This window comes from Phocaeicola faecalis, from assembly GCF_021730445.1.
Lineage (GTDB): Bacteria > Bacteroidota > Bacteroidia > Bacteroidales > Bacteroidaceae > Phocaeicola > Phocaeicola faecalis.
Window position 1 is genome coordinate 1 of the sequence record NZ_JADNRM010000014.1, and the last position, 57671, is coordinate 57671.

General features: G+C 42.6%; 49 protein-coding genes and 1 tRNA gene (1 of these 50 running past the window's edge). 25 read left to right on the top strand and 25 right to left on the bottom strand.

Translation table 11 applies throughout. From position 1 onward, the window contains the following. Positions 1-516: 516 nt before the first annotated feature. From pfkA to cmk, 3 genes are all read right to left on the bottom strand, one after another. A complete protein-coding gene (gene pfkA / locus IR173_RS12740) occupies positions 517-1497 on the bottom strand; it encodes a 6-phosphofructokinase (RefSeq protein WP_005845845.1) in 981 nt (326 codons plus the stop codon). 81 nt (positions 1498-1578) lie between these two features. After that, positions 1579-2445, bottom strand: coding sequence for a 4-hydroxy-3-methylbut-2-enyl diphosphate reductase (locus IR173_RS12745; RefSeq protein WP_237039981.1), 867 nt, complete (start codon positions 2443-2445; stop codon positions 1579-1581). After that, a complete protein-coding gene (gene cmk / locus IR173_RS12750; RefSeq protein ID WP_237039982.1) occupies positions 2438-3127 on the bottom strand; it encodes a (d)CMP kinase in 690 nt (229 codons plus the stop codon). The genes IR173_RS12745 and cmk overlap by 8 nt, the downstream gene beginning before the upstream one ends. 189 nt (positions 3128-3316) lie before the next feature. Here cmk and IR173_RS12755 point away from each other — a divergent pair, with 189 nt between their 5' ends. From IR173_RS12755 to IR173_RS12790, 8 genes are all read left to right on the top strand, one after another. Next, complete coding sequence (locus IR173_RS12755) at positions 3317-4000, top strand: energy transducer TonB (protein ID WP_237039983.1); 684 nt, start codon at positions 3317-3319, stop codon at positions 3998-4000. 76 nt (positions 4001-4076) lie between these two features. Then, positions 4077-5054: a polyprenyl synthetase family protein gene (locus IR173_RS12760; RefSeq protein WP_237039984.1), complete on the top strand. Its 978-nt coding sequence runs from the start codon at positions 4077-4079 to the stop codon at positions 5052-5054. Then, complete coding sequence (locus tag IR173_RS12765; RefSeq protein ID WP_237039985.1) at positions 5054-5827, top strand: TatD family hydrolase; 774 nt, start codon at positions 5054-5056, stop codon at positions 5825-5827. The genes IR173_RS12760 and IR173_RS12765 overlap by 1 nt, the downstream gene beginning before the upstream one ends. A gap of 169 nt (positions 5828-5996) precedes the next feature. Further along, positions 5997-6084: transfer RNA gene (locus IR173_RS12770), tRNA-Ser, on the top strand. An 87-nt stretch (positions 6085-6171) separates the two neighbouring features. Further along, the gene (locus tag IR173_RS12775; RefSeq protein ID WP_237039986.1) at positions 6172-6936 is read left to right on the top strand and encodes a MotA/TolQ/ExbB proton channel family protein; all 765 of its coding nucleotides are present in this window, start codon (positions 6172-6174) and stop codon (positions 6934-6936) included. Between the two features lie 8 nt (positions 6937-6944). Then, positions 6945-7403 (top strand): hypothetical protein, encoded by a 459-nt coding sequence (locus IR173_RS12780; RefSeq protein WP_237039987.1) that lies wholly within the window; start codon positions 6945-6947, stop codon positions 7401-7403. Between the two features lie 40 nt (positions 7404-7443). After that, positions 7444-8031, top strand: coding sequence for an ExbD/TolR family protein (locus tag IR173_RS12785; protein WP_237039988.1), 588 nt, complete (start codon positions 7444-7446; stop codon positions 8029-8031). Continuing rightward, positions 8031-8495, top strand: coding sequence for an ExbD/TolR family protein (locus tag IR173_RS12790; protein ID WP_237039989.1), 465 nt, complete (start codon positions 8031-8033; stop codon positions 8493-8495). Before IR173_RS12785 ends, IR173_RS12790 begins: the two co-directional genes overlap by 1 nt. Before the next feature lie 84 nt (positions 8496-8579). Here the strand turns inward: IR173_RS12790 and IR173_RS12795 are convergent, their stop codons facing one another. Together IR173_RS12795 and IR173_RS12800 are read right to left on the bottom strand one after the other, a co-directional pair. Next, positions 8580-9116: a GNAT family N-acetyltransferase gene (locus IR173_RS12795; protein ID WP_237039990.1), complete on the bottom strand. Its 537-nt coding sequence runs from the start codon at positions 9114-9116 to the stop codon at positions 8580-8582. A gap of 32 nt (positions 9117-9148) precedes the next feature. Beyond that, complete coding sequence (locus IR173_RS12800) at positions 9149-10435, bottom strand: IgA Peptidase M64 (protein WP_237039991.1); 1287 nt, start codon at positions 10433-10435, stop codon at positions 9149-9151. A 128-nt stretch (positions 10436-10563) separates the two neighbouring features. Between IR173_RS12800 and IR173_RS12805 the strand changes: the two genes are divergently transcribed. Continuing rightward, positions 10564-11040: an Lrp/AsnC family transcriptional regulator gene (locus IR173_RS12805; protein WP_237039992.1), complete on the top strand. Its 477-nt coding sequence runs from the start codon at positions 10564-10566 to the stop codon at positions 11038-11040. A 7-nt stretch (positions 11041-11047) separates the two neighbouring features. Here IR173_RS12805 and IR173_RS12810 read toward each other — a convergent pair whose 3' ends face one another. Genes IR173_RS12810 through IR173_RS12830 form a run of 5 tightly spaced genes read right to left on the bottom strand, consistent with a single transcriptional unit; the run spans position 11048 to position 13887 of the window. Beyond that, complete coding sequence (locus tag IR173_RS12810; protein WP_237039993.1) at positions 11048-11542, bottom strand: dihydrofolate reductase; 495 nt, start codon at positions 11540-11542, stop codon at positions 11048-11050. Between the two features lie 19 nt (positions 11543-11561). Then, positions 11562-12356 carry a thymidylate synthase gene (locus IR173_RS12815; RefSeq protein ID WP_237039994.1) on the bottom strand — a complete coding sequence of 265 codons (795 nt, stop codon included), beginning with the start codon at positions 12354-12356 and terminating at the stop codon, positions 11562-11564. 39 nt (positions 12357-12395) lie between these two features. After that, on the bottom strand, positions 12396-12722 hold the full coding sequence (locus tag IR173_RS12820; protein ID WP_237039995.1) for a DUF5056 domain-containing protein: 327 nt from the start codon (positions 12720-12722) through the stop codon (positions 12396-12398). After that, the gene (locus IR173_RS12825) at positions 12709-13254 is read right to left on the bottom strand and encodes an RNA polymerase sigma factor (RefSeq protein WP_237039996.1); all 546 of its coding nucleotides are present in this window, start codon (positions 13252-13254) and stop codon (positions 12709-12711) included. Before IR173_RS12825 ends, IR173_RS12820 begins: the two co-directional genes overlap by 14 nt. Positions 13255-13257: 3 nt before the next feature. Next, entirely contained in the window at positions 13258-13887 is a 630-nt protein-coding gene (locus tag IR173_RS12830) for a DUF6249 domain-containing protein (RefSeq protein ID WP_237039997.1), read from the bottom strand. Positions 13888-14141: 254 nt separating this feature from the next. On the opposite strand from IR173_RS12830, the gene IR173_RS12835 reads away from it, so the two are divergent. Genes IR173_RS12835 through IR173_RS12845 form a run of 3 tightly spaced genes read left to right on the top strand, consistent with a single transcriptional unit; the run spans position 14142 to position 19383 of the window. Further along, positions 14142-16910: a TonB-dependent receptor gene (locus tag IR173_RS12835; protein ID WP_237039998.1), complete on the top strand. Its 2769-nt coding sequence runs from the start codon at positions 14142-14144 to the stop codon at positions 16908-16910. A gap of 15 nt (positions 16911-16925) precedes the next feature. Continuing rightward, on the top strand, positions 16926-17897 hold the full coding sequence (locus IR173_RS12840) for a metallophosphoesterase (RefSeq protein WP_237040060.1): 972 nt from the start codon (positions 16926-16928) through the stop codon (positions 17895-17897). A 55-nt stretch (positions 17898-17952) separates the two neighbouring features. Beyond that, positions 17953-19383, top strand: a complete 1431-nt coding sequence (locus IR173_RS12845; RefSeq protein WP_237039999.1) for a methyltransferase RsmF C-terminal domain-like protein — start codon at positions 17953-17955, stop codon at positions 19381-19383. A 16-nt stretch (positions 19384-19399) separates the two neighbouring features. Here the strand turns inward: IR173_RS12845 and IR173_RS12850 are convergent, their stop codons facing one another. The 4 genes from IR173_RS12850 to mutA form a co-directional block, all read right to left on the bottom strand. Continuing rightward, entirely contained in the window at positions 19400-21538 is a 2139-nt protein-coding gene (locus tag IR173_RS12850) for a DNA topoisomerase 3 (RefSeq protein ID WP_237040000.1), read from the bottom strand. Positions 21539-21689: 151 nt separating this feature from the next. Beyond that, positions 21690-23615, bottom strand: coding sequence for an LruC domain-containing protein (locus tag IR173_RS12855; RefSeq protein WP_237040001.1), 1926 nt, complete (start codon positions 23613-23615; stop codon positions 21690-21692). 197 nt (positions 23616-23812) lie between these two features. Then, on the bottom strand, positions 23813-25957 hold the full coding sequence (gene scpA, locus IR173_RS12860) for a methylmalonyl-CoA mutase (RefSeq protein WP_237040002.1): 2145 nt from the start codon (positions 25955-25957) through the stop codon (positions 23813-23815). An 8-nt stretch (positions 25958-25965) separates the two neighbouring features. Then, on the bottom strand, positions 25966-27825 hold the full coding sequence (gene mutA / locus IR173_RS12865) for a methylmalonyl-CoA mutase small subunit (protein ID WP_237040003.1): 1860 nt from the start codon (positions 27823-27825) through the stop codon (positions 25966-25968). Between the two features lie 279 nt (positions 27826-28104). Between mutA and IR173_RS12870 the strand changes: the two genes are divergently transcribed. From IR173_RS12870 to IR173_RS12890, 5 genes are all read left to right on the top strand, one after another. Then, positions 28105-29775, top strand: a complete 1671-nt coding sequence (locus IR173_RS12870) for a putative transporter (RefSeq protein WP_237040004.1) — start codon at positions 28105-28107, stop codon at positions 29773-29775. Between the two features lie 135 nt (positions 29776-29910). Next, positions 29911-31548, top strand: a complete 1638-nt coding sequence (locus tag IR173_RS12875; protein WP_237040005.1) for an ABC-F family ATP-binding cassette domain-containing protein — start codon at positions 29911-29913, stop codon at positions 31546-31548. A gap of 439 nt (positions 31549-31987) precedes the next feature. Next, on the top strand, positions 31988-32488 hold the full coding sequence (locus IR173_RS12880; protein WP_237040006.1) for an energy transducer TonB: 501 nt from the start codon (positions 31988-31990) through the stop codon (positions 32486-32488). A 251-nt stretch (positions 32489-32739) separates the two neighbouring features. After that, on the top strand, positions 32740-34251 hold the full coding sequence (locus tag IR173_RS12885; RefSeq protein WP_237040007.1) for a right-handed parallel beta-helix repeat-containing protein: 1512 nt from the start codon (positions 32740-32742) through the stop codon (positions 34249-34251). Between the two features lie 643 nt (positions 34252-34894). Beyond that, a complete protein-coding gene (locus IR173_RS12890; protein ID WP_237040008.1) occupies positions 34895-36076 on the top strand; it encodes a hypothetical protein in 1182 nt (393 codons plus the stop codon). Between the two features lie 71 nt (positions 36077-36147). Here the strand turns inward: IR173_RS12890 and rfbB are convergent, their stop codons facing one another. Beyond that, on the bottom strand, positions 36148-37287 hold the full coding sequence (gene rfbB / locus IR173_RS12895; protein ID WP_177797994.1) for a dTDP-glucose 4,6-dehydratase: 1140 nt from the start codon (positions 37285-37287) through the stop codon (positions 36148-36150). Positions 37288-37348: 61 nt separating this feature from the next. Beyond that, positions 37349-37840, bottom strand: coding sequence for a metallophosphoesterase family protein (locus tag IR173_RS12900; protein WP_177797995.1), 492 nt, complete (start codon positions 37838-37840; stop codon positions 37349-37351). A 57-nt stretch (positions 37841-37897) separates the two neighbouring features. Here IR173_RS12900 and IR173_RS12905 point away from each other — a divergent pair, with 57 nt between their 5' ends. Beyond that, a complete protein-coding gene (locus IR173_RS12905) occupies positions 37898-39967 on the top strand; it encodes an RNA degradosome polyphosphate kinase (protein ID WP_177797996.1) in 2070 nt (689 codons plus the stop codon). On the opposite strand, the gene IR173_RS12910 is transcribed toward IR173_RS12905, so the two are convergent. From IR173_RS12910 to IR173_RS12940, 7 genes are all read right to left on the bottom strand, one after another. Beyond that, positions 39958-41469 carry a radical SAM protein gene (locus IR173_RS12910; RefSeq protein WP_237040009.1) on the bottom strand — a complete coding sequence of 504 codons (1512 nt, stop codon included), beginning with the start codon at positions 41467-41469 and terminating at the stop codon, positions 39958-39960. The genes IR173_RS12905 and IR173_RS12910 overlap by 10 nt on opposite strands. After that, positions 41447-41647 carry a hypothetical protein gene (locus tag IR173_RS12915; protein WP_237040010.1) on the bottom strand — a complete coding sequence of 67 codons (201 nt, stop codon included), beginning with the start codon at positions 41645-41647 and terminating at the stop codon, positions 41447-41449. The genes IR173_RS12910 and IR173_RS12915 overlap by 23 nt, the downstream gene beginning before the upstream one ends. A 27-nt stretch (positions 41648-41674) precedes the next feature. Then, on the bottom strand, positions 41675-42817 hold the full coding sequence (locus IR173_RS12920; protein WP_237040011.1) for an HlyD family secretion protein: 1143 nt from the start codon (positions 42815-42817) through the stop codon (positions 41675-41677). Positions 42818-42838: 21 nt separating this feature from the next. Next, positions 42839-45040 (bottom strand): peptidase domain-containing ABC transporter, encoded by a 2202-nt coding sequence (locus IR173_RS12925; RefSeq protein ID WP_237040012.1) that lies wholly within the window; start codon positions 45038-45040, stop codon positions 42839-42841. 13 nt (positions 45041-45053) lie between these two features. Continuing rightward, complete coding sequence (locus IR173_RS12930; RefSeq protein ID WP_237040013.1) at positions 45054-45305, bottom strand: helix-turn-helix domain-containing protein; 252 nt, start codon at positions 45303-45305, stop codon at positions 45054-45056. Between the two features lie 26 nt (positions 45306-45331). Further along, on the bottom strand, positions 45332-45745 hold the full coding sequence (locus tag IR173_RS12935; protein ID WP_237040014.1) for a DUF3244 domain-containing protein: 414 nt from the start codon (positions 45743-45745) through the stop codon (positions 45332-45334). A gap of 160 nt (positions 45746-45905) precedes the next feature. Continuing rightward, positions 45906-47762, bottom strand: coding sequence for a tetratricopeptide repeat protein (locus IR173_RS12940; protein ID WP_237040015.1), 1857 nt, complete (start codon positions 47760-47762; stop codon positions 45906-45908). Positions 47763-47955: 193 nt separating this feature from the next. Between IR173_RS12940 and IR173_RS12945 the strand changes: the two genes are divergently transcribed. The 3 genes from IR173_RS12945 to IR173_RS12955 all read left to right on the top strand — a co-directional run bounded on the left by IR173_RS12945 (position 47956) and on the right by IR173_RS12955 (position 51890). Then, positions 47956-48162 carry a hypothetical protein gene (locus tag IR173_RS12945; RefSeq protein WP_237040016.1) on the top strand — a complete coding sequence of 69 codons (207 nt, stop codon included), beginning with the start codon at positions 47956-47958 and terminating at the stop codon, positions 48160-48162. An 89-nt stretch (positions 48163-48251) separates the two neighbouring features. After that, positions 48252-49565: a radical SAM/SPASM domain-containing protein gene (locus IR173_RS12950; RefSeq protein WP_237040017.1), complete on the top strand. Its 1314-nt coding sequence runs from the start codon at positions 48252-48254 to the stop codon at positions 49563-49565. Between the two features lie 9 nt (positions 49566-49574). Next, positions 49575-51890, top strand: a complete 2316-nt coding sequence (locus IR173_RS12955; RefSeq protein WP_237040018.1) for a TonB-dependent receptor domain-containing protein — start codon at positions 49575-49577, stop codon at positions 51888-51890. A 262-nt stretch (positions 51891-52152) separates the two neighbouring features. Here the strand turns inward: IR173_RS12955 and IR173_RS12960 are convergent, their stop codons facing one another. Together IR173_RS12960 and IR173_RS12965 are read right to left on the bottom strand one after the other, a co-directional pair. Further along, the gene (locus tag IR173_RS12960) at positions 52153-52782 is read right to left on the bottom strand and encodes a cytidylate kinase-like family protein (RefSeq protein ID WP_237040019.1); all 630 of its coding nucleotides are present in this window, start codon (positions 52780-52782) and stop codon (positions 52153-52155) included. 43 nt (positions 52783-52825) lie between these two features. Then, positions 52826-54193: an MATE family efflux transporter gene (locus IR173_RS12965; protein WP_237040020.1), complete on the bottom strand. Its 1368-nt coding sequence runs from the start codon at positions 54191-54193 to the stop codon at positions 52826-52828. A 119-nt stretch (positions 54194-54312) separates the two neighbouring features. Here IR173_RS12965 and IR173_RS12970 point away from each other — a divergent pair, with 119 nt between their 5' ends. The 4 genes from IR173_RS12970 to IR173_RS12985 all read left to right on the top strand — a co-directional run. Beyond that, the gene (locus tag IR173_RS12970; protein ID WP_237040021.1) at positions 54313-55689 is read left to right on the top strand and encodes a S8 family peptidase; all 1377 of its coding nucleotides are present in this window, start codon (positions 54313-54315) and stop codon (positions 55687-55689) included. 73 nt (positions 55690-55762) lie between these two features. Next, positions 55763-57007, top strand: coding sequence for an exodeoxyribonuclease VII large subunit (gene xseA, locus IR173_RS12975; protein WP_237040061.1), 1245 nt, complete (start codon positions 55763-55765; stop codon positions 57005-57007). Positions 57008-57018: 11 nt separating this feature from the next. Then, on the top strand, positions 57019-57219 hold the full coding sequence (gene xseB, locus IR173_RS12980) for an exodeoxyribonuclease VII small subunit (RefSeq protein WP_237040022.1): 201 nt from the start codon (positions 57019-57021) through the stop codon (positions 57217-57219). An 89-nt stretch (positions 57220-57308) separates the two neighbouring features. Then, on the top strand, positions 57309-57671 hold the beginning of the coding sequence (locus IR173_RS12985; protein WP_237040023.1) for a branched-chain amino acid aminotransferase. 657 nt of this gene lie beyond the right edge of the window; only the first 363 of its 1020 coding nucleotides appear in the window; the start codon lies at positions 57309-57311; its stop codon lies off the right edge, out of view.

The window sequence follows — 57671 nt, forward strand, 5'->3', positions numbered from 1 at the left end:
CCATAGTCTTTATGAGAAATAAGTATACATTTCAATCATATTGTCACGTTTCTTGCATTTTGCTTGTAGGGGCAGACCCATGTGTCTGCCTGAATGTATTCCGAATAGTGTATTTGTGGATGTATTCGGGCGGATACATGGGGCCGCTCCTACTTGTGTTATTGGACTCTTTTCTCCATAGATGATTAATTAATTTACTTTTTCAGTTTTTGGATATTCCATGTTTTCACCCTTCGTTTTCCCCTGTTTAAGCCTGTTTTCATCCTCCGGTGAGGCAAAAAATACGGTATGTAGGCTTTGTACGCTTTACAGCTCTGATAATCAGTACTTTGGTATGTTTCCACGGGACCAGAAAAGCATAAAGGTGGTCCCTGGGCCTAGTGGACCTAAAAATGATACTTATTTGATTGATAATAAGCTGATTATGTAAAGACCAAACAATCCGCCTCGGAGTTCATTATCTCTGAGCCGGATTGTGTTGGAATATTTTAAATCCTGTCGGGACTTATATTTTCTTTAAATGGAGAGTTCGTGAAGCACGTTCACCAGTTCTCTGTCGATAGGTTTGTCGTTCTTGATGGCTTTGGCAAAAGGTACATAGACAATCTTGTCATCATCAATACCAATCATCACGTTACGCTGGCCTTCGAGCAGTGCCTGGATACTGGCTACTCCCATGCGGCTGGCAATGATGCGGTCGTGTGCGGTAGGACGTCCTCCACGCTGCAAGTGTCCCAAGATGGTGACACGCACATCGTATTGGGGATATTCGTTTTTCACACGTTCTGCGTAATGCATGGCTCCTCCGGTAAGTTCGCTCTCGGCCACCAACACGATACTACTGCTTTTTGACTTGCGGAATCCGTGCTCGATAAATTCTTCCAACTGGTCTACTTCCGTACTGAATTCGGGGATGATGGCTGCTTCTGCTCCTGCGGCAATAGCGCCGTTCAATGCCAGGAAGCCTGCGTCACGTCCCATTACTTCGACAAAGAAGAGACGTTCGTGAGAGGTGGCGGTATCGCGGATTTTATCCACTGCGTCGAGAATGGTATTCAGTGCAGTGTCATAGCCGATGGTGGTGTCGGTGCCGTACAAGTCATTGTCGATTGTTCCCGGCAGACCGATACATGGCACGTCAAACTCCTGTGCGAATATGCGTGCACCGGTCAATGAACCGTCACCGCCAATGATGACCAAAGCGTCAATCTCGTGCTTCTTCATGTTCTCGTATGCTTGTGCACGTCCTTCGGGGGTTGTGAATTCCTTGCAGCGGGCGGTTTTCAGGATAGTACCTCCCATTTGTATGATGTTGCTGACATTTTGGCTCTTGAATTCCTGAATCTCATCTGTTACCAAGCCCTTATATCCTCTATAAATACCATATACTTTCAGTCCGTTATAGATAGCAGAGCGTGTCACTGCGCGAATGGCAGCGTTCATTCCCGGAGCATCCCCTCCGGATGTTAAGATACCGATACTTTTAATCGTTCCCATAAATACCCATTTTAATGTTTTTATGATGCAAAGTTAGCAATTTATCAGTTGGACAACGATAAAATATTATTTTTTATTGGTCTATTTTTCGTTTAGGATAACCTTTTTACACTCTTCCATCAACCATTTGGGCGTGGAAGTGGCTCCGCAAATGCCGATGGAATGTACATTCTTCAGTAGGTTGCGGTCTATTTCTTCCGGCTGGTCGATGAGGTAGGAGTTGGGATTAACCTTTTTACATTCCTGAAACAAGATTTTTCCATTGGAGCTTTTACGGCCGCAAACGAAGAAGATGAGGTCGTGTGCTGCTGCAAATTTGCGGATATTCGGCATGCGGTTGGCCACTTGCCGGCAAATGGTGTCGAAGTATTCGAACGAAGCTTCGGGCGATATGTGTTCCTTGATATATTCCACAATCTGCCAAAACTCTTCCAAAGATTTCGTGGTCTGTGAATACAGTCGGATATCTTTGTTGAAGTCCAGATGTACCACTTCCTCCGGCTTTTCTATGACAATCGCTTTCCCATGTGTCTGTCCCACCAGTCCGAGTACTTCGGCATGGCCGTTTTTCCCGTAAATCACAATTTGTGTGTCATGGCTGTCGGGGGTGTTGTCAAACTCCTGTTTGATACGTTTTTGCAGCCGCAATACTACAGGGCAGGTTGCATCGATGATTTCGATATTGTTGGCTTTTGCCAGTGCGTATGTTTCAGGCGGTTCTCCGTGAGCGCGGAGCAGCACCTTGGCGTTATGCAGCTGGGCAAATTCTTCGTGGTTGATGGTGATGAGGCCCATCTTTTTCAGACGTTCGCATTCTTGTCCGTTGTGCACAATGTCTCCCAGGCAATAGAGCGTGGTGCCCTTTGCCAATTCCTCTTCTGCCTTTTTGATGGCGGTGGTTACACCGAAGCAGAAGCCCGAACCTTCGTCTATCTCTACATTAACCATTGGTTGCTTTTTGGAATTGTTCTGCCAGCCATTGTTTTTGTTCGGCAATGGTCATGTGGCTGTTGTCCAACAAAATAGCATCTTCAGCTTTCCGCAAGGGTCCCACTTCGCGGTTTTGGTCAATATAATCACGCTCTTCCACGTTTTTCAATATTTCGTCGTAAGAGGCTGACTGGCCTTTTGCTTTCAGCTCGTCGTATCGGCGCTGGGCGCGGATGGCGGCAGAGGCGGTTACGAAAATCTTCAGTTCGGCATCAGGAAAAACCACGGTTCCGATATCGCGTCCGTCCATCACGATTCCTTTCTCTCTGCCCATTTCCTGTTGCTGCTTCACCAGTGCTTCCCGAACAAATCCGAGGGCTGCCACCGGGCTCACGTGCGAAGAGACTTCCATGGTGCGGATGCGTTCTTCCACCTCTTCGCCATTCAGCAAGGTGACAGGGCGTTGGGTCTTCGGGTTCAGCCGGAAAGAGATTTTAATGTCGGGCAAGCGATTGCGAAGCACCTCCTCCCGGATGCCGTTGTCTGTAAACAAACCGTTGTCGAGGCAGTATAAAGTAACGGCACGATACATGGCACCGCTATCTATATATATGTATCCTATTTCACGTGCCAAATCTTTGGCCATTGTGCTTTTTCCACAAGACGAGTAACCGTCGATGGCTATTGTTATTTTTTTCATATATAATTATGTATAGATGAGTATATTGCTTTATGCGGTTCAAAGATAGGGAAAAGTTAGGTGCCCTTCTATGAAAAAGAACTAAAATATAATGAATTAGCAAATTTTTACGGTGAAAATACTTTTTGTTTAAAAGAAAAGTGCTACATTTGCCCTGAATGAGAAACACTTAATTTTAAACAACAATTTATGGAAGTTAAAAAATCGCCCAAGGCAGATCTTGAAGGTAAGAAAAGTACCTGGCTGCTAATCGGTTATGTGTTTATCTTGGCTCTTATGTTTGTCGCTTTCGAATGGACTGATCGTGATAAGCAGGTGAGTACAGATAATGGTATAGCCGCAGTTGTATTTGAAGAAGAAATGGTTCCTATCACAGAACAGGAAGAACAACAGCAGGCTCCTCCTCCCGAAATTCCTAAAGCGGAAGAAATTATTGAAATCGTAGATAATGATGCTAAAGTGGAAGAAACAGTTATTCAGGCATCAGATGAAACGGAAAAAGCTGTGGAAGTTAAATATACACCGGTTGTAGTAGAAGAGGAAGAACCGGAAGAACAACAGATTTTCCAGATTGTAGAAGAAATGCCCGAATTCCCCGGCGGTATGGGAGAATGTTTGAAGTTCTTGATGAAGAATGCAAAATATCCGACCATCTCTCAGGAAAACGGTGTGCAGGGTAAAGTATCAGTGAAGTTCGTTATCGAAAAAGACGGTTCTGTTGCTGATCCGGTTGTCGTTCGCGGTGTAGACCCTTACTTGGATAAAGAGGCTCTGCGTGTAGTGAAGACAATGCCGAAATGGAAACCCGGTAAACAACGTGGTAAACCGGTACGTGTAAGTTACACCGTGCCCGTAATCTTTAAATTACAGTAATCTTTGGATAAAAATCATGAAGAGGCTGCTCATTGGGTAGCCTCTTTTTTTAGTAATATATTTAATTCTTTTTCTTATGGCTTTTTTAGCGACCGAATTGTTGGATAAGATCAATGGCTATCTTTCTGAAATGACTTATATGCGTGAACCGAAAGGGTTGTATGCTCCTATAGAATATGTATTGTCGTTGGGTGGAAAGCGGATTCGTCCTGTCTTGATGTTGCTTGCTTATAATCTGTATAAGGAAGATGTGGACTGTATTTTGCCGCAGGCGGCAGGCATCGAGACTTACCATAATTATACTTTATTGCATGACGACCTGATGGATAAGGCTGATATGCGCCGCAATAAACCTACTGTCCATAAAGTATGGGATGACAATACGGCTATCTTGTCGGGAGACGCTATGCTGGTACTGGCCTATCGGTTGATGGCTGATTGTCAGGAAAGCTATTTGAAGCGGGTAATGGATGTCTTTACACAAACGGCTCTCGAAATATGTGAAGGACAGCAATGGGATATGGAGTTTGAGACCCGTACCGATGTGACGGTTCCGGAATATATAGAAATGATTCGTCTGAAAACCTCTGTATTGTTGTCGGCGGCATTGAAAATCGGAGCCGTTTTAGGAGATGCTTCCGAAGAGGATGCCCGCAAACTTTATGATTTCGGCATTCAGATGGGACTGGCCTTCCAGTTGCAGGACGATTATCTGGATGTATATGGTGACCCCAAAGTGTTCGGGAAGAATATTGGTGGTGATATCTTATGCAATAAGAAAACCTTTATGCTGATAAACGCATTGAACTTGGGTAATCCGCGTCAGAAGGAAGAACTGAACCGGTGGATTTCGTGTACGGAGTATTGCCCGGAGGAGAAGATTAAGGCTGTGACCGGACTTTATAACGAGATTGGCATTGATAAAGTCTGCGAAGGTAAAATCAATGAGTATTATTCAAAAGGACTCGCCTTGCTGGATGGCGTGAGTCTGCCGGCAGAGCGGAAAGAAGAATTGAAATCATTTGTTTGTCATTTAATGGATAGAAAAGTGTGATGATTGATACCCATTCCCATCTTTTTGCAGAAGAGTTTGTCGCAGACTTGCCACAAGTGATAGAACGTGCCAAGGCTGCCGGTGTCATGAAGGTCTTTATGCCCAACATTGATGATACAACCATTCGTGAACTGTTGGAAGTGTGTGCGGCATATAAAGGCTTTTGCTATCCGATGCTGGGCTTTCATCCGACATCGGTGGATGGTGATTATAAAGCCCGCCTGATGCCGATGAAAGAGTTGCTGGTCGAAGGACATCCTTATATTGCCATTGGCGAGGTGGGGATGGATTTGTATTGGGATAAAACATACCTCAAAGAGCAGCAGGCGGCACTGGACGAACAGATACAGTGGGCACTGGAATATGATTTGCCTTTGATTATTCATTGCCGTGACGCCTTCCCCGAATTGTTTGAAGTACTCTCTCCTTATAAGGACACGAATCTGAGCGGTATCTTTCACAGTTTTACGGGCAGTGCAGAAGAAGCAAATCAGTTGTTGGACTATCCTGATTTTAGAATTGGAATAAACGGAGTGGTCACCTTTAAGAAGAGTACGTTACCCGAAACACTGAAGAATGTTCCTTTAAGTAAAATTGTGCTCGAAACCGATTCTCCCTATTTGGCTCCTGTGCCCCACAGAGGGAAAAGAAACGAGTCTTCCTATATAAAGGAAGTCGCATTAAAGCTGGCGGAAATTTATGGCATGAGTTTGGCAGAAGTAGATGCCATAACGACCGATAACGCTTTAAAAGTGTTCAAAATGGCTGAATAAGTTTTTAAAGTTTATTAAATTTGAGGTGATATACCAATATTGAGGCGTCGAATTCTGTGTAAGACGAAAAAAAAGGATACATTTGTGACTGAAATCGCTTGCAATTCCCAAATTTCTTTGTAATTTGCACCCGATTTCAAAATGAGGATGTAAATGTGTCCCCTAAAAAGGAGAGATGCTCGAGTGGTTGAAGAGGCACGCCTGGAAAGCGTGTATACGCCAAAAGTGTATCGCGGGTTCGAATCCCGCTCTCTCCGCATTGCTATGGAAAAGGCAAAAAAGTGGAAAACAATTAAAACAATAAAATAACAATTAATTAATTAATCTTAAAAATTAGACACACAATGAAAAAGTTATTTGCAATTCTTGCAGTGATGGGAGTCCTTACTTTGGGATCAGTTCAGCCTATTATGGCTCAGGATGAAGCTCCGGCTCAAACAGAACAGACAACAGTAGTTGAAGAAGGTGGTGGTCTCCACAAAGAACTCAAAACTAAATTTATCGAAGGTTCTGCAGACTTTATGTCTTTGGTAGCTATCGCATTAGTTTTAGGTTTGGCTTTCTGTATTGAACGTATCATTTATTTAAGCTTGGCTGAAGTGAACACAAAGAAGTTGATGGCTAACATCGAAGCTGCTTTGGAAAAAGGTGATGTAGAAGCTGCTAAGACAGTATGTCGTAACACTCGTGGTCCGGTTGCCTCTATCTGCTATCAGGGCTTGATGAGAATCGATGAAGGTGTTGACGTTGTTGAACGCTCAGTTGTTTCTTACGGTGGTGTTCAGGCAGGTTACCTTGAAAAAGGATGTTCTTGGATTACATTGTTCATCGCAATGGCTCCGTCTTTGGGATTCTTGGGTACTGTAATCGGTATGGTTATGGCGTTCGATAAAATCCAGCAGGCAGGTGATATTTCTCCGACAGTTGTTGCAGGTGGTATGAAAGTGGCCTTGATTACTACTATCTTCGGTTTGGTTGTAGCATTGATTCTTCAGGTATTCTATAACTACATCCTTTCTAAGATTGAAGCTATCACAAGCCAGATGGAAGATTCTTCTATCACATTGCTTGATATGATTATGAAATATAACTTGAAATACAAAAAATAATTAGAACAATGGCTAAGTTATCATATAGAATGTCCTACTATGCATTATATGTCTGTTTTGCACTGATTTTAGTGGTGCTCGGCATGTTCTACTTTGTAGGATATAATAACCCGGTCGGCGAATATAATGAGCCGGCTCATACAGAAACATTGATTTACTTGATGTATGCTATGTTTGGTATTTGTGTAGCTGTAACTCTTGTAGGAGCCATTGCACAATTCGGAGCTGCATTGAAAGATAATCCAATGAATGCTGTTAAATCTTTGTTAGGTATCGTATTATTGGTGGTTGTATTGGTAGTTTCTTACGGTATGGGTTCTGATGCTACTATCATGACCGGTGACGGTCCTTATACTGATACTTTCTGGTTGAAGATTACTGATATGTTGATTTACTCTATTTATTTCTTGTTTGGAGTAGCTGCTATCGGTACTATCGTTAACTTGAGCGGTATCTTCAAGAAATAATAAACATTGATATTAACAATTAAAAAACGAAATAAGTAAAATGGCAAGAAAGAAAAGAGGCGTACCTGGGATTAACTCCAGTTCAACAGCCGATATTGCCTTTATGTTGCTTATTTTCTTCTTGATTACAACATCTATGGATACTGACCGTGGTTTGGCGAGACGTCTGCCGCCTCCCCCCGAACAGAATCAAAAAGATGATAATATCTTAAAGAAAGAACGTAATGTGCTCCAAGTACGTCTGAACAAAGACGACCAACTGATGTGTGGTAAGGAGTATATTGATATAAAGCAATTAAGAGAAAAGGCAAAAGAATTTATCGCCAATCCGTACGATGATGAAAATCTCCCGGAAAAACATAGAAAGAATATTCCTTTGTTGGGTGATTGTATGGTTACGGAACAGCATGTAATTTCTGTTCAGAATGACGTTGGTACCAGCTATCAGGCATATATCAATGTTCAGAATGAATTGGTGGCTGCATATAATGAACTTCGTGACGAACTGGGTAAGGCTAAGTTTGGCAAGGTTTATAATGAGTGTAACGAAGACGAACAGAAAGCGATTCGTGAATATTATCAGCAGAAAATTTCTGAAGCTGAACCTAAAAAGTATGGAGGTAAATAATGGGAAAATTTAATAAAACAGGTAAACGTGGAATGCCTGAATTGAATACCTCTTCTTTGCCTGACCTTATCTTTACTATGTTGTTCTTCTTTATGATTGTAACAACAATGCGTGAGGTTACATTGAAGGTTCAATTTAGAGTTCCGCAGGCTACAGAACTTGAAAAATTGGAAAAGAAGTCTTTGGTTTCCTTTATCTATATCGGTAGACCATTGCCCGAATTCCAAAAGAAAATGGGTGCTGAAAGCCGTATTCAGCTGAATGATAAATTTGCTGAAGTTTCAGAAGTTCAGGATTATATTTATCAGGAACGTGAAAACATGAAAGAAGAAGATCAGCCGTTTATGACAGTATCTATGAAGGTGGATAGCGAAACTAAGATGGGTATTGTACAGGATGTAAAACAGGCTCTTCGTCAGGCTTATGCTTTGAATATTAACTATTCTGCTACTCAACGTCAGTAAAATAGTTGATACATGATATGAAAAAAGGAAGTTGTTTTTGAGCAACTTCCTTTTTTTGTCTCTGTCTTAAAAAGAAGTATACGGTCAGACTGACTGACCATATACTTCTTTATATAGCGTATTCTTTACTTTTTCAAAGTCTTTCTCCATGTCTATATCTCCATAAGTCATCAGCAACATGGGCAGACCTGAGTCGCCGATGCGGTAGGGAGGTTGCATATATGGCTTTTCGTGGAGTGTGAAATTCAACCGCTTGTAGAAGTTGATACGCCGCATGCTCATCTCTTCTGTCGGCTCTTCTACTTCCAGAACGATGGGACCGTTCAGCTTGGCCTGGATACTCTCTAATACGCGTTTGCCGTAACCGCCGTTGCGCAGGGAGGGATCGATGGCAAAATGTTCGATGTAGTAAAAGTCTCCCATATTCCAATAACTAATCATGCCGACGGTTTTTCCGTCTTCTATTATCACATTGTTGCAGAAAAGAGGGTTACTGTCCGAATATTCACGTTGTTGGGGAGTGTCACGGCGTTCTTGTGCAGGAAACGCCGTGTGCATCAACTCTTCTACAAAACCGTATAGTTCTTGATTTTCTGTCTTAACCTGTTTAATTTCAATCATTTCTGTCTTGGTTTAGCCATTTAATATATAACTTATTTCTCTGTATAAAAGTTTATCAGTCGTTCAAGTGCACGCTGGCAAACGGGGCAGAAAGCGGGTGCTTCGTTAATTTTCATTCTACATTCGGTGACCGGACGATAAATGCCTTTCTTTGTATAACCAGCTCCCTCATAAACCCCTACTTTGTTGTATATATCCGGTTCTTTGGTTGTCACCGGGGTGGGGATGGGAGTATTGGCAGGAACCATATCTTTCCATTTGCTTTCAAAGTTGACGAGGCTAGTGATGTTTTGTTCCCATGGCTCTACCTCGTAAGGATATTGCGGACTGGGTGCTTCTGTATATGCATATTCGTCTGCCAACCCTCCGAAACTATGGCCGAATTCATGCACCACTACCGGTTTGAACATCGGATGGTGGGCAGTGGTCAGTGTATAAGAGTTATAAATGCCTCCTCCTCCATAAGTGTCTGTATTGGCTAATATGATAATGTGTTCGTATGGAATGCCTGCCAACCAGTTATGGATGCTTTTTACCCGGCTTGTAGTCAGATAGCGGTCAGAGTAGAACGTGTTGAAATGAGAGCTGACGGCCGTAGATTTCCATTCGCCTTTGCCCGGCACACTCACGCCGCTGTCCTGTGACGGACTGGCTACCGCTACCACATTGAATTTATTTTTCAACTTCTTGAAAGGTTCGTGGCTGAATAAGGCATCGCAAGCTGTCTGTGCATCCTTATAGAAAAGATCCATTTCCTGTTCAGTGTAGCCTTCCGCCATAATAGCTACGTCGATGCAGTCTTCCGGACTGCCGCTTTGTAATAAGTAACGATGGGGAGTGATACGCGCCAATCCTCTCTGATGGATGAGGATATCATTGGGGTTGACTTCGTGCGTCAGAGAAGTGCTTACCTTATGATATACGTTTTTAAGGGCAATGGTAACGATTGCCTCTTTCTTGGGATAAGGAAGCAAGAAAGAGTTTTCAAACCCCTTTCTCACGCGGGAGGCTTCTTCTTCAGTCACCCATTCTTGAAAAAGGCTGGAAAAGGAGGTGCGGTAAATAACTTCCCCCGTCGCCTTGTCTTTCATGGTTATTTCACCGTTTCCTCCCAAGGGAATTTCGGACAAATGGTGTCGACGGCCTGCCCAGTCGGGAAGACTGGAGAGTTCGTCCAGATAAATATCCAGATGCTTGGCATCTCCCGTAAAGATGTAATCCACCCGAAGAGTCTTGTCTTCAAAGAAATCATCAAAATTCTGTGCGAAAGCAGCGATGCTCATAATGCTGCATAAAAGAAAAATAAGTGTCTTTTTCATGTCTTTTCTAATTTTGAACAAAGATACGACTTTCTATTAATTTATAAATATTCGTGCAATAAAAGTTATGGATTGCACAAATATTGTCGGGAAAAGTCATATCTTTGCAGCAAATTAAACTAAAAAGAATGGGACATCATCAATTAGACAGTTTGGATGAGCAAATATTGAAGTTGATAGCTGATAATGCTCGTATTCCGTTTCTGGAAGTTGCCCGTGCGTGCAATGTGTCGGGGGCGGCTATTCACCAGCGCATTCAGAAACTGACCAACTTGGGTATTCTGAAAGGTTCGGAGTATGTTATTGACCCGGAGAAAATCGGGTATGAAACATGTGCCTACATTGGTCTTTATTTAAAGGATCCTGAACAGTTCGATTCTGTCACGGAAGCGTTGAAAAAGATTCCGGAAGTAGTGGAATGCCATTTCACTACCGGACAGTATGACATGTTTATCAAGATATATGCCAAGAACAATCATCATTTGCTTAGCATTATCCATGATAAACTGCAACCGCTCGGTTTGGCTCGTTCAGAGACGATTATTTCTTTCAACGAAGCTATTAAAAGACAAATGCCTATTTTGGATTTGGCAGACGAGGATTAATGCTGTCTTATCTTCGTTCGTAGTTGATAAAACTATAAGGGTAGAGATGTTTCTCATCGGTCTGATGGTCTTCTCTACCTGTTTCTTTCCACACTTTGCCGTCTATTTCGGGGAAAAAGACATCCGCCTGCTTACTGTCGTCGTGTATTAATGTGATGTATAGACGATGGGTCAGCGGTAATGCTTCCTGATATACACTGGCACCTCCCATGATAAAGATTTCCTCTTCGGCATTGCAATGAGCCAGAGCTTCTTCTAATGAAGTGAAACATTCGGCACCCGCACAAACCAGTCCGGCTTGACGTGATAAAACGATATTCCGGCGGTTGGGCAATGCGCCTTTGGGCAGTGAATCAAAGGTTTTTCGTCCCATGATAACAGTGTGTCCGGTGGTGAGCGCTTTAAAACGCTTCAAGTCGTTGGGCAACCAGTATAATAATTGGTTGTCCATGCCGATGGCATTGTTTTTTGCGATGGCTACTATGATAGACAGGTTATTCATCCTCTTGGGTATTACAGTGTTAAACAGATACTTTCCCGGCAATGTGGGGCCATGGGTCGTAATTCACCAGCTCGAAGTCTTCATACTTGAAACTGAATATATCCTTTACGTCGGGATTAATCCTCATTTGGGGGAGTGGACGCGGCTCGCGGGTGAGCTGTAATTTTACTTGCTCCAAGTGGTTCATATAGATATGTGTATCTCCCAGTGTGTGGACAAAATCACCCGCTTTGAGTCCGGTGACTTGTGCCATCATCTGCAATAGCAGGGCGTATGAGGCAATATTGAAGGGCACTCCGAGGAACGTGTCGGCACTGCGTTGGTACAGTTGGAGACTTAAACGTCCGTTGGCAACATAGAACTGAAAGAAAGCATGACAGGGAGGAAGATTCATATTGTTCAGGTCGGCTACATTCCATGCGCTGACAATGATACGCCGTGAATCGGGATTATGTTTGATTGTTTCTACCGCTTCGCTGATTTGGTCGATGAATCCGCCTTTATAATCAGGCCACGAACGCCATTGGTAACCATAGATATGTCCCAAGTCACCGTTTTCGTCCGCCCATTCGTTCCAAATACGTACTCCGTTGTCTTGCAGGTATTTCACGTTGGTATCTCCTTGCAGGAACCAAAGCAGTTCGTGTATGATGGATTTGAGATGTAACTTCTTGGTGGTTATACAGGGGAATCCTTCTTCGAGGTTAAAGCGCATTTGATGGCCAAACACACTGATGGTTCCCGTACCGGTCCGGTCTTCTTTATGGACCCCTTCGGTAAGGATACGGTCTAACAGGTCTAAATATTGTTTCATGTTCGGATTTTCATTTTACAGATTGCAAAAGTACACAATTTATCGGAAACTGACTACTCGTTGGACGCCTATAATGATGACTACTATCGTAGCAATCGCCAATGAAATGAAGTTTGTGTTGCTCATCAGATTGTAAGATTGCGACGTGATGACTTCTACAATGACACCGAACAAGAAATTGAAACCGTCAAACACATAGAACAGTATGCAGCAAAGTACGGTGCAGACTGCAGTGAGTGCATCGGACATCCACTTGGCATGTTCGGGCAACTGCCGTATCACCCGGCGTGAGAATCCGTTGTCTTCTATTTCATGCTTGTTGGCTTGCATGAATTGGCTAATCAATTTATCATCATTTTCCATCATAACCATTTTGTTTTAAGAAGTTAGAAAGTTTTTCTTTTCCACGTGAGAGGTGGGATTTGACAGTTCCGGCAGGCATACCGGTTACTATCGCTATCTTTTCTATCGGGAGATCCTCCATAAAGAACAGAGTGATGCACGTTCGCTCTGCCTCTTTCAGTCGGCTCAATCCCCGATATATATCCATTTGTTCGCCTACTTTGGCTTGTGCCACTTGGTAGGAGGCATCTATTTCCCAGTCTTCCAGTCCCGAAGTTTCTTTCTTGCTGCGAATATAGTCATAAAATACATTATAAGCAATACGATAAAGCCAAGTGGAGAAATTAGACAGGTTCTTGAACGAGCTCAGATGGGTGTATGCCTTCAAGAAAGTTTCCTGCGCCAAGTCATCGCTCAGCTCTTCGTCACCCAATGTCTGGTGGAGGAAGAAGCGGCGCACGGGCGATTGATACTTTTTGACCAAAGTATCAAACGCCCGGGTGTTTTTGAAGACCACCACTTGTGCTACCAACGATATGTCGTTGAGTTGCCCCATTCTTTATTGTTCGTTGTGTGGAGTGTCTTCGTGGTCATCCCCGTTCATCCGGATGGGAGAGGAATCGTCTTTTTTATGCTTGCGGGGAGCGGTAGTATAAGCAATCAGTACTTGTCCTATTCCCATACAGAAGATAAGGAAACCGATAGCGGCCAGTCCTTTGACACCAGTCATGACCCATAGGAAAACTCCCAGTCCGATACCTAAAAAGATATGGGTGATTCCTTTGGTCATAATTTCGTTGTTGCGGTTTCTCTCATTGAAGAGTTCTTGCGGAATGCTGTGCCCTGCAGCGAGCGCTTCGGCTGCCAGTTTGTATTTGGCTTGTTTGTTCTTATATCGGAACCATAGTGTGATAGCGACGATAAACAGTGGCAACCCGAATATCATAATGACGGAAATCAGTACAATAATTCCACCCATATCGTTCGACATATTTTCTTCAAAGAAACTAAAATCGGTATTTGAATGGGCGTCAGTTGGGTCGTAAGTATCCACATCGCTTAGTTCGCTTACCACTACAGTATCCATTCGTGTACTGTCATTAGCCGAAGGAACCAGTTTTATCTTTTCTGCAGAAGCCGTCAGGCTGTATCCAATCAGGAAGGCAAAGATTAAAAAGATCTGTTTCATACGTTTTATCTATTTATTATTATTTTCTATGAGTTAGACGGAAGATGACTTCCTTTTGGTTGCAAATAGACGAAATATTTTTCATAAAACAGAGAAAAAGATGGTATTTCCTTTGTCTGGGCGGCATAAGCCTGCCGTTTTACGTCTTGTAACGGAAATGAAACCTGATTGTTACAAAACCTTTAATGCAGTGTAATCCCCACGAAATCTGACTCATCTACTTTTGCGGCAGATTTATAACGCATAAAAAATATATGAAAAAGGTTATTAGACTAGTATCTTGTATGCTGCTCGCAGCAGGTATCTGTGGAGATGCTTTTGCCGGAGCCAATGAAACGGTTGTGAAACAGGGTGCCATCCGCGGACGTGTGATAGACAACGGCAAACAAACGCTCCCAGGAGCTTCTATCTTTATTGAGAATCTGAAAACAGGGGTGATTAGTGACGTGAACGGCTTTTATACCTTACCCAATCTGAAGCCCGGCACTTATACAGTGAAGGTAACGTATGTGGGCTATAGTCCTATCGAAATGAATATCACGGTTCCCGAAGGCAAGACATTGGAAAAGGACATTGTGATGAATGAGGGGCTGGAACTACAGGCTGTGCAGGTAAAAGGTGCTTTTCAAGGACAAAAGAAGGCTATCAATGCACAAAAAAATAATATAGGAGTCACCAATGTGGTGTCAGCCGACCAAGTAGGCAAGTTTCCGGATTCTAATATCGGTGATGCATTGAAGCGTATCAGTGGTATCAATGTGCAATACGACCAGGGTGAAGCCCGTTTCGGACAAGTGCGCGGTACGAGTGCCGATTTGAGTTCCGTAACCATCAACGGCAATCGTGTTCCTTCGGCCGAAGGGGATACGCGTAACGTGCAGCTCGACCTGATTCCCGCGGATATGATTCAGACCATCGAGGTCAGTAAAGTAGTTACACCCGATATGGATGGTGATGCTATCGGTGGTTCTATCAACTTGGTGACTAAAAATTCTCCTTATAAACGTACTATCAATGCAACGGCAGGAAGCGGTTATAACTGGATTAGTGAGAAAGCCCAACTGAACTTAGGATTTACTTACGGTGACCGTTTCTTTAATGACAGACTGGGAATGTTGCTTTCGGCTTCTTATCAAAATGCTCCTTCGGGTTCTTACGATACCGAGTTTATGTGGGAGCAAAACGAAGCTGGAAAGGTATATGTCAATGATTACCAGATGCGTCAATACTTTGTTACACGTGAGCGCCAAAGTTATTCCGCTGCATTTGATTTCGATATCAACGAAAATCATAAACTGACTTTCAAAGGTATTTTCAATAACCGCAACGACTGGGAAAACCGTTATCGCACTACTATAAAGGATTTGGATGAAGAAGGAAAGGGAACCGTCCGTGTTCAGACGAAAGCCGGTACGCCCGATAATCGCAATGCTCGTTTGGAGCGTCAGCGCACTATGGACTTTTCTTTGGGCGGTGAACATTTGTGGGGGGCTATCGGCATGGACTGGAATGCCAGCTATGCCAAAGCCACGGAAGAGCGTCCGAATGAACGTTACCTCGATTTTCAGTTAAAGAAGCAGCAGTTCGATATGAATCTGAGTGATGAGCGCCAACCGTTTGCCACTCCTCAATCGGGGTCTACCCTGACATTGAGTGATAAATTCGGATTGAAGGAACTGACCGAACAACAGGAAGATATAAAAGAAGAAGACTTGAAATTCTCCGCCAACTTCAAGGCAAGTCTGAATAATGGCGCCAAACTGAAGTTCGGAGCGAAAGTAGTGCGTAAAACTAAGGAGAAAGAAATAGACTTTTATGAATATACGCCGATAGATGAGGATGGCTTTATGGAAAGCAGCCTGAGGAATATTGTTGACCAAAGTACCGATAAGTTTATGCCGGACAACAAATACCAAGTAGGTTTGTTTGCAAGTAAAGAGTATGTTGGCGGATTGAATCTGAATGACCCTTCGCAGTTTGAGAAAGAGCAGGTGCAGGCAGAATTGGCGGAAAACTTCGAAGCACGCGAAACTGTCAGCTCGGGCTATGTGCGTTTCGACCATCGGTTCAGCCCTGACATCAGTCTGATGGCAGGAGTGCGTCTGGAACATACTTCTCTTCGATACACCGGACGCAACTATGACGATGAAACGGACATGACCACCAAGACTGGCCGGGTGAGCAACAGTTACGTGAATTTCCTTCCTTCTCTTTTGGTAAAATGGGATGTAAATGATGATTTCAAGATTCGCGGTTCGTACACACAAACGTTGAGTCGTCCCAAATATTCGGCTTTGGTTCCGAGTGTGAATATTAGCCGTGGCGACAACGAGATAAAGATTGGTAACTCAAACTTGAAGCCGACTCTCTCTTACAACCTCGACTTAAGTGCAGATTATTACTTCAAGAGTATCGGTCTGGTGAGCGCAGGATTCTTTTATAAGAAGATAGACGATTTTATTGTCGATCAGGTATTGACCAACTATGAGTACCAAGGTACTGAATATACTCGTTTCACCCAGCCTAAAAATGCCGGAAACGCTAATCTGTGGGGAATGGAATTTTCTTATCAGCGTGATTTCGGTTTCATTGTTCCGGTATTGAAATGTATAGGTTTCTATGGAACATATACATATACGCACTCACGTGTGGAAGACTTTAACTTTGAAGGTCGCGAAAATGAAAGTGGATTGAGTCTGCTGGGATCTCCTGAACATACGGCCAATGCTTCTCTCTATTTTGAAAAAGGAGGGCTGAATGTACGTTTGAGTTATAATTATGCATCCAGTTTTATCGATGAAATGGGACCGAGTACATTTTATGACAGATTCTATGATGCTGTGAATTATATGGATGTGAATGCCAGTTATACTTTCGGCAGAAAGGTGAAAATGACGTTTTATGCCGAAGCAAACAATTTATTGAACCAGCCGCTTCGTTACTATCAGGGAACGAAAGACCGTACGATGCAGGCTGAATATTATGGAGTGAAAGTAAACGCAGGTTTTAAGGTAAGTTTTTAAATATAAATGGATAATATGAATATGTTGAAGATGATAGGAAGAATAAAGGAAGTATTGACATGGGTATGGATTGCCGTTATCGGTACGGCTATCTGTGTGAATGTGTGTGCCCAGACTCCGCAGGAGTGGAAGGGACTGGAAAGACAATTGAATTTCTATATGGCAAACGATTTGGGAAGAAACGGTTATTATGACCAGAAACCTATTGCTGAGTTGATGGGCGAAATGGCTGATGTAATCGGCCCCGAATGTGTGTTTGCTGCCGGTGATGTCCATCACTTTGAGGGAGTCCGCAGTGTGAATGATCCGCTTTGGATGACTAACTATGAACTGATTTATAGTCATCCCGAGCTGATGATAGACTGGTTTCCGGTCTTGGGTAATCACGAATACCGTGGGAACACACAGGCTGTATTGGATTATACGAATGTGAGCCGTCGTTGGACAATGCCTGACCGTTATTATACAAAAGTATTTGAAAAGAAGGGAACAAGCGTTCGCTTTGTGATGATAGATACAGCTCCGTTGATTGACAAATACCGCAACGAAAGCACTGTTTATCCGGATGCTTGTAAACAGGATATGGATAAGCAGCTTGCATGGATTGACTCTGTGCTGACTGTTGCCAAAGAAGATTGGATAGTGGTAATCGGTCATCATCCCATCTATGCGGAGACTCCGAAAGACGACAGTGAACGCAGTGATATGCAGAATCGTCTGGACCCTATATTGCGCAAACATAAAGTGGATATTTATGCCTGCGGACATATTCATAACTTCCAGCATATTCGTGTGCCGGGCAGTGATATTGACTACGTGGTGAATACGTCTGCTTCTTTGAGTCGGAAGGTGAAGGCTGTGGAAGGCACACAGTTCTGTAGTCCCGAACCAGGCTTCTCTATCTTCACGGTCGATAAAAAAGAGTTGGATATGCACATGGTCGATAAGGCGGGAAAAGTAGTTTATACGGTAAAACGTACGAAATAGACTTAGCAATATGGGGAAAAAGAGTATATTTGCAGCATAATGTATGCTGATAACAATGAATTTACCATCTGAATTTTCCCTGAGAACCCGTGAATTGCTGGGTGATAACGATTATAGACAATTGGAGGATGCCTTGCAGGGCGAAGCGCCTGTGAGCATCCGTGCCAATAGTGCTAAATGTGATAGAGAGGTTAAAGGAGAGCGAGTTCCCTGGTCTGCTAACGGAATGTATTTGGCGGAACGCCCGACTTTTACGTTCGACCCTTTGTTTCATGCCGGATGCTATTACGTGCAGGAAGCTTCTTCCATGTTTGTGGAACAGGTGTTGAAGACCTATGTCTCGTCTCCGGTAGTGATGCTCGACCTCTGTGCGGCGCCGGGGGGTAAGTCCACTGCTGCACGGGCGGTATTGCCTGAGGGCAGTTTGCTGGTAGCAAACGAAGTGATGCGCAACAGAGTGCAGATTTTAGCCGAGAATCTGATTAAATGGGGAAATGCAGAAGTGGTGGTCACTAATAACAATCCTTCGGACTTTGCTGCCTTGCCGGGGGTGTTTGATGTTGTTCTGACGGATGTGCCTTGTTCGGGTGAGGGGATGTTTCGCAAAGATGCTGTGGCGGTAGAGGAGTGGAGCACAGATAATGTACAGATTTGCTGGCAGCGTCAACGCCGTATCTTGGCAGATGTGTGGACGGCATTGAAGCCGGGGGGACTGCTTATTTACAGTACCTGTACCTATAATAGGGAGGAAGATGAAGATAATGTAGCTTGGATAGTCCGCGAACTGGGAGCTGAGGTGCTGGAGGTACCTGTCCGCCCGGAATGGAATATTACCGGCAACTTGACCGAAGCGGATTTTCCGGTGTATCGCTTTTTACCTCATAAGACAAAAGGAGAAGGTTTCTTTTTGGCTGTACTTCGTAAGGATACCGAAGGGGGAGAAGAGGAAATGACCGGAGATTACCTGAAAGGGCATGCCAGTGGCAGAAAAGATAAAAAGAAGGGGGGAAGAGAGAAACAGCAGGTGATGACCGTTCCTAAAGAAGTAAAAGACTGGTTGCAGCACCCTGAAGACTATCAGTTCGAGGTGAAAGGTACCGGTATTGTTGCTTTTCCCAAAAAACATAGTGAAACGTATGCGCTGTTGCAACAGGCTTTAAAGATTATCCATGCCGGAGTCACATTGGGTGAGTTGAAAGGAAAAGATGTTGTGCCCGACCATTCTTTGGCAATGACTACAGCCATGAGGAAAGGACAGTTTCCACAGGCTGAACTGAGTTATGAACAGGCTGTCGCTTATTTGCGTAAAGAGGCTGTGGCTTTGGCCCCTTCCGTTCCCCGCGGTTATGTATTGCTCACCTACAAAGAGATTCCATTAGGTTTTGCCAAGAATATAGGCAACCGTGCCAACAATCTGTATCCGCAGGAATGGCGTATCCGTAGCGGTTATTTGCCGGATGTGCTTAGTATGGTGTGGGGCGACTGACAATTTCCGATATTTATCAGAACGGTTTGCGAAAGGTGCAGCCGTTCTTCCATTCGGAACACCCATAAGCGGCTTTTCCTTTGATAATCGTTCCTTTTCCACATAGCGGACAAGGTTTACCGACCCATTCATCGGCAGGCGGATTTTCAGGCTTCACTTCCTTGGCGGCTGTTTTCGGTTTGCGGGGAGCACTTACTTTCTTTTTGGTGGCAGGCTTTTTGGCGGCTTCTTCTTTGACAGCTTCTTCCATGGTAGTGACACGGCGGTTGGTATTGTCGCTCAATACGCTGTGCACCACTTCTGCTACCATTTGCTTCAACTCGTCCAGAAAAGTGGAAGCATCATAACTCTTCCGTTCTATCTCGCGCAACTTCTTTTCCCAGATACCTGTCAGCTCTGCCGATTTCAGCAGTTCTTCACGAATCAGTCCGATAAGTTCCATTCCGGTGGGGGTGGCAATCAGGTTTTTGCGTTCTTTTCGGATATAATGACGTTTGAACAAGGTTTCGATAATGGCAGCTCGGGTAGACGGACGTCCGATACCATTCTCTTTTAAGGCATCGCGCAATTCGTCATTATCCACCAGTTTACCGGCAGTTTCCATGGCACGCAGCAAAGTTGCTTCAGTGTAGGGTTTGGGCGGTTGTGTCCATTTCTCATTCAATGTGGGCAGATGAGGGCCGCTTTCACCTTTTACAAAGGTAGGCAGGGTGCGTTCTTCGTCTCCTTCACGCGGTTCGGCATCAGAATCGGTCATACCGTCGGGCAGATTGGTCTGTGGCTTGGCAAAGATGATACGCCAGCCCGGTTCCAATATTTGTTTTCCGGTTACTTTGAACTCTATTCCGTCTGTTTCGCCAATCACAGTGGTGGTAGAAAACTTACAATCGGGATAGAACACGGCAATGAAGCGGCGTGCCACAAGGTCGAACACACGTTTCTCCATATCCGTCAGGTTGACGGGAGGCTGCCCGGTGGGGATGATGGCATGGTGGTCGGTGACTTTTGAATTGTCGAACACCTTCTTTGACTTGTTCAGCTTGGTACCGGCCAGTGGAGCTGTCAGTGTTTCATAAGGTTTCAGCCCCGCCAGAATACCGGGACATTTAGGATAAATATCATCACTCAGGAAAGTAGTATCCACACGGGGGTAGGTAGTTACTTTCTTTTCGTAGAGTGACTGGATAAGTTTTAATGTCTCATCAGCCGAATATCCAAACTTTTTATTACATTCCACCTGTAAAGAAGTCAGGTCAAAGAGACGGGGAGGGGCTTCCGTCCCCGCTTTTTTAGTCACCTCCGTCACGGTAAAAGGAACGTTTTTGATACGTTCCATCAATGCTTCGCCTGTGGGAAGGTCAGTGATAGGAGGTATTCCCCTGTTTTCGACAGCTTTCTTGGTTTTCTTGGCAGATTCTTTTTGGTCACTTTCCTCCTGTGCCAATTCTTCATCGCTTTTTCGGATGATGGCAGTAAAGGTCGTATCACGGTATACAGTGGCAAGTACCCAATACTGTTGGGGAGTGAAGTTTTCAATTTCCTGTTGCCTTTTGACAATCAGAGCAAGGGTGGGTGTTTGCACACGGCCGATAGATAATACCTGTCTGTTTTGCCCATATTTTAAAGTATAGAGACGAGTGGCATTCATTCCCAATACCCAGTCGCCGATGGCACGGCTTAAACCGGCTTCGTACAACGGCTTGAAATCGGATTGGTCTTTCAGGTTTTGGAAACCTTCACGTATGGCCTCTTCGGTCAGTGATGAAATCCACAGACGTTTTACCGGGCAGCGGGCACCGGCTTTTTGCATCACCCATCGCTGAATCAGTTCTCCTTCCTGCCCGGCATCACCACAGTTTATAATTTCATCGGCTTTCTGCATTAAACTTTCGATGACACGGAACTGCTTTTCGATGCCCGGATCATTGATAAGCTTGATTCCGAAACGTGGAGGAATCATCGGAAGGCTGGACAGGCTCCATGCTTTCCATGAAGGAGTGTATTCATGCGGCTCCTTCAGGGTACAGAGATGTCCGAATGTCCAGGTCACCTGGTATCCATTTCCTTCTATGTATCCGTCTTTTTTATTTTTGGCTCCCAATACATCAGCGATATCGCGTGCAACGGAAGGTTTTTCGGCAATGCAAACTATCATAATTTTTCGTTCTGTCTAATAAGACTGCAAAGGTAACAAAAACGGCTGAAAGCAACCCTCTTTTCTCTTTAATTTATGAGAAATTAGAAACTGCTTTCAGCCGTTACCGGTACTTGATATACTATTCTGTTATTCTTTTGTAGGTTTCTCCTTATTCGTTTTTATGAAGATACCAGCCTTTGTTTTGTGCACCGGAAGATTTTACCCATTCTGCAAATCCGGGATATGCCGTAGTGATACGTACTTTTTCTGTCGGAATAGGGAAGTCTTTCACATCCGGTAAATGGATGGCAAAAGGCATATTGTCATTGGATACATAAAACAAATTGTTTTCAGGTTGAGAGGCGTCTTCTCCTGTTCCCCATAGACTGTTGTCGGCTTTATCGGTCGGCGGATAATTGACAAGGTGCACTTCTTTGCCTCTTCCTTGGTCTGTGCTGCAGATGATGAACGGATTATAGGGCGGAATTAGTTTATTATAGTCTGCATTTGCTATTTCTATGGTCACGGTATATGTTTTTCCTATCACATTTTTGATATTGTCAAAGAGGATGACGGTAGGATAGGTCTGTCCGCTTTCCATATTGTCGTTGCCGATGAATGTAGAACGTTCGGGACCCTCGATATTGACACTTTTGACATCTGTATAGGTAATATTGGTCAATTGGTAGCCAAAGCCGTTATTATAGATGCCTCCGTTGTGGCGAGGAGTGAATTTATCGATAATCTTGGTGATTTTATTGTTTCCTAGTGTCTTGTAGATAGTCGATTCATAGTCTACCATAACATCATTCATGTCATAGTCACCTTCTTCCGGCCATTTATCTTCATAGGTAAGTGTACCGACAGTGGTTTGTGCATTATCATCGGGAGTTGGAGCGTTTCCATCCGGTAAATCGGGAATTGTATTTTTTTCCACTGCATCCTTTTGTTCAATGTCAAGATAGAATGTAGCATCGGAGAAATTGTTATCATCCTTGTCTTCAAAACCGATAGTAACTATTTGTGCAGAGGCCTTATCCAGCAAGGAGATTGTTCGCTTTTGTTTTGGCTCGTTTAAATTAGTACTTGAATATTTATTAGACTTCCAGCCGCTTTTATCGGGATTACTAATTGAACCGTTGCTAAATCCACTGGGCTGAAGGAAGAATCCAATAGCCACTCCTGCCGGAAATTCATCTTGGAATTGTGTTCCGTCCCAATATTTTAATGCTACTTGGTCACAAGGAAATACAGAGGCATTTTGGGTTGCCGTTATGTTGGGGAATGCAATAATCTTTGTTATTTTGTTTCCTTCGGGAACTTCATCTTTGGGGTAAGTATAATATCCCATTACATTCTTAAGGCTAGCTCCACTATTCACAAATACCAATTTTATTTTGGTGGCCTTTGCCAAGATAATATCCGACTTTACATTGTTATCAAGGAATTCCGGGTGCACTACAGATATGTATTTACTTTTCACTGTAGAGTATGTTTCTTTTATATTATAGAGTATATAGTCAGGCGTATTTGCTTTGGGAAGCAAATAATCCGGTTTCCCACTTTTATCCCAATCCCCTAATATCTTATATTCATCAGGGTATTTAAATTGGTTGTTGGGAGTCACAGCCCTCGCCCCGCCTCTGCGTGATGCGATATAGTCATTTTGATTGAAACTGATACTTTTCTCTTTGATTGTCAGTTCGATGGGGGACACCGTTCCCAGATAATCGGAATATAACCATACTTTGTCGGCTCTGGCCGGGATAGTAACACTGCCAGTGAATCGGCCTGAATTATCCGTTGAGGCTTTAAAAAGTCCTTTTATGTCCTCTCTTTTAATAATGGAACCATCCTCCAGTTCTTCTGTGGGATTTTCATCAAAGAGTTCAAAAAGTACGAGATAGTCATTGAAACCATAATCAATGTTCACTTTAATGGTTTGCATTGTGTTGAAGTCAAAGTAGTCCTCCACGGAAGGTTTTTCCGGTTCAGGAGTCGGTTCGGGTGTACCGTTTAGGCTGTTTTTGTCCATGCAACTATATAACACGAACAGCGTTGCTGTAATCAGCACGCATTTTGTAAAGTCCTTCATATCATTTAAAGATGTTAATTGGGCAAATATAATCAAAAAACATTGATAATGAAGAAAATATGGCGATAAATGCTTAATAATGGGGATTATTTTATCTTGAAAGATGGTTATCGGGAAAAGAATGTGGTGTAGAGAGCATATAAAAGGCGAACCTGTTCAAAGTTCGCCTTTTATAAATTAATGTATAAAGAAGACTTTTACTCTTCCAGCAATATTTCCATAATCTGTACGGCTGCTTTGGCTACGGAAGTACCCGGGCCGAAGATAGCTGCCACACCTGCTTTATAGAGGAAGTCGTAGTCTTGGGCAGGAATTACACCTCCGGCAATGACCAGAATATCTTCACGACCCAATTTCTTCAACTCTTCCATCAGTTGCGGAATCAAAGTCTTGTGTCCGGCAGCCAGTGATGAAACGCCCACTGCATGAACGTCGTTTTCCACCGCTTCACGGGCAGCTTCGGCAGGAGTCTGGAACAACGGTCCCATATCTACGTCGAAACCACAGTCTGCATAACCAGTAGCCACTACTTTAGCACCGCGGTCGTGTCCATCCTGACCCATCTTGGCAACCATGATACGCGGACGGCGACCTTCTTTCTTTGCAAATTCTTCGGTCAGTTCGCAAGCTTTTGCGAAATCTGCATCTTTTTTACTTTCTGATGAATACACGCCTGATATAGTTCTAATTACTGCTTTATAACGTCCTACAATCTTTTCGCAAGCATCCGAAATTTCGCCTAAGGTAGCGCGGACGCGGGCTGCTTCTACTGCCAGTTCCAGCAAATTGCCTTCTTTGGTTTCGACGCAATGGGTAATAGCATCCAATGCTTTCTTCACTTCTTCTTCGTTGCGGCCCTCTTTCAGACGTTTCAAGTTCTCAATCTGTTCCAATCGAACAGCCGTATTATCTACTTCGAGGATATCGATAGGATCTTCTTTTTCCAGGCGATACTTGTTGGTGCCGACGATGGTCTGTGCACCGGAGTCGATACGGGCTTGAGTACGTGCGGCAGCTTCTTCGATACGCATCTTAGGCACGCCGGTTTCAATCGCTTTCGCCATACCGCCCAGGCTTTCGATTTCCTGAATATGTTCCCAAGCCTTATGAGCCAGTTCATTTGTCAGAGATTCTACATAATAAGAACCTCCCCATGGGTCGACGTTCTTGCATACGTAAGTCTCTTCCTGAATATAAATCTGAGTATTACGTGCAATACGTGCAGAGAAGTCTGTCGGAAGAGCGATGGCTTCGTCCAATGCGTTGGTGTGCAGTGACTGAGTGTGTCCCAATGCGGCTGCCATTGCTTCGATACAGGTACGGCCTACATTGTTGAACGGATCTTGTTCGGTCAGTGACCAGCCCGAAGTCTGCGAGTGAGTACGCAATGCCAGTGATTTCGGGTTCTTCGGGTTGAACTGTTTTACAAGCTTTGCCCACAACATACGTGCGGCACGCATCTTGGCAATTTCCATAAAGTGATTCATACCGATAGCCCAGAAGAATGACAGACGCGGAGCAAAAGCATCGATGTCGATACCTGCTGCAACACCCGCACGGAGATATTCCAAACCGTCGGCCAAGGTATAAGCCAACTCGATATCTGCCGTTGCACCGGCTTCCTGCATGTGATAGCCGGAGATGGAGATTGAATTGAACTTAGGCATCTTTTGAGAGGTATATTCAAAGATGTCGGAGATAATCTTCATAGAGAAGGCAGGCGGGTAAATATAGGTGTTACGCACCATGAACTCTTTCAAAATATCGTTCTGGATAGTTCCTGCCATTTCTTCGAGTTTTGCTCCCTGCTCCAAACCGGCATTGATATAGAATGCCATGATAGGAAGTACGGCGCCATTCATTGTCATGGAGACAGACATTTTGTTCAAGGGGATACCGTCGAACAATACTTTCATGTTTTCCAGAGAACAGATGGATACACCTGCTTTACCTACATCGCCTACTACACGCTGGTGGTCGGGGTCATAGCCACGGTGGGTCGGGAGGTCGAATGCAACCGACAGACCTTTCTGACCTGAGGCCAGATTGCGGCGATAGAATGCGTTACTTTCTTCTGCGGTAGAGAATCCGGCATACTGGCGGATTGTCCAAGGGCGGAACGTGTACATCATGGAGTATGGGCCACGGAGATAGGGAGGAATACCTGCGGTATAGTTCAAGTGTTCCATGCCTTCCAGGTCTTCTTTCGTATAAACAGGCTTCACACTGATGTGTTCCGGTGTCTTCCAGTCGGCGGTAATGCCGTTGGCTTTTTGCCATTCCATGCCGTTCTGCGGCTGGAATCCGGCATAAATATCTATGTTTTTAAAATTCGGTTTCATTGTCTTCCTTACTTAATTCCTAACTTAGCGTTGTATTCTTTCAAAGTTTCCAATACGTTTACACGTACATGGATAAAGTTCTCGATGCCTTCGGCTTTCAGGTCTTCCATGCAAGCCGGAGCACCTGCTACGATAAACATGGCGCGTCCGTTGAGTGCTTTGAATGCCGGAACAGCATATTCTGCATATTCGTCATCGCTCGAGCAAATCACGACGATATCGGCACCCGCCTTCATCGCAGCTTCTACACCTTCTTCTACAGTGGGGAAGCCCAAGTTGTCAATCACTTCATAGCCTGCACAAGCCAGGAAGTTACAAGAGAACTGTGCACGTGCCTGACGCATAGCCAGGTTGCCGATGGTGAGCATAAATGCTTTCGGACGTTTGCCTGAACGTTCGGTTTGCAGGCGAAGTGCTTCAAATTCGCTGGCGGCACGGTTGAAGTTCAGTGTTGCGACAGGTCTTTCGCAACTGTTTCCGGAGCAACAGCATTGTGCTTCGACCGGATTCTTTTCGCCTGCCTTTTCGTTGAAGTTAGGGAATTGGTTGGTGCCGAGCAATACTTCCTTGCGTTTGGAAACTGCATCATGGCGGGCCTTGTTGCTAGCATTGATAGCTTCCTGCACCTTGCCTGCTTTGACAGCTTCCAGCATACCGCCTTCTTCTTCTACATTGAGGAACAAGTCCCATGCTTGCTTGGCAATGGAAACAGTCAGGTTTTCAATGAAATATGAGCCGGCAGCCGGGTCGACCACCTTATTAAAATGACATTCTTCTTTCAACAGTAACTGTTGGTTGCGCGCAATGCGTTCCGAGAAGTCATCAGGAGTCTTGTAAGTTTTGTCAAACGGAGTGACAGTAATAGAATCCACACCTGCCAAGGCTGCACTCATTGTTTCTGTCTGTGTGCGGAGCAAGTTTACATGAGCGTCAAACAGAGTGAGGTTGAATGTAGATGTCTCTGCATGGGCAATCATCTTGCAGGCACATTCGCATTCGGGTTTATATTCGTTCACGATGTTGGCCCATAACATACGTCCTGCGCGGAATTTGGCGATTTCGAGGAAGTAATTGGAGCTGATACCGAAATTGAACTTGATTCTTTTTGCAGCCGATGTAGCCGGAACTCCTGCCTCTACCAGTTTGTTCAGATATTCATTACCCCACGCCAATGCATATCCCAACTCTTGTGAAATATAAGATCCTGCATTGTTTAACTCTACTGCATTAACGCAGATGCAACGATACTTGGGCAATGGAGCCAGAACGTCGACCAATTCTTTGGCAGTGGCGGCGAAATTGCTCAGGTCTTTGCCTTTTGCCATCATCTTGCCCATCGGGTCATAGTTGACAGAACCTTGCAGCTGGGTCAGGTCATAACCTTTCTTCTGGAAATATTCCACCAACAATTTTGCCAGTTCCACGGTATGTCCCTGACAAGTAGAGAAGTTCAGTTCTACGCACTCGGCGCAAATATCGTTCAGCAATGTTTCAATGTATTCGGCATTCAAGTCTTTTGCATTAATCTTGAAACCAAGAGAGTCGACACCTTTATTCAGGATGTCAAGTGCTTTGGCATTTGCTTCTTTCGGGCATTCCACATGGATATCTTGACGCACTAACCAAGTGTTGTCGTCCTTCTTCGTACCTCTCACATAAGGGAACTGTCCGGGCAGTCCTTCTGTTGTTTTTAAACCTTCCAAGTCTTCCTGACGGTAGAAAGGTTTCACTTTAAAGCCTTCATTGGTTCTCCAAACCAGTTTCTTTTCAAAGTCAGCGCCTTTCAGGTCTGCTGTAATCTTTTCCATCCACGCCTCCGTAGAGACGCCGGGAAAATCTGAAAAGAGTTTCTCTTTACTATCTGCCATAGTTTATTTGGTATTAATATTTAAGTTAGTAATAATCCTGTTCAAGTGTTCGGGCAAATATACTAATTCCTTTTAAATAGATTCTCTTTTTTACTTATTTTCGCAGCAAGCAACTGTTTATTTCTGTCATTTTGTTAAGGAAAGAAGTAGGTAACTATGAGGTTTGCTATGTAGATATTGCAAAATAAACCATGCAAGTGAAATAATTATGCCCGGATTATTGGGCTGAGTGGAATGAATTTGCTAATTTTGCGGCAATTTTTAAAACACATGAATATTATGGATTGGTTACAAAATCTATTTACTGATGAAAACTCGATTGCACACATAGTGCTGCTGTATTCTTTTGTGATAGCAGTGGGTGTGTTACTCGGAAAGATTAAGATTTTCGGAGTGTCACTGGGTGTAACCTTCGTCTTGTTTACCGGCATTGTCTGTGGACACTTCGGTTTTACGGGAAACACGCAGATTTTGACATTCTTGCAAGACTTCGGACTTATTCTGTTCGTCTTTTGCATTGGTCTTCAGGTAGGACCGTCTTTTTTCTCTTCTTTCAAGAAGGGTGGTATCGCCATGAACTTGATAGCGATTGGCATTGTTTTTTTAAATGTAGCTGTTGCTCTCGGCTTGTATTACGGACTGAACGGACGTATCGAATTGCCTATGATGGTGGGTATTCTTTGCGGTGCGGTGACGAATACTCCCGGACTTGGTGCCGCCAACGAAGCTTTGTCGCAACTGAGTTATAACGGTCCGCAGATAGCGATGGGATATGCTTGTGCTTATCCGCTTGGTGTGCTGGGTATTATCGGCTCCATCATTGCCATTCGCTACATTTGCCGTGTCAATCTGAAGAAAGAAGAGGAGGCTATTGCCCAGGAAGAGGCGGCCAATCCTCATCTGACCCCCAGAATGATGCATCTTGAAGTGCATAATGAGGCATTGTCGGGAAAGACCTTGCTTCAGGTGAAAGACTTTATGGGACGTGACTTTGTATGTTCGCGTATTCTTCAAAACGGACATGTGAGCATTCCGAACCGTGATACTGTTTTCCACATCGGCGACCAGCTGTTTGTGGTTTGTGCCGAAGATGATGCCGAAGCTATCATTGCGTTCATTGGTCCGAAGATTGAAGTAGACTGGGAAAAGCAGGATACTCCGATGGTATCGCGCCGTATTTTGATTACACAGCCCAAAATGAATGGCAAGCAGCTTGGTGAGCTTCATTTCAGCAGTATGTATGGAGTGAATGTGACCCGTGTGAATCGTTCGGGTATGGATATCTTTGCTTCACGAAACCTGACGCTTCAGGTGGGCGACCGTGTCATGGTGGTAGGTGCACAGGATGCCGTAGAGCGCGTTGCCGGTCTGATGGGTAACTCGTTGAAACGTCTTGACCACCCTAATATCGTGACTATATTCGTAGGTATCTTCCTTGGAATCCTGTTCGGCAGTCTGCCCATTGCATTCCCCGGCATTCCTACTCCGGTGAAATTGGGTCTTGCCGGCGGTCCGTTGATTGTATCTATTTTGATTGGACGCTTCGGATATAAGATGAAGTTGGTCACTTACACCACGATGAGTGCCAATCTGATGTTGCGTGAAATCGGTATCGCCCTGTTCCTTGCCAGTGTAGGCATCAAGGCGGGAGCCAATTTTGTGAGCACGGTGGTAGACGGTGACGGATTATTGTATGTAGGTTGCGGATTTTTGATAACTGTCATACCTTTATTGATAATGGGTGCCGTAGCTCGTTTCCATTATAAGATGAACTATTTTATGCTGATGGGTCTTATTGCAGGTAGTAACACCGACCCCCCTGCATTGGCTTACTCCAATCAGACAGCAGGAAACAATGCTCCGGCAGTAGGATATTCTACCGTTTATCCGGTGTCTATGTTCCTTCGCATTCTGACAGCCCAGTTATTGATATTGATATTGGCTTCATAACTTTTAGTGAGTGAGAATTTAGTCGGGCACGGATTACGCGGAAAAACACGGTTCTTCTTTTTACGGACAGACTGTGGACTCCGTGTCATCCGTGCCTGATTTGCTTTATTATAATAACAAAGAAAAAGGATAAATATGATTTCAGTAGATGGATTGACCGTCGAGTTTGGCGGAACCACCTTATTTAGTGACATTTCTTTCCAGATAAACGAGAAAGACCGCATCGCCCTGATGGGAAAGAATGGTGCCGGCAAGTCTACCTTGTTGAAGATATTGGCGGGAGTCCGCCAGCCTTCCCGCGGAAAAGTGACTGCCCCCAAGGATTGTGTCGTCGCTTACCTTCCACAGCACTTGATGACGGAAGACGGCCGCACAGTATTCGAGGAGGCTTCTCAGGCCTTTGCCCATCTTCATGCCATGGAAGCGGAGATTGAAGCCATTAATAACGAATTGGCTGTGCGCACCGATTACGAGAGTGATTCTTATATGGAACTTATCGAGAAAGTTTCTACCATGAGCGAGAAGTTTTATGCCATCGACCTTACCCATTTTGAGGAAGATGTGGAAAAAGCGTTGCTCGGGTTGGGATTCACACGCGAAGACTTCAACCGTCAGACCAGTGATTTCAGTGGCGGATGGCGTATGCGCATCGAGCTGGCAAAACTGCTTCTGCAGAATCCTGATGTCCTTCTTCTTGACGAGCCGACCAATCATCTTGATATCGAGTCTATACAATGGTTGGAAGATTTTCTGATAACAAGTGCAAAGGCTGTCATTGTCATCAGCCACGACCGTAAGTTTGTGGATAACATCACTACACGCACCATCGAAGTGACCATGGGACGTATCTATGACTATAAAGTGAACTATTCGCAATATCTTGTCCTTCGTAAAGAGCGCCGCGAGCAGCAGATGAAACAATACGAAGAGCAGCAGAAAATGATTCAGGAGACAAAGGACTTTATCGAACGCTTCAAAGGAACTTATAGCAAGACATTGCAAGTGCAGAGCCGTGTCAAGATGCTCGAAAAGCTGGAGCTGGTGGAAGTGGATGAGGAAGACACTTCGGCACTTCGCCTTAAGTTTCCTCCATCGCCCCGAAGTGGAAATTATCCGGTTATCATGGACAGGGTGGGCAAGACGTATGGCGACCATGTGGTGTTCAGCAATGCTTCCCTCACCATCGAGCGTGGCGATAAAGTAGCTTTTGTGGGAAAGAACGGCGAGGGTAAATCTACGTTGGTGAAATGTATCATGAAGGAAATAGACCACGAGGGAACGCTCACGCTGGGGCATAATGTTCAGATTGGCTATTTTGCACAAAATCAGGCTTCGCTGCTGGATGAAAACCTGACCGTCTTCCAAACCATCGATGATGTGGCAAAAGGCGATATCCGTAATAAGATTCGTGACTTGCTGGGAGCTTTCATGTTTGGTGGTCCTGAGGCCTCGATGAAGAAAGTCAAGGTACTTTCGGGAGGTGAACGCACTCGTCTGGCGATGATAAAGTTACTTCTTGAACCGGTCAATCTGCTGATTCTCGATGAGCCTACCAATCACCTTGACATGAAGACAAAAGATATCTTGAAACAGGCTTTGCTTGATTTTGACGGTACGCTTATCGTGGTATCCCATGACCGTGACTTCCTTGATGGGCTGGTGAGCAAGGTGTATGAATTCGGCAATAAGAAAGTGAGAGAGCATCTTTGCGGTATCTATGAATTCCTGGAAACAAAGAAGATGGAAAGCTTGCAAGAGCTTGAAAAGAAATAATATAAAAGTCACATTGTATCGCCTCCTGCTGCTTAACCGCGGCCAAAGGGAAGATTAAGCCCTTTCTTGCTGTCGGCTAAGGGCTTTTAAACGGAAGATTACTACAGTCTTCGGCAGCGGACTGTACAGTCCACCGTAGCAGATTGTACAGTCTCCGGCAGTGGACTGTATAATCCACCGTAGCAGACTGTACAGTCCATTGCCGGAGACTATAGTACTTCGACTGACAAAAAGGGTTAATCTAAAGGATGAGAATGCTTATAACGGCTAATGAAAGGTTTTATTCGTAAAAAAACGGCAGTCGTTTATTTGCACAACTATTCTACTGGTGCAATGGCGCTTTTTGCTTTCTTCTTTACAATAGTACCTTTTTTTATGGCGCCTGCTGAGTCTTACGGAATAGAACATAGTTTGGCTGGCTCTTATCTCCAAAATATAAGTGTTGTACCTTGTATTCTGGTTTTTCCTTTCGGACTATATTTTGTCTGATAATGCCGAAACGGAAACTTCCGAAGAACAGAGTAGTATATCGTATGTGGAGGAAGAAGACGATGCAACAGCGGGGAAAGCTCCTTCGCAAGCCGAACTTGAGACAGAACTGTATAAAGAGGTGGAAACCCCCGATAAAATATACGACAATGTAGAGGTGATGCCCGAATATCCCGGTGGATACATAGCAATGGTGCGTTATATCACACAAAATATGAAATATCCTATGGCTGCGCAGAAAAATGGTACACAAGGAAAAGTCGTTGTAGGATTTGTGGTGGATAGGGATGGCAGTATCATCAATGCACATGTGTTGATAGGGCTTGATTCTGTTTTGGATGAAGAAGCTCTTCGGATTATTAAGTCAATGCCCCGATGGACGCCGGGAAAATTGAATGGTAACCCTGTCAGGGTGAATTATAAGATTCCGATTACTTTCAAATTATCATAGAAAGATAGCTTTTTATCTATGAATTATGATTATTTTGGTTAACTTTGTCTGTTTCCATGCGGTCAATCGCTTTTCGAGAATAGCAAGAAACAGGGTCGACACGACTTTGTGCAGATAGCACAGGAACGTTTCACCACAGATTATCCATACCGAGCAGTAATGAATTAAAATTTCATTCCTGTAAATCTGTGGTGAATGCCAATCTGACCGGCCTCTAGAATAGAATGATTAACCTTTAAAATACGGAAGAAATGGGAAAAACAATATTCTTCTTTGTAATTTCTTTCCTGCTGGCAGCATGTAGCGGGGAGCCTGTGTGCTATTATTTGGATGCCACCGGAGGTAATGACAATAATAGCGGCCTGTCGCCGAACAAAGCATGGAAAAGTCTGGATAAATTGCGTGAAGTTACCTTGTTGCCCAATAATAAGGTATTATTGAAGCGTGGTGACGTTTTTATTGGCGAATTGGAAATATCTGCTCAAGGCTTGCCCGAAAACCGTATTTGGATAGATGCTTATGGTGACGGAGAGCGTAAACCCTGCATCGTAGGGCGCGACACTTCCCTGTATGCAGTCCGTATATATAATTCGGATTACGTGACCCTGCAAAATCTGGAAATAGTGAATACCGGGTCTCAACCTCTTCCTTACCGTTCGGGTTTGAAAATAGAGAGTATGGATTATGGAGTTTCTCGGCATATTGAGGTTCGTGACGTAACCGTGCGTGATGTCAACGGCTCATTGGTGAAAGGAAAAGGCGGTGGTTGTGGCATCTATATCGTGAACGGAGGTAAAAAGAAGGTTTCAACCTTCGACCATTTAATCATAGAAGGTTGCCATATCTTGCGTTGCACCCGTAATGCCATGATTTGGTCGGCTTATAGTGACCGTCAGAATTGGCATCCTAATATGCACACCGTGATACGTGGAAACTTAATAGAAGAAGTGCCGGGTGACGGAATCGTGCCTATCGGTTGTGATAGTACTCTGATAGAATATAATGTGATGCGTAACTGTCCCGATATGCTTCCCGATACTGAAGCGGCTGCCGGCATCTGGCCTTGGAGTTGCGACAATACGTTGGTGCAGTTCAATGAAGTCAGCGACCATAAAGCCCCATGGGATGCGCAGGGCTTTGATTCGGACTGGAACTGTACGGGAACGGTTATTCAGTATAATTACAGCCATGATAACTATGGCGGTTTGGTGCTGATATGCAATGACGGCACAGCATCCAAATCTTTCAATGTTGGCAATTTGGGAACAATTGTCCGTTATAATGTAAGTATAGGGGATGGGGTGCGCCCCAAACCCACCCGGGCCGGTATGTTTTCACCGGCTATCCATCTTGCCGGGCCTGTAAAGAACAGTCGTATTACTCATAACATCATTCATGTGAACCGCAAGCCGATGGAAAATATAGACCGTACTATGGTTACATTGGATTCGTGGGGCGGCTATCCCGACAGCACTTTCTTTGATGGGAATATCTTCTATACTCCCGAAGTCAGCCGGTTTACAACTACCGAGTCCACTCATAATTTCTTCAGAGGGAATTACTATTTGGGGAAATTCAAGAATTTGCCCGAGGACAGTGAGATGCGTCAGGCCTCGGAGATTTATCGTGATAAGGTGGTGAGCGTGGACGAGAATGGTTATCGGGGATTGGCTTTGCTGATGGATACTTTGGAGGTAGCCGGTACAAAAGGTGTTTTTGTGAACAAAGAAAAGGTGAAGACTTTTCTATTGTTGGGAAGGTGAAGAGGTGTAAAAAGGACAACGCTCTTGTCTGGTTTCTGAGGATGTGTCAAAACGTGGATAATGCTGTCGTTTCGTTCGTAGGGGCGAGGTTCGCTCGCCCGAAAACAGTTTGCTTTGTGTCTTCGGGCAGGCAAACCCTGCCCCTACAGCTGACGATGGGATAGGCTGGCTTAGTTTTGACACACTCACTCGATTGAACAGAGTATTTTCCGCCCTCAAATAAAGTAGTTTCACACCGTATGAAACACACCGCACGTGTGCATGCGGGAGAAAGAAGCAAAGGAGGCTTTTATCGATTTGTATAGGGGAAAATGCACAAAGTGATGCGCTTTTTGGCAAAAGCGAGAGATGTGCTCTCACCTTTCGGCTCATCTCTCACCCCTATCTCTCACCCCTGAAAACCTTTATATATCGAACTTTTAGGGGGATGGGTGAGAGGGTGAGAGATAAAAATGAATAATTACTTTGAAAGCTGAAGAGATATAATTTTTCCAATTATAAAAAGAAAGATTGTGTTTATGAAGCATGAATAGTTTTTTTGCTATCTTTGTCTGTCTCCATGCAGTCAATCGCTTTTCGAGATATCAAGGAATGAAGGAAAAACCTTAAATAGAATAAAATGAGGAAGCAATCTTTTTGTTGGATGGCAATAGCTGTACTATTGTGTTCATGCGGCGGTAAAACGACTCGCCAGGAAGTGGAGGATGAAATCATTTCGCCTCGTATGATTGATTTGTCAGAGGTGAGATATTCGGATACTCCGCAGTTGTTATCTGCCTTTGTCGACAGTATCGAGTATATTCGAATATCAGATACTCTGTTGATACCTGATTTGCGGAAAGTGCATCTGGCAGAAGATGCTAAAGGGAATGTGTACTTGGACTTCGATAAAATATATAAATATACTGCTGACGGGCGGTTCGTCCAGTCTTTATTCAAGATAGGAGAGGGGCCCGGTGAAGTGAATGCCAAATATGAACCCGGTATTTATAATATGTGTGAGCATACTGTTTGGGTGCAGAAATATGGAGAGCAATATAGTAAATATACGTTAGACGGTGAGTTTGTAGGAAGCATGAATCGTAAAACAGGGATAACTAATTTTAATCTGCTTGCCTGTTGGAATAATGGTGAACTCTTTCGTTATGAAAGCGATATGAATCCTCAGAAAGGAGATGTCGTAAACTTGGACAGCGCTTACTTTTTCAAGGTGAGAGATAAAAATGGGAAAATAGTTTATCAGCTTCCCAATTATCATTTTGATATAAAGGCTACCTCGCCGGGGCATGGTACTATCCTTACGTTGGGAGGGCCTATCGATTATGGGGAAATAAGTAAATCGCTTTTCTGGGTGAAGCCGATTCATGTAGATACCGTTTATTGTACAACGGATTGGACAGACGTCCGCCCTTATTATATCATACGGAAAAACAATAAGGCGGCAGATTATGAATGGTATGTGCGGATGCAGGTGGGGGACCTCACGCGGGAGGATGCCGGAAAGGAACAGCTGGCGAGTGTCTGTGCATTTCAGTCGGGAATGTTGTTTGGATACTTATTTGACAGACAACAGTTCGGAGTGGGATTTTGTCAGGCAAACGGTAAGGCCGGAGCGGTCTCTAAAGTCTTTAAGAATGATGTCGACGGGTATTGTCCGTCGCTTGATATGTGGCAGGCTATGGGATATAAGATGCTCTACCCCAGGAATGGCTATTTGTATCTGTTGGTTGATGCTTTCAAGTTCTTTGAAGAAGGAGCGAAGTCTCCTTTTGCCGACCTGACGGAAGATAGTAATCCGGTGTTGGTCAAGCTGAAGTTAAAATAATCAGAAAGCGGTGACTGCAGATATTCAATGTATCGTGTATCTGCTGTCACCGCTTCCGGTCTATTGGTGTATTATCTGTTTTTATACATCCTTTCGTAATACTTCTGATAGTCACCGCTGGTTACATCTTCCACCCAAGCTTGGTTCTCCAGATACCATTGGATGGTTTTCACGATGCCCACTTCAAATTTTGTTTCAGGATACCAGCCCAGTTCCTTTGTAATCTTTTCGGGGTCGATGGCATAACGCTGGTCATGTCCCAAACGGTCTTTGACGAACGTAATCAGTGATTCGTTTATCCAGTCAATGCTGATTTCGCCGTTCTCTTTCCGTTCCTTCTTTTTTAATACCTTGCGATATTCCGGATTTTCGGTCATCATTTGATGGATAGTGGCGATGGTAAGCTTGACTATTTCTATATTTTGCTTTTCATTGTGTCCGCCTACATTGTAAACTTCTCCGTTGCGTCCTTGGCGTACCACCAAATCGATGGCTTTGCAATGGTCTTCCACATACAGCCAGTCACGCACGTTGCTGCCGTCACCGTAAACGGGAAGCTTCTTGCCTTCCAGAATATTCTTGATGATAAGCGGAATCAGTTTCTCGGGAAAATGGTAAGGGCCGTAGTTGTTGGAACAACGGGTGATGGTGACAGGCATTTTGTATGTATCACGATATGCCATCACAATCATGTCGGCACTTGTCTTTGAGGCACTGTAAGGGCTGTGAGGGCAAAGAGGTGTCTCTTCTGTAAAGAAACCTTCGGCTCCCAGGCTGCCATATACTTCGTCGGTAGACACCTGATGATAGCGTACGTCTTTGCGCCAAGTGGGATAACCGTATTCGTCTTTACCGGTCACCCATGCACGGCGGGCGGCATCCAGCAGGTTTTGTGTGCCGAGGATGTTGGTCTGTAAAAACAGTTGCGGGTTCTCAATGCTGCGGTCCACGTGGCTCTCGGCGGCAAAGTTCACCACATAATCAAACTTATATTCAGCAAAGAGCTGGTCGGCAAGTGCTTGGTCGCAGATATCTCCTTTTACAAAGAAGCAACGTTCATTATCAATGTCAGACGCGATGGTTCCCAGATTTCCGGCGTAGGTCAGGGCGTCAAGGACAACGACCTTGATATCGTCATGCTTGGCCAAAATGTACTTTAAATAGTTGGCGCCGATGAATCCGGCAGCTCCTGTAACGAGATAAGTCTTCATATTTCTTAGTTTTTACTGTTTTAGTGGTGCAAAGTTCGGAAAGATTTTCTTACTATCCAACTTATTCTGCCAATTCTATTACTTCTAAATCTTTAAATTCTCCTTGGTCTATTACAAAACGCACTAATGTGCGAACGGTGTGGAAACCCGATTTGCCGGCTGCTCCCGGATTGATGTGCAGCAGGCCGAGGGTCTTGTCATATTTCACCTTCAGAATGTGGGAGTGTCCGCTGATGAATAACTTTGGCGGCCTTACAAACAGGCTGCCGCGGATGGATGGGTCGTAATTGCCCGGATAACCGCCGATGTGCTTCATCAGTACTTCTGCACCGTCGACAGTAAAACGATTTATCTGCGGATAAAGTTTACGGATTTCTTGTCCGTCGATATTGCCGTATACGGCACGAAAGGGTCGGAAGGCCGCTAAGCGTTCGGCAACTTCCACTGAGCCGATGTCGCCTGCATGCCAAATCTCGTCACATTCCTCAAAGTATTTTAAATATTTATCGTCCCAATATGAATGAGTATCCGATAATAATCCAATTCTAGTCATCGTTTGTTTGTTTATTATCAACAAAGGTACTATATTTGACACAAATCTTAGCATAATATGGAGAGCAAATATCATTATTTTAAACGTGATATCAGTTGGTTATCATTTAATCATCGGGTATTGCTGGAAGCCGATGATGATTCCCTTCCGTTGTATGAGCGAATAAATTTTGTTTCGATATATTCTTCCAATCTCGAAGAGTTCTATAAAATACGTGTGGCAGAGCATAAGGCAATTGCATCGGGCGGCCATAGTGATGATGTTACTCAGGAAGAGGCAAAACATCTTATTCATCAGATTACCGAGGTGGTGAATGAGCAGATGGAGGACCGTATTCGTATTTATGAACGTAAGTTGATTCCCGCTTTGCGTGAGCAGCAGCATGTGGTGTTTTATCAGAGTAAGCAGGAAGTGGAACCCGTGCATACGGAGTTTATCAGGAATTTCTTTAAGGAGGAGATTTTTCCTTATCTGCAACCTGTGCCTGTGTGCAAGAACCGTATTAAGACTTTTTTACGTGATAACCGCCTTTATCTTTCGGTGCGTGTCATCCGTCGTGACACCGGCGAGAAGGAATACTATATCATTAAATTGCCTTATAGTAAAGTGCCCCGTTTCATCGAGCTTCCCCGAGTGGGTGATTATTTCTATCTGATGTATATGGAGGATATCATCAAGGCAAATATCGACCGTATGTTTCCCGGCTATGAGTTGGACTGCAGTTATTGTTGCAAGATTTCGCGTGATGCCGATATTTTTGTCGACGATGCCGAAAGTGCTGAAAAGATGGTGGAGCAACTGAAAAAGAAGGTGAAGAAGCGCAAGATAGGGGCGGTATGTCGTTTTGTGTATGACCGCAAGATGCCTGCCGACTATCTGGAATTCCTTGTGGATGCGTTTGGCATCAACCGTGATGAGTTGGTTCCGGGTGACAAGCATCTTAATCTTGAAGACTTGTCGCATTTGCCCAATCCTAATCGTGACAGTGAGGCGCCGGTCAAGCCGGTACCTATGAAACTGAATTATCTGGATGAAAAAGAATCCATCTTCCGATATGTCAATAAGCGTGATTTGCTGTTGCATTTCCCCTATCATTCGTTCGACCATTTTATCCATTTCCTTTACGAAGCGGTGCATGACCCTTCCTGCAAGGAGATTATGATTACCCAATACCGGGTGGCAGAAAACTCGGAGGTCATCAATACGCTGATAGCTGCTGCACAGAACGGCAAGCAAGTGACTGTCTTTGTGGAGCTGAAGGCACGTTTTGATGAAGAAAACAATTTGGCTACGGCCGAGCTGATGGAGAAAGCGGGGATACACATTATATATAGTATCCCGGGATTGAAAGTGCATGCAAAGGTGGCATTGGTGCTCCGTCGCAACAAGGAAGGAAAGCAAGTGCGCAGCTATGCTTATATCAGTACGGGTAATTTCAATGAGAAAACGGCAACGGTATATGCCGATTCGGGCTTGTTTACTTCGAATGAAGTAATTGTCAATGACTTGCATACACTTTTCCGTGTGTTGCGTAAGGAGGTGACTGAACCGAAATTCAAACGTCTGCTGGTGGCACGGTTCAACCTGCTGCCGGAGTTGCGCAGACGGATTGGTTATGAAATAAATATGGCAAAAGCCGGGAAGGAGGCACATATCATTCTGAAAATGAACGCGCTGCAAGACCCGGCTATGATTGGTGAACTTTATAAGGCGAGTGAAGCGGGTGTAAAGATTGATTTGATAGTCCGCGGCATCTGTTGTTTGATACCCAATCAAGCATACAGCAAGAACATCCGCATCACCCGCATTGTAGACAGTTTCTTGGAACATGCCCGTATCTGGTACTTCCTGAACGGTGGAAAACCGCTTCTTTTCATGGGCTCGCCAGACTGGATGAGGCGTAATCTGTATCGACGGATAGAGGCGGTGACTCCTGTCATGGACGGAGGGTTGAAACAGGAGATGATTGATATGCTTCATATCCAGTTGAGGGATAACCAAAAGGCAGGATGGGTGGACGAGAACTTAAAGAATGTGCTGAAAAAGAATCCGAATGAAGAACCGGTGCGCGCCCAATATGCATTTTATGAGTATCTGAAGGAGAAGAATGAGCGTAATCAGTCATAACTTAATGGATTCTTCATTTGTGGCGCATAGCGACAGCGTGGGTCTGGAAAATCCCAACAGTCGTTTCCATAAGCTTTGATGATATCGCTCCAACAACGGTTCTGATAGTTGTAGCAATCTTCAAAAAAACTGCATGTTTTGCAATGGCTTTGTTCTCTTATGTCCTGACGTGATAGAGAACAGAGGTGTATAGCTTGAGGCGAGTTCCATGCTTCTATCAAGCTTTGTGTGGTTACATCACCGATAATGAAGTGTGGATTCCAATATAACTGTTCACAGATTGTTACTTTTCCATCAGGCAATATAAACATGTGAGTAGTTAGTGCAGAGCATTCGCTTCCTTTAAAATAACGGCTTCCACCCCAAGTGTTTAGATATTCTTTTTCTAATGGAGTATAGCCTAAGATAATAGGGAATGGGGCGTTAGCAATAAGTGGATACAATCCTTTGAAGGTTTCAATAATCTGTGTTTTAGATGCTTTCAACTTTGAGAAATCTTTATATGCTTTATTTGTTGAATTGCTTGCAGGTATAATACGCCAATTCTTGATATGTTTTAACGTAGAGAGTTTGTGTAATAGCTCAGTCAAGGTCATAATATTGCAATTATATCGGGTAAGCACAGATGAAAGTTGATAGTTAAAACCGCTGTTGTCTAATAGCTTTAGACCGATAAACACCTCTTCTATGTACTGCTTGTTTACCCCTACTGAAGCTTTTAATATTTCAGAATTGTAAGCATCTAATGAAAATTGTATTATTCCTTGATAATTTGTCTCTTTTAGATCTTGTAATAGTTTATCTGTCGCAGGCATTTTGGTTGATATGTATTCTGGGGCGATATTCCGTTTCACTAGTTCTTTTAGAATAATTTTCCAGTCTTTATGCAGGAATATTTCACCACCAATCAAATTAACTTGTTGTACTTGCATATTTGAGGCTTCTTTTATCAGTTCTATGATGCGCGAGGTGGTAAGAGGTGATTTAATAAATGTTGATGTATCGGCATAGCAGTATTTACAATGAGTGACACATTTGTTTGTTAACATAAATGTAACTAAAAGAGGCCCTGAGTAAAGCTTTCTGGTAGTGAGGTCTAGTTTTTCCCAGGCAAAAGATTGGATATTTAACTGATCAAAGTGCAAATCTTTACCAGCTTTTTCAGCCTCAATCAATACTCTCTTAGGAAAATAAATTTCTCCTTGTTGCGAAGAAGTGTAAATAGGTGTCGGATTATTAATGTATCCCGACACCCATTTTGTTATTTCTTCCGTACTCCGACCGAAAAAATCACATAGTAAGGTAAGTGTTCTTTCCCAAGGTCTGTTGTGGGTGAAGAAGCTTAACATAATAGCTTGCAAAGGATGAATAAGAGTATGCCAATTCCTAGAGCAATCACTGTTTACTCTATTGCTGGAAAATAATACAACTCTATGTGTATCATGTCTTAAATGATAGTGTGGGTTTAGCACATATACTTCATTCAATTTGGGCTTTGTCATTTTCTGTTTCTGTTGTATTTGTAAATCCACCTATATAACATCCCAGTCCACAATTGGGTACATCTTTGTCATCTACTCCTCCTTGTACATCCATTAGCTCATTTAGATCCAATGCTTGTTCTTCGTCAGAATATTGAGTATATTCCGCTTTGGGTTCATTCGTTTTTTCTTTTTTCATAATCATTCTTTTTTGTAGATTCAATTTTTATGCACGTTTGAATAGTTCATATATAGGTGCGAATATGCGGTTAAGTATGCTCCTGCTTGAAGTTATGATTTCTGCTTTACCCGACATGTCTATTTCATATTTTATTTCTTTTTGACTAGTTGTTCTCAAGCCTTTCGGAAAGTCAACTTCCACTGCATAGCTTTTATTATAAGGAACATAAGATATTGATGCTACTCTTCCATGAAGTACACCATAGGAATGAATGGGGTATTTATTCAGTTCTATGTTGACGTTGTCTCCTATGTCAATTTCTGCGACTTCATCTTGCGACAACTTGATATGTCCTAATGGATTTCCTTGTTGTTTTGATATAACCGTACATAACGTGTCTCCTTCATTTACCCGATTGCTCATGCCCCAACTTTTTCCCCATATTACTGTTCCGCCATTTTTACTTTTTATTAAATATTTTTCATCCCATGTCTTTAGGCTGTTTACCATGTTCTCATAGGCTAATTCCAACATCTGCCGATTTTTCCCAATTTCCATTTTGTGATTTATTTCTATCTCAAATAATTCACGTTTTGCTTTCAATACAGATAAAGGATCTACCTGTTCCATATTTTCCAATATATTTAACTCTTTATTCAAATACTTTTTCTTCTGTGGATATAGATCAAATTCTTGATATAGCAAACAAGTACGTACTGCTTGGGTAAATGCTTCATAAGCGGGAGACATTTCTCCCATAATTAAGTCGAATGGATAATTTTGAAGGTATTTGATATCATTGGTTCGATAGTACCATTCGATATTGGTTAATACCTTGCAGAATCTTTTCACATCCTTTAGCAAAGCTGTATTTTTCAATATGCCCAACGTATCATTTCGCTTCACTTGCGATTGATTTTCTACAAAGAACCGGTCTATCATGCCTGATTGATTAGCTGTAATCCATTCTACGTTACCTATATCATCAATCGTAATTATCTTTTTTATCGTGTCTGGATATTTAAACAAGGCACTTCCGGCAATGAGAAATAGAATAAGACCGTATACAATGTAACTTCCTGTGTGAATCAACCACTGAGGCATCTCTCCTAGCATATCATTATTCTCTCGGCTATATATTTCCACCTTTTCGGTATCTTTGCTGTCGGGCTTATAGATTTCTTCCATAACTGTTTATACTTAAATTTTCTAAGCACTTAGTTCCAGTTGGTTTTTTACCAATCGGTAGTAATCTCCTTGTCGGGCTATTAATTCATCATGTGTACCTTTTTCGGTGATATCTCCTTCTTTCAATACAACAATTTGATCTGCATTCTTTACGGTGCTCAGTCGATGGGCAACAATGACCACAGTTTTATCTTTAAAGAATTTCTCCAGATTTCTCTGTATCATTTTCTCGTTATCCGTATCGAGCGCGTTCGTTGCTTCGTCAAAGAATAAATAATCAGGATTGCGGTAAATGGCACGCGCTATCAGAATACGTTGTTTTTGCCCTTGGCTCAGTCCTTGCCCTATATTACCTATTTTGGTGTTATATTTCAAAGGTAAAGACTCTATAAATTCACGTATTTTTGCCATTTCTACGGCATATATCATGCGCTCTTTGTTGATAGTGTTGCCATCTGGGGCAATATTATTGGCTATGGTATCTCCGAATATATACCCTTCTTGCATAACCACTCCACAGTGTTTGCGCCATTCTTTGAAACTAATCTTTTGCAATGATTGTTTTCCGATATTAACCGTGCCACTTGTGGGAGGGTAAAATCCTAACATCAGTTTTATGAGAGTTGTTTTTCCACTACCACTGAGGCCCACAATGGCAGTTGTTTTACCAACAGGTATATCCAACGAAAGCCCTTTTATAACTTGCTTAGACTTTTGGGAACCATACGTAAAAATTACATCTTGTAGTCGGATAGACTCTTTACCAGATATATGGGTATCCTGTTCCACACCTTCTGTTTCCTCATCTGTCTTTCCATGGATTTCACCTAGACGTTCCAAACTTAATTGTGCATCTTGTGTACTTTGCATAAAAGAGACAAATTGGCTGATAGGCCCCTGCATTTGTCCAATGATATATTGGATAGAAAGCATCACCCCTAAAGTAATGCTTCCGTGTAGCACTGCAGTGGCTGAAAGAACTGTGATCAACACGTTTTTTACTTCGTTGATAAGTACAGCCCCTACCTGCTGCGTCTGTCCTAAATTGAGCGAACTCATATTAATATGAAAGAGCGATGCTTGTATATTTTCCCATTCCCAACGTTTCTGTTGTTCACATCCTAACAGTTTGATATCCTGCATTCCATAGATGAGCTGCATCAAATTATTTTGGTTGATAGACATTTGCTCGAAATTTTTTCGGTTCAAATCAGCACGTTTGTGCATAAACAGTTTTACCCAACCTATGTATGCCATACTGAATAGAAAGAATATTAGGAATATTTTCCAACTATAAATAGCTAGTACAACACTGAAAATTATCACAGTAATGCTTGCAAATAATATGTTGAGTACCGATTGTGTGAGGAAGCTCTCTATACGGTTATGGTCTTCAATACGGCGTATCAAGTCACCTGCCAGTTTGCTGTCGAAAAATTTCATGGGCAGCCGCATCAACTTAGAGAGGAAGTCCGAGATGAGCGATACATTGACGCGTGTACTGATGTGAAGCAATATGCAGCGTCGAATTACCTCAATAAGAGTGCGGCTGAATACCAACATGAGTTGTGCAACGAGAATCAGCTGAATAAAATTCAGGTTTCGGTGCCCTATGCCTTGGTCTACAATTGTTTGGGTTAGGAATGGAAATACCAATTGTAGTATACTACCGGCTAACAGTCCAATGACTAGTTGCATCATTGCTTTTTTGTAGGGATGTACATAGTGAAGCAGATACCATAACGATAGTTTCTCATATTTGATGGACTCTGCTTCATAAAACTGAGGAGTGACATCCAATAACATGACAATTCCTTTTTCTATACCTCCTTGTGTTGTGCTGACCCAGCATCTTTTTAATTCTTGTTCCTCGTATTTTAGTAGTCCATATGCAGGGTCGGCAATGTAGAACCACGTATTATTGCGTTTCTTCTCTATTTTATAGAGCACCACAAAGTGATCTTGGTTCCAATGAAGAATACAGGGGAGCTTGGACTGTTGTTTCAACTTTTCTATTGATGTACGGATGCCGGTGGCACGCAGTCCTATACTGGTTGCAGCTTCGCTGACGCCTAATAAGTTTACTCCTGTACGTTGAATATAGGATTGCTCGCGTAGTTGCTGTACAGAAAATGTTTTTCCATAGTGTTTTGCTATCATGCGCAGACAGGTGGGTCCACAATCCATGCTATCCAGTTGTTTATAGAATGGGAATTTACTCATGGTTGTTTCATTTTTATTGTGCTATTGAGATTTGATGAGATATACCAAGTACACTGCATAAATCTTTACCATCGTAATAATAAGTTTCCTTATATTTGTTGTATTGGATATCCAGCATTAGTTCTTCACGCATATAAGCTAAATATTCAAAGAAAGTGGAACGAGAAACTTCTAGCTTCTGTGCAAATTCAGCCGGTGAACCGGTGCTTCTATGTTGGATTAGAAAATCCATGCGGATTATCTTCCTGATATCAACATATTTCATTCTTCTTATTTTTAAGTAGATGATACTTAATGTTTGATGAACTTGCCTTCTAAAAATCCTATGGGGGAACCTGTAATTTCTATTTTATATTCTCCAGCAGTAAGATTTAGTACAGAAACTGCAACGTAAGCAGTTTGCGATTTCTCAATTGTCTTTTCGTATTCAGTTTCTCCTGTAAACTCATTGATTATAGAGATTACAATATCACGGTCAGGAAATTCGTTCTGAATATAAAGGAATGAATCATCAACTGATACGGTAATGGGACAGGAGAGTATTATGCTTTTTCCTTTGGGAAGCCATTCTCCTGTTAGCTCAATTAATTTTATTTCAATATCTGTAGTACATTGGGCTTGTATTGAAAGAACGTTTGTTAATATAACTATGATGATAGCCATACATAATCTCCATTTCTTTTTTATTGAACTTTTGCTTTTCATAATTTATTTATTGTTATTTTATTGAGTGCAAAGTTAAATAACATTTTTGAAATAAGTATGGACGAAACATGGACACGATATAGACATGGATAGATTGTAAAACGTTGTTTATTAGTTTTTTATGTTTTCTTTTGAGATGGAGCATGGACAGTAGCTTACTTTAGAATTCCATTAGCCATAAATCCAACGTTTGATGTTCACCTAATGAGCCAATCTTTTGCAGAATACGTTCTTTTAACCGTAGTTTTCTTTTGGATACAGAAGTAGGTGAGATATTTAATGCATTTGCTATGTCGTTATTACTAAAGCGTAGCTTTATCAAGCAGCATATCTGGATATCACTTTCTGTCAATGTGGGTATTTGTTGGTAGAGTCTTTTAATGTAGTCATTAAATATTAAGTTTATATTATCCTTTATTTTTTCCCACAATGCATCATCTATATAATTCAGACTTCTTATTTTATAGAATAATTCAGTCTTCTTTATAAGCTGATTGCACAAGAAATCTTCACGACGTCGTAAAAATTGGTTTTCTTCAGATAAATGACTAACCATATCTAATTCTTTTGATTTTTCATGAAGAGATAAGGTGTAATTATCAATGCCTGCTTTTAGCTCCAGATTCTCTAGCTTTAAGCTCTCGTTTTGCTGTTGTAGTTCTTGTAAAGTGGTTTGTTGTTCTTTCCACGATGTCAAAATCTCTTTGTTATCTTCCATTTGCAGTACTAACTCTTTCATGCGTGTTTCATTGCGGTTTATTGCCTCTTCATTCATGTGTATTTTGACGGTGGCAAACCTTATTTCCTTTTCTTTTTCTAATAGTTCTTTCTTTTGGCGGATTATTTTCTGTTGATAATAGTAAATAGTGGCTGCTATAATGCACAGCAATACTATGAAAACAATCAACGCATTGCGCATCGTTTCTTCCTTTTCTATTTTTAATTTGTTTTTCTCATTGATTATTTTTTGCTGGTTGTATTTTTCTTGTATTTCTATCAATGCTTTGTTGCGTTCTATTTTTGTTATAGAATCTTGGTAAAGCCATAATTTTTCACTATATTCTACAGCTTTTTTATAGTTCTTTTCCTCATTACTTAAATAATATAATGCTTGATATGCACTACGAGCCGTATAAATATTAGAAGATTTTGAGGCTTCATCTAAATAATAATGTGCTGAATCATACTGATGCAAAAGTCGGTAAGTATCACCTAGGCTAAGTATATTTTGTTCTGTTTTATTTATTTTGATTGATTCTAGTGTATAATCAAGAGCTTTTTCGATATCGCCTATGCGGATAAATAAAAAGCGAATTTCATTCATAGCGCCAGCCAATTGAACTGTAAGATGATTCTCTTTTCCTATTTTTATTGCTTTCTTATAATACTCTATTGCTTTAGTGTCTTGTCCTTTTAAAGTATATGCTCTTGCAATATATATATAGGAATAAGCTATGTAATGGAAATTGTTCGAAGAAATAGCATAGTGCAAAGCTTTGTTGAAGTATTCCATGGCATAATCATACAACTTGCGATATATATATATTAATCCTATTTCTGAGTGTATTGGGTGTGCTAGATGGTTATCTTTTGTTTTTTTTATCTCTTCAGCTGCTTTTAGGAAGTATTTCAACGCTTCTTCGGTATTGTGCTCTTCTTCATATAGTGCACCTTTATAATATAATACCATTGCTCTTCTCTGTGCATTGTCCTTCTTTATGAAATAATCGTATGCTATATTAATCAAGGAGTCCGATTGTTTTATATCATTTTTGTATTTAGCTTGTGTCATCAGCAATGTCCATGTGGCATTCTGTAATTTGCTTGATGCAGGTAGTGCTTGCATATCTTGCAATATATGTAATGCACTATCAGGAAACTCATACATAACTGTTTCAGCTTGTATTAAGTTTGCCGATAACGAAGTGGTTGCATCCCCTTTTTGGTGACAAGCTGATAAACAGCTAATGATAATAAGAAGTAGTAAAATGGGATATGTCTTTTTCATTGTATTCATTTTATATGATAGTGTTTTACAAAAGTAAGAAATAAATATTGGAATAGAAATTAAATTGAATAAAAGTGATAAAATTCTTATTTGTGAACGACTGTTAAAATGGAATATTCTTTTGTCTAGTCTTATATGGCTGGACTGAATGGGGATATATTTGCTGACGTTATCAATATTATTAATTTTTAAATCTAAAATTATGACTAAAGAAATTAATGAAGAGTTGAAAAAAGCTCTTGCTTCATCTCTAAATGATGAAGTTTTAAACAGTGATGAACTGAATGCTACTGAGGGAGGACATAATATCTCTCTTGGTCGTTGTGGCGATAATACTGGAAATTGTGTTCGAGGCTGTGCCTGTACTATTAAAGAAACAGAATCGGATTCCACTATTGAAGAACCTTAATAATGCTAATTAGTAGTCTTTAAGTGGTTAATGAAAGGGTATTTAATGATATATTTGGATACCCTTTTTTTATATATTATTGTAATATTATGAAAGAAAGTCGATATAATTATTTTGTAAAAGACGGTAATCAAATTATTTGTCTAAATGGTATAAGTGGAAATGTTTTTACTATCTCTATAGATGCTTATCATGTGTTGAAGGAATTGTTGTTGCGTCCTAATGATGTAAGTAATGACTCTGAACTAATTCAACTGTTATATACAATGAAGTTTTTAATTGATGATGAATTTCAAGAAATAGACTATCTTAAACAGTTGTATAAAAAAGCAATTCGAAGTGATTGTTATGACTTAACAATAAATCCAACTCAGGAATGTAATTTTAGATGTTGGTATTGTTATGAAAAGCATAATGAGGGGTACATGACACCTGCCACAATGAAAAATGTAGAGAAGTTTATAGATAAAGTAATGAATCGTAATGATATAAATGCCTTTCAACTCAATTGGTTTGGTGGAGAGCCACTTTTATATTTTGATGAAGTGCTTTACCCATTAGCAATGTATACAAAAGAAAAAGCCAACGAATATAATAAAAAATATTATGGCTCTATGACGACAAATGGTTATCATCTTGATACTCGTATTATAGCGAAATGTAAAGACATAGAGCTAAAATTATTACAAATAACTTTGGATGGAAATCGTGAATTACATAATAAAACAAGAAATAATAATGGAGCACCTTCTTTTGATAAAATTCTGAATAATGTTATAGAGTATTGTTCTTTTGATTCAGAAAATAAAGTTATATTGCGAATTAATTATACGAATGAAGTTATCGAAACTGGTTTAAAAGATGTTTTTGCTTCAATACCAGTTTCTGTACGTTCGCAAATTAATATAAATTTTCAAAGAGTATGGCAAACTATAGGTACTAGCAAGTCTCCTGAAGCCTTATTGGATAATATAAAGTATACGGAAAAATTAGGATTTCCATTAACTCATAATAGTTCTTTTGCTTTATTTAGAGGAAAACTTTGTTATGCTGATTCTTTAAATTATGCTAATATCAATTATGATGGGAATGTTTATAGATGCACGGCCAATGAATATAGCCTACAAAATAGGTTAGGCTATCTTAATGATAAAGGTGATATTGTATGGGTAAAGAAAGATATAATGGATAAAGTGGATGAGAAAACAACATTTGATAATGAGATGTGCTTGAAGTGCAAAAATTTAGCGATATGTGGAGGACTCTGTTTTAATCATCGTTTGGAACATCTTATTTCACCTCATAAGTATTCTTGTGTGAAGGCAAAATTAGATACGGGAGTTGATACTTTTGTTAAAGAGTATTATAACTTCTATCTTAAAAAGCGTAGTGAAACAAAATAATTGAGTGCTATGGGAAAATGGTTATGTATCTTCTTCTTTTTATCCTTAACTTTGCTGGTTAATGGACAGACTATCACCGGCAAGGTAGTAGATGAACAACAGAATCCTATGCAATATGCTAATATTGTGTTGCTCTCTATGCCGGATTCAACTTTTATACAAGGAACTATTAGTGACCCAAACGGAGTATTTAAGATTGTATCGGACGGTAATAAAGGATTATTGAGAATTTCGTCTGTGGGATATGTTACTTTATACAAATCTTGCAATGATGAAAACTTGGGAATCATTCAGCTGACTTCGGATGCACAAATGCTAGGCGAGGTAGTGGTAAAAGGTGATTTGCCACAAACCCGATTAAAAGGCAGTTCTATGCTGACGGGAGTAGCGGGAACCATTTTAGAGAAAGCCGGTACTGCGGAAAATTTGCTTGATAAGATTCCCGGAGTTTCTGCAGGCAATGGAAATGTGAAAGTATTTGGACGTGGAACGCCTGAGGTTTATATTAATGGGCGCAAGGTTCAGGATAGTTCGGAACTTGATAAACTTGCTTCGGACAATATTCAGTCTGTAGAAGTAATCAACAATCCCGGTGCACGTTATAAGGCATCGGTTAAGGCAGTAATACGTATTACTACTAAGAAAGCGGTGGGGGATGGTTTAGGAATTTATAATCGGTTCAACACTACTTATAAATATGGGTGGTCGGTACTTGACCAATTTAATTTCAACTATCGCAAGAACGGATTCGATTTGAGTGGAATGCTATATGGAGCTAATGGGCATAGTGAGCAGAACAAGACCGTAGTTCAACGTACTTATTTGGATAAACAATGGAACCAGTTTTCGGATATAACCAACCGTACTAACTCTCAACAAATCTCAGCTATGCTTTCGTTGAATTATCAATTTAACAAAGATCATGTATTGGGAGTGCGTTATGATTACGACCGGAAGCCTAAAGATCATTGGAAATTCGGTATGCCCACTACTGTGTATCAAGATAATGAATTATATGAAGAATCTGCCAACAATAGTATTCAGGATACTCGCTCTACCAATCATAGGACTAATTTCTACTATAATGGGAAAGTGGGTGAGTGGAATATTGATTTCAATGCCGACGGTGTATGGGATGAAAGTAAAAATCCTGCAGTCAGTATAGAGATAAATGAAACTGACGGTATCAAAGAGCAGCGTACTGTCACTACTTACAGTCAGATAAAAAACTCTCTTTATGCAGCCAAAGTGATTGTTTCTTATCCATTTTGGGAAGGTAACTTGGTTTTCGGAAGTGAATATTCACATACCAGCCGTATTAATAGGTATGCCAATGTTGAAGGTATTTTGGATAACGATGACAGCAATATTATAGAAGGTATTTGGGCTGCGTTTCTAGAGTATAACCGTTCTTTTGGCAGGGTTGATGTGCAAGCAGGAATACGCTATGAGAATGTACAGGCAGACTATTATGAATATAACAAGAAAGTGGACGAACAAAGTAAGGTATATAATAATGTATTTCCGTCATTGGCATTCTCTTTTCCTATAAATAAGGTACAGATGCAGTTGAGCTATGCTGCAGATATCAGTCGTCCCAGTTATGGGCAGTTGCGTGGTAATATTACTTATGGAAATCGTTATACCTATGAGAGTGGAAATCCCTTTTTGAAACCGACTATTTCTCATAGTCTGATATTGGGAAGTTCGTATAAATGGGCTTATTTTTCATTAGGCTATCAGCATATAAAAGATGGTATGATAAATCTTAGTAGTGCTTATTCTGAGAAGGATGCCACTATTGCTCTTTTATCTTGGATGAATGCCGATGATTATGATAAAATCTATGCCCAATTGTTTTTACAGCCTAAAATAGGTAAATGGTCTCCTCGATGGGGTGCAAGTATATTGAAACAATGGTATATGGCGGATACGCCCGAAGGAAAGCATAACTTTAATCATTCGTGTGCTGAGATTTCGTGGAAGAACAGTATTGAACTGCCTGCTGGAATCTTGTTGGGCGCAGATGCTTCATTTAGTACACGCGGTCACAATGAGAATGTGACAATAAATAAAATTAGTTGGGGCGTGAATCTAAGTCTGTATAAACAATTTATGAAAAAACGTTTTACCTGCTACTTGCAGGGAATAGATATTTTTAATACGCGGAGGGATAATGTCACGCTGTATAGTGGTATCCGAACTATGCAGTTGGATACCGAAACAAGACGGCGAATAGTCCTGACGGTGCGTTATGCCTTTAATAATACAAAGAGTAAGTATAGAGGGACGGGGGCCGGCAGTTTACAGAAGAGCCGTATGTAGATGATAGGAAAGTATGAAGATGCTTGAAACATAAAAGAAACAGTATCGAAATGCAAATATCGAGACTGTCTCTTTTAATTTGAAACCGGACTTTCCTTTTCAGCAATAAAAAGAGCCGTATTATTGCTCAAAAGTAGAGTTTGATACAGCTCTCTATATTGGGTTGTTACAATCTGTAGCTTTTTAAAGTGCTCATTTTAGTTTTGAGCCTCTTGTTGGAAAGAGAGTATAGAGATACTTCTTATAATCATAAGTCGTATTTTTAGATTCCCAGTTTCAGCTTGACGAACTCTTTAATAAACTGCACAGTTCCGTCTATTCCCAATACCGACGAGTCAATGCATAGATGATAAGTCTCTGCAGCTCCCCATGTCTTATAGCTATAATAATTATAATAGGAAGAGCGTTTTTTATCTGCTTTCTCCATCAGCTCTTCGGCAGCTTCCGACGGTATGTGGTGAATTCTCATCAGTCGCTCTATTCTCGCTTCCTTTGAGGCAGATACAAATATATTGACGCAACGAGGATGGTCGCGCAGGATATAGTCGGCACATCTTCCCACAAACAGACAAGATTGTCTTTCGGCCAGCTCGCGTATCACATCGCTCTGAATCTTGAACAGTGAATCATTGCTCAGACAGCTTCCGTAGGGGATGGCGCCATCACTGATAAAAGGAAAACGTGTCCCGAACAGACCACCGATGATGCTTTGCGAAGCCCGTTCGTCGGCCTTCTCGAAAAACTCCTTGCATAATCCGCTTTCGTCGGACGCAAGTTTAATCAATTCTTTATCATAGAAGGCGATACCGAACGTTTTTGCCAGCTTCTCGCCTATTTCTTTACCACCACTGCCTAGCTGACGGCCTAGGTTTATAACATAATGCTCGTTCATAGTCGTAACAAATTAGTAAGTATATATCGGCAAATATAATTATTTAATTTGAAACTTGCTTATGTGCATGGGACTTAAAAATCTGGAATTGTCGATAAAGCATGACGGCTGCTACGATACTGGCCGCCAAATCGGAAATCGGCATACTCATCCAGATTCCTTTTGATCCCCAGAATATGGGCAGAATAATGATGCAAGGCAATAAGAAAAGCAGTTGGCGGGTAAGGGATAGGAAAATGGCCTTGGATGCCATTCCGATACTTTGGAAAAAGTTGGAAGTAACCATCTGAAAGCCGATAATGGGGAAAAACATGACCACGATACGCAGCCCGGTGGCCGAAAGATTGATTAATCCTTCATGGGTGGTAAAGGCGGATACAGCCAATTCGGGCATCAGTTCGCCTACAAGGAATCCGGTGGTGGTGACGATGGTTGCTCCGTAGATGGTCAGTTTCAGTACTTGGTTGACACGATGGTATTGCTGGGCGCCGAAATTGTATCCGGCAATGGGCTGCATGCCTTGGTTTAATCCCATGACAATCATGACAAACAGGAACACGATGCGGTTTACAATGCCGAAAGCACCGATGGCCAGGTCACCGTCATACTCTTTCAATCCTTTGTTGATGAAGATGACAATGAAACAGGCTGCCAAATTCATCAGGAAAGGGGACATGCCGATGGCAATGGTGTTTTTTACGATACCGCTGCGTAGTTTGTAAATGCCGCGACGCAGGTGGAGCAGCTCGTTTTTGTTGGTGAAGGTCTTGAACTGCCATGTCAATGAAATGATTTGTGCCAAGATTGTGGCAATTGCCGCACCTTCAATGCCCCATTTGAATATATAAATGAAGATAGGGTCGAGCAGTGTATTGATAATAACGGTGGTGATAGTGGCTATCATTGCTTTTTGCGGATGTCCGGATGCCCGGAGCAAGGCGTTCAGCCCGAGATACATGTGTGTCACTACATTACCCAGAAGAATGATGTACATATAATCGCGGGCGTAGGAGATAGTGTCTGCGCTGGCCCCGAAAAAGTAGAGGATAGGGTCGAGAAAAAGAAGTGTGAGGATGGTGAAGCCAATACCGATAATGAGATTCAGGGTGATGACATTACCTAAAATATGCTGGGCGGTATCATAATCCTTTTGTCCCAATCTGACAGAAACAAGTGTGGAAGCACCTACGCCTACCAGCGAACCGAAGGCGGCTGCCAGATTCATAAGAGGGAAAGTAATGGCTAATCCTGAAATGGCTAACGGTCCTACCCCATGTCCGATAAAGATACTGTCTACCATGTTGTAAAGCGATGAGGCGGTCATTGCGATGATTGCGGGGATTGCGTATTGCATCAATAATTTTCCAATTCGTTCTGTGCCTAGTTCTGTTGCTGTTCCTGCTTTTGCCATACTCTTTCTTTTTACCTGTTTAATTCTGAAATTCGTTGCAAAGGTACGCAAAAATTGAGCTTGAGGAAAAAGATTATGTATCTTTGCGATGAAAAAAATAATAAGTAACAGTAGCTAAGATGAATTTTAAGAGTAGAATAGTGATGGGCTGCCTGCTTGGAGTATGTGTATTGCAAGTATCGGCGGAAAAGACTTATAAATATCGTATCAGTCTTCGTGATAAAGCGGAAACGGCTTACTCTGTCGGCAGTCCGCAAGCATATCTTTCAGAACGTGCCTTGGAACGCCGGGAGCGGCAGGGCTTGAAGGTGGATGAGACAGATTTGCCGGTGTGCCGTACTTATGTTGATGCCATCGTGGGTAAGGGTGCCTCTGTAGTGACAAAAAGTAAATGGAACAATACGGTGGTGGTAGAAGTGGCCGACACTGCCTTGATAGAACAAATAGCGGAATTGCCCTTTGTTGTGAAAACAAAGAAAGTATGGACTGCTCCGGATAGTATTCCGGCCCGCAATGCGGAACGCAAGAAGGAGGTGACAAACAAGTTTTCGAAAACGGATAACTATTATGGTCAGGCTTATCGGCAGATTGCCGTTCACCGAGGAGACAGGCTTCATGCCGCAGGTTTCAAAGGGGAAGGAATGCAGATTGCGGTCATCGATGCAGGCTTTTATAATGCTGACGAGATAAAGTTTTTCAAGAAAATGCATCTCTTGGGGATTCGTGATTTTGTAAATCCGCAGTCGGATATCTATGCTGAGAACTATCACGGCATGAAAGTGTTATCATGTTTGGCGGCCAATCAGCCGGATGTGCTGGTGGGAACTGCGCCCGAGGCTTCTTATTGGTTGCTTCGCAGTGAAGATGATGATACGGAGCAGCCGGTAGAGGAGGATTACTGGGCGGCAGCTTTGGAATTTGCCGATAGCGTGGGGGTAGATGTGGTGAATACTTCGTTGGGATATTATGAGTTTGATGATAAAGCGTGTAATTATCGTTACCGTGACTTGGACGGACATTATTCTTTGATGTCAAATTCTGCTTCGATGGCGGCCGACAAAGGACTGGTGGTGGTATGCAGTGCAGGCAATTCCGGCCGTGGCACTTGGAAGAAGCTGACTCCTCCGGGAGATGCGGAGCATGTTATCACCGTGGGTGCCATAGATAAAAATCTGGTGAATGCAGACTTCTCTTCTATCGGCAATACGGCAGACGGTCGTGTGAAGCCTGATGTGATGGCAGTGGGAGTAAGTTCTGCGGTATCCGGCAATGACGGCACGGTGGCTCATGCCAATGGCACTTCGTTTGCATCGCCCACATTTTGCGGACTGGTGGCTTGTTTTTGGCAGGCCTGTCCGTGGCTGACTGCCAAACAAGTGGTGAAGGCCATGCAGGATGCCGGCGACCGTAAAGAGTATCCCGATAATATTTTCGGTTACGGAATACCCGATGTGTGGAAGGTTTATCAATCGGAATTGAAAAAGAAAAGGCCGTAACAAGCTGATTGCATCGGCAAGGGTGACTCTGAGTGAAATGAAGAATCAGGTATTATAAATGAATAAACGAAATATGGATGCACCTCCTCTGTCCTTATATGAATTGAATGCGCTGGTAAAACGCAGCATCACCTCTTGTATGCCCGATACTTATTGGCTGCAGGCGGAACTGAGTGATGTGCGTAGCAACTACTCCGGCCATTGTTACCTTGAGTTTGTGCAAAAAGAGCCGAGAGGAAATAATTTGATAGCCAAGGCCCGGGGAACTATTTGGAGTAATGTGTACCGGCTGCTGAAACCTTACTTTGAGGAAGAGACCGGACAGGCATTTGTGGCGGGCATTAAAGTGTTGGTGGAGGTGTCGGTGGAGTTTCACGAACTTTACGGATACTCATTGACTGTAGTCAATATTGACCCTACCTATACGTTGGGGGATATGGCACGCCGTCGGCGTGAAATATTGAGGCAGTTGGACGAAGAAGGTGTCCTCACTCTGAATAAAGAGTTGGAACTTCCTTTGCTCACTCAGCGGATTGCAGTCATTTCATCTGCCACGGCAGCCGGTTACGGAGACTTCTGTAATCAATTGGAGCATAATCCATACGGCTTTATTTTCTATCCTCGTCTTTTTCCTGCCGTCATGCAGGGCGACAGGGTGGAGGAAACCATCATTGCAGCCCTCGACACCATCAATGCGCAGCGTGACGACTGGGATGTAGTGGTCATTATTCGGGGAGGCGGTGCCACTTCCGACCTTTCGGGCTTCGATACCTACGAGCTGGCGGCAAACTGTGCACAATTTCCGTTGCCTATCATTACAGGCATCGGGCATGAACGTGACGATACCGTTCTCGACAGTGTTTCACACACGCGTGTGAAAACACCGACGGCTGCTGCCGAATTTCTCATTAACCATCTGCACGACACGGCTGAGACGCTGGAAGATTATGCGTCGTCCATTCTTTATGCCGTCACTGCCCGGATGGAGAAGGAAAAGACGAGGCTTACCCGCCTGGTGGAACGTATCCCGATGCAGACCCGTATGCGCATACAGGAGGAAAGGCATCGGCTGGAGTTAGTTGAGAAGCACGTGGAAACTCTTTCTCAGAAGAGGCTGGCGGAAGAGAATCATCGTCTCCGGCTCTTGGAGCAACAGATAAAAGCGGCTTCGCCCGAACATCTGCTGAAACGCGGTTACAGCATTACCCTGAAAGAGGGGAAAGCTGTTACAGATGCCTCTTGCCTGAAAGAGGGTGACAAACTCATCACCCGCTTCGCAAAAGGAGAAGTGAGAAGTATAGTAATAACCGATAAATAATATTCAAGAATATGGCAGCAAAGAAACAGACATACGAACAGGCCATGAAGCGCCTCGAAGAAATAGTTGCCCGCATCGATAGTAATGAACTCGACATCGACAGTTTGGGCGAAAGCCTTAAAGAAGCGCAGGAACTCATTAGGTTCTGCCGTGAGAAGCTTTATAAGGCTGATGGGGAAATCAAGAAAATATTGGAAGAGGAAGATAAATGATAAACAATTCTTCCTATTTGGTTGGAATTTGCAAATATAAACCTTAATTTTGCTCGCAATCGTAAATAATAATATTAAAAGCATACACAATGAAAGAGATTGATTGGGCGAATCTGTCCTTCGGCTATATGAAGACAGATTACAATGTACGTTGTTACTATCGCGACGGTGCATGGGGAGAATTGGAACTTTGTTCGGAAGAAACACTGAATATTCACATGGCGGCTACTTGTCTGCACTATGGACAGGAAGCATTTGAGGGCCTGAAAGCATATCGCGGTAAAGACGGTAAAGTTCGTATCTTCCGTCCGGAAGCCAACGCACAGCGTTTGCAGAGTACTTGTAACGGTATCCTAATGCCTGAACTGCCGACAGAGACATTCCTTGCAGCAGTGAAAAAGGTGGTGAAAGCCAACGAGCGTTTTATCCCTCCTTACGAAAGCGGCGCTTCT

Excerpts from the sequence above, each read along its gene's own strand:
- pfkA (WP_005845845.1), bottom strand. The coding sequence starts at position 1,497 with ATGGGAACGATTAAAAGTATCGGTATCTTAACATCCGGAGGGGATGCT.
- IR173_RS12745 (WP_237039981.1), bottom strand. The coding sequence starts at position 2,445 with ATGGTTAATGTAGAGATAGACGAAGGTTCGGGCTTCTGCTTCGGTGTA.
- cmk (WP_237039982.1), bottom strand. The coding sequence starts at position 3,127 with ATGAAAAAAATAACAATAGCCATCGACGGTTACTCGTCTTGTGGAAAA.
- IR173_RS12755 (WP_237039983.1), top strand. The coding sequence starts at position 3,317 with ATGGAAGTTAAAAAATCGCCCAAGGCAGATCTTGAAGGTAAGAAAAGT.
- IR173_RS12760 (WP_237039984.1), top strand. The coding sequence starts at position 4,077 with ATGGCTTTTTTAGCGACCGAATTGTTGGATAAGATCAATGGCTATCTT.
- IR173_RS12765 (WP_237039985.1), top strand. The coding sequence starts at position 5,054 with ATGATTGATACCCATTCCCATCTTTTTGCAGAAGAGTTTGTCGCAGAC.
- IR173_RS12775 (WP_237039986.1), top strand. The coding sequence starts at position 6,172 with ATGAAAAAGTTATTTGCAATTCTTGCAGTGATGGGAGTCCTTACTTTG.
- IR173_RS12780 (WP_237039987.1), top strand. The coding sequence starts at position 6,945 with ATGGCTAAGTTATCATATAGAATGTCCTACTATGCATTATATGTCTGT.
- IR173_RS12785 (WP_237039988.1), top strand. The coding sequence starts at position 7,444 with ATGGCAAGAAAGAAAAGAGGCGTACCTGGGATTAACTCCAGTTCAACA.
- IR173_RS12790 (WP_237039989.1), top strand. The coding sequence starts at position 8,031 with ATGGGAAAATTTAATAAAACAGGTAAACGTGGAATGCCTGAATTGAAT.
- IR173_RS12795 (WP_237039990.1), bottom strand. The coding sequence starts at position 9,116 with ATGATTGAAATTAAACAGGTTAAGACAGAAAATCAAGAACTATACGGT.
- IR173_RS12800 (WP_237039991.1), bottom strand. The coding sequence starts at position 10,435 with ATGAAAAAGACACTTATTTTTCTTTTATGCAGCATTATGAGCATCGCT.
- IR173_RS12805 (WP_237039992.1), top strand. The coding sequence starts at position 10,564 with ATGGGACATCATCAATTAGACAGTTTGGATGAGCAAATATTGAAGTTG.
- IR173_RS12810 (WP_237039993.1), bottom strand. The coding sequence starts at position 11,542 with ATGAATAACCTGTCTATCATAGTAGCCATCGCAAAAAACAATGCCATC.
- IR173_RS12815 (WP_237039994.1), bottom strand. The coding sequence starts at position 12,356 with ATGAAACAATATTTAGACCTGTTAGACCGTATCCTTACCGAAGGGGTC.
- IR173_RS12820 (WP_237039995.1), bottom strand. The coding sequence starts at position 12,722 with ATGATGGAAAATGATGATAAATTGATTAGCCAATTCATGCAAGCCAAC.
- IR173_RS12825 (WP_237039996.1), bottom strand. The coding sequence starts at position 13,254 with ATGGGGCAACTCAACGACATATCGTTGGTAGCACAAGTGGTGGTCTTC.
- IR173_RS12830 (WP_237039997.1), bottom strand. The coding sequence starts at position 13,887 with ATGAAACAGATCTTTTTAATCTTTGCCTTCCTGATTGGATACAGCCTG.
- IR173_RS12835 (WP_237039998.1), top strand. The coding sequence starts at position 14,142 with ATGAAAAAGGTTATTAGACTAGTATCTTGTATGCTGCTCGCAGCAGGT.
- IR173_RS12840 (WP_237040060.1), top strand. The coding sequence starts at position 16,926 with ATGAATATGTTGAAGATGATAGGAAGAATAAAGGAAGTATTGACATGG.
- IR173_RS12845 (WP_237039999.1), top strand. The coding sequence starts at position 17,953 with ATGAATTTACCATCTGAATTTTCCCTGAGAACCCGTGAATTGCTGGGT.
- IR173_RS12850 (WP_237040000.1), bottom strand. The coding sequence starts at position 21,538 with ATGATAGTTTGCATTGCCGAAAAACCTTCCGTTGCACGCGATATCGCT.
- IR173_RS12855 (WP_237040001.1), bottom strand. The coding sequence starts at position 23,615 with ATGAAGGACTTTACAAAATGCGTGCTGATTACAGCAACGCTGTTCGTG.
- scpA (WP_237040002.1), bottom strand. The coding sequence starts at position 25,957 with ATGAAACCGAATTTTAAAAACATAGATATTTATGCCGGATTCCAGCCG.
- mutA (WP_237040003.1), bottom strand. The coding sequence starts at position 27,825 with ATGGCAGATAGTAAAGAGAAACTCTTTTCAGATTTTCCCGGCGTCTCT.
- IR173_RS12870 (WP_237040004.1), top strand. The coding sequence starts at position 28,105 with ATGGATTGGTTACAAAATCTATTTACTGATGAAAACTCGATTGCACAC.
- IR173_RS12875 (WP_237040005.1), top strand. The coding sequence starts at position 29,911 with ATGATTTCAGTAGATGGATTGACCGTCGAGTTTGGCGGAACCACCTTA.
- IR173_RS12885 (WP_237040007.1), top strand. The coding sequence starts at position 32,740 with ATGGGAAAAACAATATTCTTCTTTGTAATTTCTTTCCTGCTGGCAGCA.
- IR173_RS12890 (WP_237040008.1), top strand. The coding sequence starts at position 34,895 with ATGGCAATAGCTGTACTATTGTGTTCATGCGGCGGTAAAACGACTCGC.
- rfbB (WP_177797994.1), bottom strand. The coding sequence starts at position 37,287 with ATGAAGACTTATCTCGTTACAGGAGCTGCCGGATTCATCGGCGCCAAC.
- IR173_RS12900 (WP_177797995.1), bottom strand. The coding sequence starts at position 37,840 with ATGACTAGAATTGGATTATTATCGGATACTCATTCATATTGGGACGAT.
- IR173_RS12905 (WP_177797996.1), top strand. The coding sequence starts at position 37,898 with ATGGAGAGCAAATATCATTATTTTAAACGTGATATCAGTTGGTTATCA.
- IR173_RS12910 (WP_237040009.1), bottom strand. The coding sequence starts at position 41,469 with ATGACAAAGCCCAAATTGAATGAAGTATATGTGCTAAACCCACACTAT.
- IR173_RS12915 (WP_237040010.1), bottom strand. The coding sequence starts at position 41,647 with ATGAAAAAAGAAAAAACGAATGAACCCAAAGCGGAATATACTCAATAT.
- IR173_RS12920 (WP_237040011.1), bottom strand. The coding sequence starts at position 42,817 with ATGGAAGAAATCTATAAGCCCGACAGCAAAGATACCGAAAAGGTGGAA.
- IR173_RS12925 (WP_237040012.1), bottom strand. The coding sequence starts at position 45,040 with ATGAGTAAATTCCCATTCTATAAACAACTGGATAGCATGGATTGTGGA.
- IR173_RS12930 (WP_237040013.1), bottom strand. The coding sequence starts at position 45,305 with ATGAAATATGTTGATATCAGGAAGATAATCCGCATGGATTTTCTAATC.
- IR173_RS12935 (WP_237040014.1), bottom strand. The coding sequence starts at position 45,745 with ATGAAAAGCAAAAGTTCAATAAAAAAGAAATGGAGATTATGTATGGCT.
- IR173_RS12940 (WP_237040015.1), bottom strand. The coding sequence starts at position 47,762 with ATGAATACAATGAAAAAGACATATCCCATTTTACTACTTCTTATTATC.
- IR173_RS12945 (WP_237040016.1), top strand. The coding sequence starts at position 47,956 with ATGACTAAAGAAATTAATGAAGAGTTGAAAAAAGCTCTTGCTTCATCT.
- IR173_RS12950 (WP_237040017.1), top strand. The coding sequence starts at position 48,252 with ATGAAAGAAAGTCGATATAATTATTTTGTAAAAGACGGTAATCAAATT.
- IR173_RS12955 (WP_237040018.1), top strand. The coding sequence starts at position 49,575 with ATGGGAAAATGGTTATGTATCTTCTTCTTTTTATCCTTAACTTTGCTG.
- IR173_RS12960 (WP_237040019.1), bottom strand. The coding sequence starts at position 52,782 with ATGAACGAGCATTATGTTATAAACCTAGGCCGTCAGCTAGGCAGTGGT.
- IR173_RS12965 (WP_237040020.1), bottom strand. The coding sequence starts at position 54,193 with ATGGCAAAAGCAGGAACAGCAACAGAACTAGGCACAGAACGAATTGGA.
- IR173_RS12970 (WP_237040021.1), top strand. The coding sequence starts at position 54,313 with ATGAATTTTAAGAGTAGAATAGTGATGGGCTGCCTGCTTGGAGTATGT.
- xseA (WP_237040061.1), top strand. The coding sequence starts at position 55,763 with ATGGATGCACCTCCTCTGTCCTTATATGAATTGAATGCGCTGGTAAAA.
- xseB (WP_237040022.1), top strand. The coding sequence starts at position 57,019 with ATGGCAGCAAAGAAACAGACATACGAACAGGCCATGAAGCGCCTCGAA.